At 68.1% G+C, this 55,341-nt stretch carries 55 protein-coding genes and 4 pseudogenes (1 of these 59 cut by a window edge); 27 read left to right on the forward strand and 32 right to left on the reverse strand.

From position 1 onward, the window contains the following. The 6 genes and pseudogenes from BN4346_RS30845 to BN4346_RS30870 all read right to left on the reverse strand — a co-directional run. The coding region (locus tag BN4346_RS30845) for an SAM-dependent methyltransferase (RefSeq protein ID WP_235653578.1) at positions 1–449 on the reverse strand (449 nt) is incomplete at its 3' end. Then, positions 437–1,945 (reverse strand): precorrin-3B C(17)-methyltransferase, encoded by a 1,509-nt coding sequence (gene cobJ, locus BN4346_RS30850; RefSeq protein ID WP_067970415.1) that lies wholly within the window; start codon positions 1,943–1,945, stop codon positions 437–439. The genes cobJ and BN4346_RS30845, both read right to left, overlap by 13 nt. Beyond that, positions 1,942–2,607 (reverse strand): precorrin-8X methylmutase, encoded by a 666-nt coding sequence (locus BN4346_RS30855; RefSeq protein WP_067970418.1) that lies wholly within the window; start codon positions 2,605–2,607, stop codon positions 1,942–1,944. The genes cobJ and BN4346_RS30855 overlap by 4 nt, the downstream gene beginning before the upstream one ends. Continuing rightward, positions 2,604–3,443: a nitrite reductase gene (locus tag BN4346_RS30860; protein WP_067970420.1), complete on the reverse strand. Its 840-nt coding sequence runs from the start codon at positions 3,441–3,443 to the stop codon at positions 2,604–2,606. Before BN4346_RS30860 ends, BN4346_RS30855 begins: the two co-directional genes overlap by 4 nt. Positions 3,444–3,616: 173 nt before the next feature. Next, positions 3,617–4,278: pseudogene (locus BN4346_RS30865) on the reverse strand (enoyl-CoA hydratase-related protein). Beyond that, positions 4,275–4,880, reverse strand: a complete 606-nt coding sequence (locus BN4346_RS30870; RefSeq protein ID WP_067971074.1) for a TetR/AcrR family transcriptional regulator — start codon at positions 4,878–4,880, stop codon at positions 4,275–4,277. Before BN4346_RS30870 ends, BN4346_RS30865 begins: the two are co-directional and overlap by 4 nt. Before the next feature lie 78 nt (positions 4,881–4,958). Between BN4346_RS30870 and trpS the strand changes: the two genes are divergently transcribed. The 3 genes from trpS to BN4346_RS30885 all read left to right on the forward strand — a co-directional run bounded on the left by trpS (position 4,959) and on the right by BN4346_RS30885 (position 7,926). Further along, complete coding sequence (trpS, locus tag BN4346_RS30875) at positions 4,959–5,978, forward strand: tryptophan--tRNA ligase (RefSeq protein WP_067970424.1); 1,020 nt, start codon at positions 4,959–4,961, stop codon at positions 5,976–5,978. Further along, on the forward strand, positions 5,975–6,880 hold the full coding sequence (gene yhjD / locus BN4346_RS30880) for an inner membrane protein YhjD (protein ID WP_078058521.1): 906 nt from the start codon (positions 5,975–5,977) through the stop codon (positions 6,878–6,880). Before trpS ends, yhjD begins: the two co-directional genes overlap by 4 nt. A 98-nt stretch (positions 6,881–6,978) precedes the next feature. Beyond that, a complete protein-coding gene (locus tag BN4346_RS30885) occupies positions 6,979–7,926 on the forward strand; it encodes a DUF5996 family protein (protein WP_067970429.1) in 948 nt (315 codons plus the stop codon). A gap of 22 nt (positions 7,927–7,948) precedes the next feature. Here BN4346_RS30885 and BN4346_RS30890 read toward each other — a convergent pair whose 3' ends face one another. The 9 genes from BN4346_RS30890 to BN4346_RS30930 all read right to left on the reverse strand — a co-directional run bounded on the left by BN4346_RS30890 (position 7,949) and on the right by BN4346_RS30930 (position 14,591). Then, positions 7,949–8,404, reverse strand: coding sequence for a carboxymuconolactone decarboxylase family protein (locus BN4346_RS30890; protein ID WP_067970432.1), 456 nt, complete (start codon positions 8,402–8,404; stop codon positions 7,949–7,951). Between the two features lie 2 nt (positions 8,405–8,406). After that, positions 8,407–8,694: a GNAT family N-acetyltransferase gene (locus BN4346_RS30895; protein ID WP_067970435.1), complete on the reverse strand. Its 288-nt coding sequence runs from the start codon at positions 8,692–8,694 to the stop codon at positions 8,407–8,409. A 9-nt stretch (positions 8,695–8,703) separates the two neighbouring features. Continuing rightward, on the reverse strand, positions 8,704–9,828 hold the full coding sequence (gene nagA / locus BN4346_RS30900) for an N-acetylglucosamine-6-phosphate deacetylase (protein ID WP_067970438.1): 1,125 nt from the start codon (positions 9,826–9,828) through the stop codon (positions 8,704–8,706). Further along, positions 9,825–11,243 carry a sugar porter family MFS transporter gene (locus BN4346_RS30905; RefSeq protein WP_456080969.1) on the reverse strand — a complete coding sequence of 473 codons (1,419 nt, stop codon included), beginning with the start codon at positions 11,241–11,243 and terminating at the stop codon, positions 9,825–9,827. Before BN4346_RS30905 ends, nagA begins: the two co-directional genes overlap by 4 nt. Before the next feature lie 45 nt (positions 11,244–11,288). Beyond that, complete coding sequence (locus tag BN4346_RS30910; protein ID WP_067970441.1) at positions 11,289–11,684, reverse strand: DUF4345 domain-containing protein; 396 nt, start codon at positions 11,682–11,684, stop codon at positions 11,289–11,291. After that, positions 11,678–12,895, reverse strand: a complete 1,218-nt coding sequence (locus tag BN4346_RS30915) for a D-alanyl-D-alanine carboxypeptidase family protein (protein WP_067970444.1) — start codon at positions 12,893–12,895, stop codon at positions 11,678–11,680. The genes BN4346_RS30910 and BN4346_RS30915 overlap by 7 nt, the downstream gene beginning before the upstream one ends. Before the next feature lie 94 nt (positions 12,896–12,989). Then, complete coding sequence (locus BN4346_RS30920; RefSeq protein WP_067970446.1) at positions 12,990–13,337, reverse strand: type II toxin-antitoxin system PemK/MazF family toxin; 348 nt, start codon at positions 13,335–13,337, stop codon at positions 12,990–12,992. Next, positions 13,330–13,554, reverse strand: a complete 225-nt coding sequence (locus tag BN4346_RS30925) for an antitoxin (RefSeq protein ID WP_067971075.1) — start codon at positions 13,552–13,554, stop codon at positions 13,330–13,332. Before BN4346_RS30925 ends, BN4346_RS30920 begins: the two co-directional genes overlap by 8 nt. A gap of 35 nt (positions 13,555–13,589) precedes the next feature. Beyond that, positions 13,590–14,591 carry an SMP-30/gluconolactonase/LRE family protein gene (locus BN4346_RS30930; protein ID WP_067970447.1) on the reverse strand — a complete coding sequence of 334 codons (1,002 nt, stop codon included), beginning with the start codon at positions 14,589–14,591 and terminating at the stop codon, positions 13,590–13,592. Between the two features lie 202 nt (positions 14,592–14,793). On the opposite strand from BN4346_RS30930, the gene BN4346_RS30935 reads away from it, so the two are divergent. Together BN4346_RS30935 and BN4346_RS30940 are read left to right on the forward strand one after the other, a co-directional pair. After that, entirely contained in the window at positions 14,794–15,708 is a 915-nt protein-coding gene (locus BN4346_RS30935) for a sigma-70 family RNA polymerase sigma factor (protein WP_067971077.1), read from the forward strand. A gap of 2 nt (positions 15,709–15,710) precedes the next feature. After that, positions 15,711–16,202 (forward strand): PPOX class F420-dependent oxidoreductase, encoded by a 492-nt coding sequence (locus BN4346_RS30940; protein ID WP_067970450.1) that lies wholly within the window; start codon positions 15,711–15,713, stop codon positions 16,200–16,202. On the opposite strand, the gene BN4346_RS30945 is transcribed toward BN4346_RS30940, so the two are convergent. The 6 genes from BN4346_RS30945 to sdhC all read right to left on the reverse strand — a co-directional run bounded on the left by BN4346_RS30945 (position 16,177) and on the right by sdhC (position 21,312). Further along, a complete protein-coding gene (locus BN4346_RS30945; protein ID WP_067970452.1) occupies positions 16,177–16,773 on the reverse strand; it encodes a carboxymuconolactone decarboxylase family protein in 597 nt (198 codons plus the stop codon). The two genes, BN4346_RS30940 and BN4346_RS30945, sit on opposite strands and share 26 nt — an antisense overlap. A 121-nt stretch (positions 16,774–16,894) precedes the next feature. Then, entirely contained in the window at positions 16,895–17,695 is an 801-nt protein-coding gene (locus BN4346_RS30950) for a phosphatidylethanolamine N-methyltransferase family domain-containing protein (protein WP_067970454.1), read from the reverse strand. 39 nt (positions 17,696–17,734) lie between these two features. After that, positions 17,735–18,607 carry a succinate dehydrogenase iron-sulfur subunit gene (locus tag BN4346_RS30955; RefSeq protein ID WP_235653579.1) on the reverse strand — a complete coding sequence of 291 codons (873 nt, stop codon included), beginning with the start codon at positions 18,605–18,607 and terminating at the stop codon, positions 17,735–17,737. Beyond that, positions 18,607–20,379, reverse strand: coding sequence for a succinate dehydrogenase flavoprotein subunit (gene sdhA, locus BN4346_RS30960; protein ID WP_067970456.1), 1,773 nt, complete (start codon positions 20,377–20,379; stop codon positions 18,607–18,609). Before sdhA ends, BN4346_RS30955 begins: the two co-directional genes overlap by 1 nt. A gap of 34 nt (positions 20,380–20,413) precedes the next feature. Then, entirely contained in the window at positions 20,414–20,881 is a 468-nt protein-coding gene (locus BN4346_RS30965) for a succinate dehydrogenase hydrophobic membrane anchor subunit (RefSeq protein ID WP_067970457.1), read from the reverse strand. Then, on the reverse strand, positions 20,878–21,312 hold the full coding sequence (sdhC, locus tag BN4346_RS30970; protein WP_078058522.1) for a succinate dehydrogenase, cytochrome b556 subunit: 435 nt from the start codon (positions 21,310–21,312) through the stop codon (positions 20,878–20,880). The genes BN4346_RS30965 and sdhC overlap by 4 nt, the downstream gene beginning before the upstream one ends. Positions 21,313–21,554: 242 nt before the next feature. Between sdhC and BN4346_RS30975 the strand changes: the two genes are divergently transcribed. Beyond that, complete coding sequence (locus BN4346_RS30975) at positions 21,555–21,947, forward strand: cytidine deaminase (protein ID WP_067970459.1); 393 nt, start codon at positions 21,555–21,557, stop codon at positions 21,945–21,947. Further along, a pseudogene (locus tag BN4346_RS30980) lies at positions 21,944–23,059 on the forward strand (thymidine phosphorylase); the annotation flags it as partial. The gene BN4346_RS30975 and the pseudogene BN4346_RS30980, both read left to right, overlap by 4 nt. Here BN4346_RS30980 and BN4346_RS49870 read toward each other — a convergent pair. Further along, positions 23,053–23,151, reverse strand: a pseudogene (locus tag BN4346_RS49870) (hypothetical protein); the annotation flags it as partial. The pseudogenes BN4346_RS30980 and BN4346_RS49870 overlap by 7 nt on opposite strands. Positions 23,152–23,193: 42 nt before the next feature. On the opposite strand from BN4346_RS49870, the gene BN4346_RS30985 reads away from it, so the two are divergent. Then, positions 23,194–24,282 carry an adenosine deaminase gene (locus BN4346_RS30985; RefSeq protein WP_067970461.1) on the forward strand — a complete coding sequence of 363 codons (1,089 nt, stop codon included), beginning with the start codon at positions 23,194–23,196 and terminating at the stop codon, positions 24,280–24,282. A gap of 72 nt (positions 24,283–24,354) precedes the next feature. Here BN4346_RS30985 and BN4346_RS48405 read toward each other — a convergent pair whose 3' ends face one another. Next, the gene (locus BN4346_RS48405) at positions 24,355–24,918 is read right to left on the reverse strand and encodes an LGFP repeat-containing protein (RefSeq protein WP_208863223.1); all 564 of its coding nucleotides are present in this window, start codon (positions 24,916–24,918) and stop codon (positions 24,355–24,357) included. Between the two features lie 217 nt (positions 24,919–25,135). Further along, positions 25,136–26,428 (reverse strand): protein export chaperone SatS, encoded by a 1,293-nt coding sequence (satS, locus tag BN4346_RS30995; RefSeq protein WP_067970463.1) that lies wholly within the window; start codon positions 26,426–26,428, stop codon positions 25,136–25,138. A gap of 191 nt (positions 26,429–26,619) precedes the next feature. Between satS and BN4346_RS31000 the strand changes: the two genes are divergently transcribed. The 4 genes from BN4346_RS31000 to upp all read left to right on the forward strand — a co-directional run bounded on the left by BN4346_RS31000 (position 26,620) and on the right by upp (position 31,714). After that, positions 26,620–28,092, forward strand: coding sequence for a PE-PPE domain-containing protein (locus BN4346_RS31000; protein ID WP_078058524.1), 1,473 nt, complete (start codon positions 26,620–26,622; stop codon positions 28,090–28,092). Positions 28,093–28,258: 166 nt separating this feature from the next. Further along, complete coding sequence (locus tag BN4346_RS31005) at positions 28,259–29,674, forward strand: PE-PPE domain-containing protein (protein WP_235653580.1); 1,416 nt, start codon at positions 28,259–28,261, stop codon at positions 29,672–29,674. A 4-nt stretch (positions 29,675–29,678) separates the two neighbouring features. After that, positions 29,679–31,073, forward strand: a complete 1,395-nt coding sequence (locus tag BN4346_RS31010) for a PE-PPE domain-containing protein (protein WP_067970467.1) — start codon at positions 29,679–29,681, stop codon at positions 31,071–31,073. A gap of 17 nt (positions 31,074–31,090) precedes the next feature. Continuing rightward, positions 31,091–31,714 (forward strand): uracil phosphoribosyltransferase, encoded by a 624-nt coding sequence (gene upp / locus BN4346_RS31015; protein WP_067970469.1) that lies wholly within the window; start codon positions 31,091–31,093, stop codon positions 31,712–31,714. A 198-nt stretch (positions 31,715–31,912) separates the two neighbouring features. On the opposite strand, the gene BN4346_RS31020 is transcribed toward upp, so the two are convergent. After that, positions 31,913–33,523 carry a phospho-sugar mutase gene (locus BN4346_RS31020; RefSeq protein WP_067970471.1) on the reverse strand — a complete coding sequence of 537 codons (1,611 nt, stop codon included), beginning with the start codon at positions 33,521–33,523 and terminating at the stop codon, positions 31,913–31,915. Positions 33,524–33,635: 112 nt separating this feature from the next. Here BN4346_RS31020 and BN4346_RS31025 point away from each other — a divergent pair, with 112 nt between their 5' ends. Further along, positions 33,636–35,138, forward strand: coding sequence for a glycosyltransferase family 39 protein (locus tag BN4346_RS31025; RefSeq protein ID WP_235653581.1), 1,503 nt, complete (start codon positions 33,636–33,638; stop codon positions 35,136–35,138). On the opposite strand, the gene BN4346_RS31030 is transcribed toward BN4346_RS31025, so the two are convergent. Next, a complete protein-coding gene (locus BN4346_RS31030) occupies positions 35,132–35,938 on the reverse strand; it encodes a purine-nucleoside phosphorylase (RefSeq protein WP_067970473.1) in 807 nt (268 codons plus the stop codon). The two genes, BN4346_RS31025 and BN4346_RS31030, sit on opposite strands and share 7 nt — an antisense overlap. 43 nt (positions 35,939–35,981) lie before the next feature. On the opposite strand from BN4346_RS31030, the gene BN4346_RS31035 reads away from it, so the two are divergent. Continuing rightward, positions 35,982–37,160, forward strand: a complete 1,179-nt coding sequence (locus BN4346_RS31035; protein WP_067970475.1) for a M20 family metallopeptidase — start codon at positions 35,982–35,984, stop codon at positions 37,158–37,160. A 38-nt stretch (positions 37,161–37,198) separates the two neighbouring features. On the opposite strand, the gene BN4346_RS31040 is transcribed toward BN4346_RS31035, so the two are convergent. Continuing rightward, a complete protein-coding gene (locus tag BN4346_RS31040) occupies positions 37,199–37,690 on the reverse strand; it encodes a gamma-glutamylcyclotransferase (protein WP_067970477.1) in 492 nt (163 codons plus the stop codon). A gap of 42 nt (positions 37,691–37,732) precedes the next feature. Between BN4346_RS31040 and BN4346_RS31045 the strand changes: the two genes are divergently transcribed. The 6 genes and pseudogenes from BN4346_RS31045 to BN4346_RS48880 all read left to right on the forward strand — a co-directional run bounded on the left by BN4346_RS31045 (position 37,733) and on the right by BN4346_RS48880 (position 44,159). After that, positions 37,733–39,274: an NAD(P)H-quinone dehydrogenase gene (locus BN4346_RS31045; protein WP_067970479.1), complete on the forward strand. Its 1,542-nt coding sequence runs from the start codon at positions 37,733–37,735 to the stop codon at positions 39,272–39,274. 51 nt (positions 39,275–39,325) lie between these two features. Next, complete coding sequence (locus tag BN4346_RS31050) at positions 39,326–41,038, forward strand: glycerol-3-phosphate dehydrogenase/oxidase (protein WP_067970481.1); 1,713 nt, start codon at positions 39,326–39,328, stop codon at positions 41,036–41,038. A gap of 372 nt (positions 41,039–41,410) precedes the next feature. Next, positions 41,411–41,560 (forward strand): hypothetical protein, encoded by a 150-nt coding sequence (locus BN4346_RS31055; RefSeq protein WP_154677562.1) that lies wholly within the window; start codon positions 41,411–41,413, stop codon positions 41,558–41,560. A gap of 66 nt (positions 41,561–41,626) precedes the next feature. Beyond that, on the forward strand, positions 41,627–42,895 hold the full coding sequence (gene nhaA, locus BN4346_RS31060; protein WP_067970484.1) for a Na+/H+ antiporter NhaA: 1,269 nt from the start codon (positions 41,627–41,629) through the stop codon (positions 42,893–42,895). Continuing rightward, the gene (locus BN4346_RS31065; RefSeq protein WP_067970486.1) at positions 42,892–43,764 is read left to right on the forward strand and encodes a pseudouridine synthase; all 873 of its coding nucleotides are present in this window, start codon (positions 42,892–42,894) and stop codon (positions 43,762–43,764) included. The genes nhaA and BN4346_RS31065 overlap by 4 nt, the downstream gene beginning before the upstream one ends. A 78-nt stretch (positions 43,765–43,842) precedes the next feature. Beyond that, positions 43,843–44,159: pseudogene (locus tag BN4346_RS48880) on the forward strand (hypothetical protein). A gap of 28 nt (positions 44,160–44,187) precedes the next feature. Here the strand turns inward: BN4346_RS48880 and nei2 are convergent. Further along, positions 44,188–44,967, reverse strand: a complete 780-nt coding sequence (gene nei2 / locus BN4346_RS31070) for an endonuclease VIII Nei2 (RefSeq protein WP_067970487.1) — start codon at positions 44,965–44,967, stop codon at positions 44,188–44,190. Then, entirely contained in the window at positions 44,967–49,418 is a 4,452-nt protein-coding gene (locus BN4346_RS31075) for an ATP-dependent helicase (protein WP_067970489.1), read from the reverse strand. The genes nei2 and BN4346_RS31075 overlap by 1 nt, the downstream gene beginning before the upstream one ends. 105 nt (positions 49,419–49,523) lie before the next feature. Between BN4346_RS31075 and BN4346_RS31080 the strand changes: the two genes are divergently transcribed. Then, entirely contained in the window at positions 49,524–49,913 is a 390-nt protein-coding gene (locus BN4346_RS31080) for a hypothetical protein (RefSeq protein ID WP_067970490.1), read from the forward strand. Between the two features lie 30 nt (positions 49,914–49,943). Here BN4346_RS31080 and BN4346_RS31085 read toward each other — a convergent pair whose 3' ends face one another. Together BN4346_RS31085 and mbp1 are read right to left on the reverse strand one after the other, a co-directional pair. Continuing rightward, a complete protein-coding gene (locus BN4346_RS31085) occupies positions 49,944–50,618 on the reverse strand; it encodes a winged helix-turn-helix domain-containing protein (protein ID WP_067970492.1) in 675 nt (224 codons plus the stop codon). A 130-nt stretch (positions 50,619–50,748) separates the two neighbouring features. Beyond that, positions 50,749–50,988: a microaggregate-binding protein 1 gene (mbp1, locus tag BN4346_RS31090; protein ID WP_067970494.1), complete on the reverse strand. Its 240-nt coding sequence runs from the start codon at positions 50,986–50,988 to the stop codon at positions 50,749–50,751. Positions 50,989–51,135: 147 nt separating this feature from the next. Between mbp1 and BN4346_RS31095 the strand changes: the two genes are divergently transcribed. From BN4346_RS31095 to BN4346_RS31110, 4 genes are all read left to right on the forward strand, one after another. Beyond that, positions 51,136–51,516, forward strand: a complete 381-nt coding sequence (locus BN4346_RS31095) for a hypothetical protein (RefSeq protein WP_067970498.1) — start codon at positions 51,136–51,138, stop codon at positions 51,514–51,516. A 169-nt stretch (positions 51,517–51,685) separates the two neighbouring features. Continuing rightward, positions 51,686–51,997: a protein UsfY gene (gene usfY / locus BN4346_RS31100; RefSeq protein ID WP_067970499.1), complete on the forward strand. Its 312-nt coding sequence runs from the start codon at positions 51,686–51,688 to the stop codon at positions 51,995–51,997. Between the two features lie 257 nt (positions 51,998–52,254). Continuing rightward, positions 52,255–52,692, forward strand: coding sequence for an ATP-binding protein (locus BN4346_RS31105; protein ID WP_067970502.1), 438 nt, complete (start codon positions 52,255–52,257; stop codon positions 52,690–52,692). Next, a complete protein-coding gene (locus BN4346_RS31110; RefSeq protein ID WP_067970505.1) occupies positions 52,689–53,477 on the forward strand; it encodes an RNA polymerase sigma factor SigF in 789 nt (262 codons plus the stop codon). Before BN4346_RS31105 ends, BN4346_RS31110 begins: the two co-directional genes overlap by 4 nt. Before the next feature lie 63 nt (positions 53,478–53,540). Here BN4346_RS31110 and BN4346_RS31115 read toward each other — a convergent pair whose 3' ends face one another. Next, complete coding sequence (locus BN4346_RS31115; RefSeq protein ID WP_407695127.1) at positions 53,541–54,212, reverse strand: cutinase family protein; 672 nt, start codon at positions 54,210–54,212, stop codon at positions 53,541–53,543. 124 nt (positions 54,213–54,336) lie between these two features. On the opposite strand from BN4346_RS31115, the gene BN4346_RS31120 reads away from it, so the two are divergent. Both BN4346_RS31120 and BN4346_RS31125 read left to right on the forward strand, forming a co-directional pair. Then, positions 54,337–54,741, forward strand: coding sequence for a hemophore-related protein (locus tag BN4346_RS31120; protein WP_407695128.1), 405 nt, complete (start codon positions 54,337–54,339; stop codon positions 54,739–54,741). A 368-nt stretch (positions 54,742–55,109) separates the two neighbouring features. Next, positions 55,110–55,341, forward strand: partial view of a type 1 glutamine amidotransferase domain-containing protein gene (locus BN4346_RS31125; protein ID WP_078058528.1) — the 5' portion only. It continues 260 nt past the right edge of the window; the window shows 232 of its 492 coding nt (coding positions 1–232); it begins with the start codon at positions 55,110–55,112; its stop codon lies beyond the right edge, outside the window.

Below are 55,341 nucleotides of genomic sequence, written 5' to 3' on the forward strand. Positions count from 1 at the left end.
TGCACCTGGCGAGCACCCGCATCCGGGCGCTGATGGCCGAACTGGCGCCCGGGTACGGCGGGGACTGCCCGGTCGCGGTGGTCTCTCGCGCGTCGCAGCCGCAGGAGCTGGTGCTGCGCGGGACGATCACCGACATCGCCGATGCGGTCGAGGCGGCGGGTCTGCTCGAAGACCGCGCTGTACAGCGACGGATCCCCGGAGACCAGCCGCACCACCGCACGGCCCGCCCGATGCGCGGTGACGATGCGGCCCACGATCGCGTCCAGATCCAGGTCGGCGGTGTCGACGAGGTCGGCCGTCTGCGAGCAGTGCGCGAGCACCGTCGGGTCCAGGTAGCTGCCCGGGTAGAGCACCACGTCGGCGCCGGCCAGCAGCCGGGCGGCCCGCACCGTCAGCAGATCCGCCGCGCCCGGGCCGGCGCCGACGAACTGGACCGCTAACGCACCCATCGTGGCGTCCACACCCGTCCGGCCGTCACCCGGGTTGACGAAGCACCCACCAGGACAAGGCATTTCATGTCGATGGTGTCGGTGTCCAGCTCGCCCAGGGTGGTCACGGTGAGCGCCTCGGACTCCCGGCCGACGTCGCGGCCGATGACCACCACCGTCGCCGCGTCCCGGTGTTCCAGCAGCACCTTGCGTGCGATCGCGATCTGGTCGGGCCGGGCACGAGAGGCCGGGTTGTAGATCGCCAGCACCAGATCGGCTTCGGCGATCGCCCGCAGCCGGGACTCGATCACTGCCCAGGGCTTGAGTCGATCCGACAGGCTCAGCACCGCGAAGTCGGCCCCGATCGGGGCGCCGGCCGCTGCGGCCACCGCCTGCACCGCCGACACTCCGGGCAGTACTCGAATCGAAACATGTTGGTACGCAGAATCATGGGCTGCCTCGAACACCGCGGATGCCATCCCGAACACTCCGGCGTCCCCGCCGGAGACCACCGCCACCTTCTCGCCGCGCGCGGCCAGATCCAGCGCGAACCGGGCCCGCTCCAACTCGACGGTGTTGCCCGAGGTGTGCCGCTGCAACCCTTCGCGCTGCGGAACCCGCGCGACGTAGGGGCCGTAGCCCACCACGTGGTCGACGGTGGCCAGCGCCTCGGTGGCCTCGCCGGTGAGCCAGCCCTCGGGTCCGGGGCCGAGGCCGACCACGAGAAGTTCGGCGGCGGGGACGGATTCGATGGTGACGGCGACCTGATCTGCCGGGGTCCGGGAGCGCTGCCCGTTGCGGGAATCCCCGTCGACCACGATCAGCGACAGGTAGGGCACCTCGTCGGCTTCGTCCATTGCGGCGACCCGCAGCCAGCGCTGTTGCGGATGACTCGCCCGCTCGACGTAGTAGGCGTGCTCCAGGCGGCCCGCCGCGGCCAGGGCGCGGCGCACCGCCGGGAACGTGCGGCCCAGCTTCATGATGATGGCGCCGTCGGTGTCGGCCAGTCGCATCGCCAGCTCGTGCTCGCCCAAGGTGCCCGGCAGCACGGTCAGCACGTCGGTCTGGCGCACCAGCGGCATCCCGAGCGCGGCGGTGGCGGCGCTGAACGCCGGGATACCGGGAATGATCTCGGTGTCGAAGCGCGCCGACAGCCGGTCGTGCATGTACATGAACGAGCCGTAGAACAGCGGATCGCCCTCGGTCAGCAGCGCCACCGTGCGGCCCGCCGCCAGGTGGGCGGCCAGCCGTGACGCCGAGTCCTCGTAGAAGTCGGCGAGCGCTCCGGCATACCCGCCGGGGTGATCGGTGACCCCGGTGGTGACCGGGTAGCGCAGCTCCTCCTCGCGGACACCGGGCCGGATCAGGTCGGCCGCGATGGTGCGCGCATACGACGCCTTATTGACCCCGGCGTGGTAGGCCACCACGTCGGCGTCGCCGATGATCCGGGCCGCCTTGCGGGTGATCAGCTCCGGGTCACCGGGCCCCAGACCCACCCCGTAGAACGTGCCGGTCATTCGGCATCCGAGGCGAGTGCGTTCAACGCCGACGAGGTGATCGCCGAGCCGCCGCGCCGACCGCGCACCGTCACGAACGGGATGTCGATGCCGTGGTCGGCGTGCAGTGCGGCCAACGCGGCTTTGGACTCGGCCGCGCCGATGAAGCCGACCGGGCAACCGACGATCACCGCTGGGCGCGGCCCGCCGTCGATGATCATTTCCAGCAGGTGGAACAGCGCGGTCGGGGCGTTGCCGATGGCGACGACGGCACCGGCGAGTTCGGGTTCCCACAGCGAGACAGCCGCCGCCGACCGGGTGGTTCCCCATTCCTTCGCCAGGTCCGGAACCCGTTCGTCGCGCAGGTAGCAGTGCACCTCGTTGCCGGCCGGCAGCCGCCCGGCGGTCACCCCGACCGCCACCATCCGGGCATCGCAGAGGATCGGCGCGCCGCCGTCGAGTGCGGCCCGGCCGGCCGGCACCGCGTCGGGGTGAATCAACAAGTCCTTGGCGACGTCGGTCTGTCCGGCGCCGTGGATCATTCGCACCGCGAGGCGCTCCGCGCTCGCCGGGATGTGCGACAGGTCCGATTCACGGCGGATGGTCGCAAACGATTCGACGTAGATGGCCGGGCCGTTATCGATGTAGTCATAGCGCCGAGATGGGCGGGTCGGCCTGTTCACCGGTGTGCCTCCTGCACCTGAGGGATGAAGATGCCGTGCCAGGGAGTCACGACCAGCTCGGGATGCCCCAGCAGCGAACACCCCAGCTCCGTTGTCAGCAACCCGTCGGGAACCCTCACATGCGTGCCGCCGGGCACCGAGCCGTAGGGTAGCGGACCCGACGGCTCGGGCAGCCGCGGATCGGCCGCCACGCTCGCCGGCGGCCTGCCCAGTTCCCGGACGTGCCAGGGCGCCTCGGGCCCGTCGCCGCGAGCGGCCTGAAACGCAGCCGCTACGGCGGCCAGCCGTTCGGCGGCGTCGTCAATGTCGGTCACGGCACCCCAGTGTTCGCCGATCCGCAGCTGCGCCGCCGTGTCGCTGAGCGCCACCAGGCCGGCATCGGCGGAGCGGTCCAGCAGGTCGCCGCGGCCGTCGTCGAGGACGAACAGGAAACGGCCGGGAAGCCCGGCAAGGCCTGGATCGGCGCACAGCAGCGCGTCCAGTCGTGCCGCCACCGGGCGCAGGTCCGCCCGCCCGCCGGCGTAGCCGGTCTGCGGCGAGACCAGGATGTTGCGGACCAGCTCGTGGCTGCGCGACGGCAACAGCCCGGTCGACTCCAGGGCGGCCACCGCATCGGGGGTGAGCTCACCCCCGTGATCGGCCAACCCGCGCAGCTGCAGGTTGGCCCGCTTGGTCAGGTAGATCGAACCGTCGGCGAACTCGGCGCTGACCTGCAGCAGGCGGGCCAGCGAGGTGGCCGGAAGTCGACCGCCGACCAGACGCAGCCGCACCAGCAGCCCGTCGTCGGCCACCCAGGGCCGCAGCACGCCCGGGCACCGGTCGGCCCTGATTCTCATCCGTCACACCCGCCGCGTGGGGGACGGCATATGGCGGTTGCCCGGCTTGGAGCGACAACACGAGTCCGGTCGTTCGCGCCGGTGCGTGCGAGAGGGAGCACCGCCTGATTGTCGCTCAGAGGCGGGCAACCATCATGCGCCCGCCCTCCGGCGACGGGTGGGACTGGTGGGATTTACCCGCCGAGTGCCGCCACCGCCGGACCGAACATGGTGTCCTTGATCGCGGCCAGCGTCCCCGAGTCCTTGCCGGCCAGCGGTCGCAGTAACTCGGTTGCTACCGGCGTCACCGCGCCCTCGGCGGCCGTGCTGTCCACAATGCCGAAGGCCGCGGCGTCCAGATACAGCCGCACCAGCAGCCCGTGGTCATCGACGCCACCTGAGCCTGCGGGGTCAGCTTGGCCTGGATCAGCGCCGCCATTCCGGCGGTGAACGGGATCCGGATGTCGACCTCGGGCAGGCAGAAGAAGCCGCGGTCGGCGCGCATCACCCGGAAGTCGTGGGCCAGAGCCAGCATCGCGCCGGCCCCGAACGCATGGCCGACCACCGCCGCCGCGGTGGGGATCGGCAGCGTCAGCACCCGCGCGAGCAGGGCGTGCACCCGGCCGACGTACCAGTCGGTGCGGTCGCCATTGGCCATCAGCCAGTCCAGGTCCAGGCCGTTGGTGTAGAACTTGCCGCCCGCCGTGGTCACCAGGCCGTGCGCCTTCCCCTCGGCGTTGGCGGCCAGCACGTCGTCGAGCACCCCATTGATCTCGTCGAGAAAGTCGGGGGAGAACCGGTTTTCGTCGTCACCGAGGTCCAACACGGCGATCTTGTCGTCATAGGTCAGGTTCATGGGGTGGATCCTTTCATTGGTCCGACGGACAGCACGGCGCGTACGGCGGCGTGCAGCTGGGCTCGGGCGGTGGCAGAGCCCAGCCGGTTGCGGCTGAGCACGATAGCGGTGGGCAGATCGACGACGCAGGTGGTGATGGTGTCGACGGCGGCGGCGTCGCGGCGCTCCCACAGGGCGTCCGCGAGCCGGATAAGCAAGCCGACCAGCTCGGCGTCGGCGCCGCGCAGCCGCTCGGCCAGCTCCGGAGACAGGTCGTCGTCGGACAGTTCGTCGCGCTGGATCGCGAACAGCAACTTGCAGGCGTCGGGATGACGCTCAGCGAACGCCACCGGCGCATCGGCGGCGGCAACCACGGCCTCGAGGGGATCCGAAACCGCGTCCACCAGCGCGCCCTGCACCGCCAGGAAGCGTCGGCTCGCCCGCAGCCAGGCGGCGCCAACCAGCCCAGCCCGCGAGCCGAAACCGTGATAGACCGCGCCGTTGGAGGCGCCGGTGGCCTCCCCGATCGCGCGAATCGTCACCGCCGCGGGGCCGGACCGCGCGGCCAGCGACTCGACGGCGTCGAGCACCTGCTCGGGGTCGTACACGCGCGGGCGGGGCACGGCCGTCACCGTAACAGAGCGAGCGCTCTGTTACCAGGTGCGGTCAGCAGAACCCCGGCGTGACAGGATCGAACAATCATGAGCACTCCCGGATCCCGTCCCGTCGTATTCTCCGGCGCCCAGCCGACCTCCGACTCGCTTCACCTCGGAAATGCCCTCGGCGCGGTCGCTCAATGGACCAGCCTGCAGGACGATCACGAGGCGTTCTTCTGCGTCGTCGACCTGCACGCGATCACCGTGCCCCAGGACCCGGCGACGCTGCGCCGCCGCACGCTGGTAACGGCCGCTCAATACCTGGCGCTGGGTATCGACCCGGCCCGCAGCACCGTCTTCGTGCAGAGCCACGTGCCGGCCCACGCCGAACTCGCCTGGGTGCTGGGCTGTTTCACCGGTTTCGGGCAGGCGGCGCGGATGACGCAGTTCAAAGACAAGTCGCAGAAGCAGGGCGCCGACTCCACCACCGTGGGACTGTTCACCTACCCGGTGCTGATGGCCGCCGACGTGCTGCTCTACGACACCGAGGTGGTCCCGGTCGGGGAAGACCAGCGCCAGCACCTGGAGCTGGCGCGCGACGTCGCGCAGCGCGTCAACGCGCGGTTCCCGAAGACCTTCGTCGTCCCCGAACCGATGATCCCGAAGGCCACCGCCAAGATCTATGACCTGCAAGACCCGACCGCCAAGATGAGCAAATCGGCGGCCACCGATGCCGGCCTGATCAGCCTGCTCGACGATCCGGCGAAAAGCGCCAAGAAGATTCGCTCGGCGGTCACCGACTCGGAGCGCGAGATCCGCTACGACCCGGAGACCAAGCCCGGCATTTCGAACCTGCTGACCATTCAGGCCGCAGTCACCGGCTCGGCGGTCGAGTCCCTGGTAAACGGCTACGCCGGGCGCGGCTACGGCGACCTGAAGAAGGAGACCGCCGAAGCCGTCGCCGAATTCGTCACCCCGATCAAGGCCCGGGTGGACGAGCTGCTCGCCGACCCGGCTGAGCTGGAGGCGGTGCTGGCCGCCGGTGCGGACCGGGCGCGCGCAGCGGCCGCCCCCACGCTGGCGCGGGTGTACGACCGGGTGGGATTCCTTCCGCCGGCGAGATGAGTAGAGCCGTGACCGACCAGGACGACCCCGCTAAGCCGGGCGTCATCGACCGGCTGCGGTCGCGTTACGGCTGGTTCGATCACGTGATGCGTGCGCAGGAACGCTACGACGATCGCCAGGGCAACTTCTTCGCCGCCGGGATGAGCTACTACACCATCTTCGCGCTGTTCCCGCTGGCGATGGTCGGGTTCTCCGTCGGCGGTTTCCTGTTGTCGCGGCGGCCCGAGGTACTCGACGAGATCGAACGCCGGATCAAGCATTCGATCCCGGGCGAATTCGGCAACGAGCTCATCACGCTGATGGACAGCGCGATCTCCTCACGTGCCTCGGTCGGAGTGATCGGCCTGGCGACCGCCGCCTGGGTGGGCCTGACCTGGATGGCCAACCTGCGCGAGGCTCTGTCGGAGATGTGGGAAACCCGTTCGGAAAAAAAGGGTTTCGTCTCATCCAGGCTCTCGGACCTGCTCGCGATGGTGTGGGCGTTCGGCGCCACGCTCGTCACGATTGCGCTGACCGCGCTGGCCGACCCGAAGCTGATGCGAAATATCCTGCGCTGGATGGGCGTTCCCGACTTCACCCTGCTCGGTGGGCTGCTGCGGGTCGCGTCGCTGACTATGGCGGCGGGGGTGTCGTGGCTGCTGTTCACCTGGATGATTGCCCGGCTACCCCGGGAATCGGTAAGCCTGTCCAGCGCAATGGAGGCCGGTGCTATCGCCGCGGTCGGCTACGAACTGTTCAAGCAGGCCGGCTCGGTGTATCTGCAGTCGGTGATCAACGGCCCGGCCGGCGCGGTGTTCGGACCGGTTCTGGGCTTGCTGGTGTTCGCCTATATCACCGCCCGGCTCATTCTGTTCGCTACCGCGTGGGCGGCGACGTCGGCGGACAACCTGCGCACCGACTGACGGTGTAGACGGCACCCGAAACGGGTAGTAGGGATTGCGGAGCGGGCCGTTTGGTTCCGCTCTGGGTCTGCCCGACTGCTCGTGGACGGAGGACGATCGTGGCGCACGAATCCGCAAATACCTGGCCAAGTCTTCGTGTCGAGGACTGGGGCCCGACTCGGGACACCCTGCACATGTGGGCGCAGATCGTCGGCAAGGTCCGCCTGGCGCACGCACCCTTGGTCAACCACTGGTGGCAGGTGACGATGTACGTCACCCCGCGAGGGCTCACCACATCGGCAATCCCTTACGGTAGCGAAGTTTTCGATATCGAATTCGACTTCATCGACCACCGGTTGGTGATTCGAAGCAGCTCTGGTGCCACTCGGGCCACTCCGCTTCGGGAGCAGTCGGTGGCGGAGTTCTACGCCACGGTCATGTCGATGCTGGCCGAATTGGGCCTGCAAACCCACATCCAATCTCACCCCAACGAGGTGGAGCCCGCCCTGCCGTTCGCCGGCGACGTCGAGCACGCTTCCTATGACCCGGAGGCCGCCCACTTATTCTGGCGGCAACTGGTGCAGACGCACCGGGTGCTGGGCCGGTTCCGATCCCGGTTCATCGGCAAGGTCAGCCCCGTACATTTTTTCTGGGGGGCAATGGATCTGGCCTGTACACGATTCTCCGGCCGACGCGCCCCGACGCACCCCGGTGGCGCACCCAACTGCGGGGACTGGGTGATGGTCGAAGGTTACTCACACGAACTCAGCAGCTGCGGGTTCTGGCCGGGTGGCGGCGCTGAAGGCGGCTTCTACGCCTACGCCTACCCGGAGCCCGATGGCTTCGCCGACCACCCGGTTCGCCCCGCTGACGCGTTCTACAGCGCACAGATGGGCGAATTCGTCCTGCCCTACGAGGTAGTACGGCAAGCACCCGATCCGGACCAGGTTCTGCTGGACTTCCTGCAAGACACCTATGAAGCGGCGGCGGTGCGCGGCAACTGGGATCGCGGTGCCCTCGAAACGGACCCGGACCGCTGGCACGCGCAATCACATGCACATGCTTGACCGGCGCCGCCCATGCGGTTTCTTACTTCTCGGCCCGAACGGGGTAGCGGCTCATGATCGATACCCGGTTGAACGCGTTGATCGTGATCGCCGACCAGGTCAACAGCGAGACCTGATCGTCGGTGAGGTGCTCGCGCAGCAGGGTGTACTCGTCGTCGTCCAGGTGCGCCTCGGAGATCCAGGTGACGGCTTCGGCGATCTCCAGGGCAGCCCGCTCGGTGTCGGAGAACAGCTGGGTGTCCCGCCAGGCCGGCAACACGGCGATCCGCTGCACGGTGTCACCGGCCTCCAGTAGCGCCTTGCTGTGCATGTTCAGGCAGAACGCGCACCCATTGATCTGGGACACCCGTAGATTCACCAGCTCCAGGACGGCCCGTGACAACCCGGCGTCGTCGGCACGAGCCCGGACCTCGGCTGCGGCATCCAGGTAGGCCCGGTAGACCGAGGCGGACTGCCTGTTGAGGGGGATCCGCGTCATGATCAGTCGGCGACCGGGTCGACGAGGTCGGCGAACTCCGGGTGCTTGGTGATGTAGGCCTCCACGAATGAGCAGGTCGGCACCACGCGTTTGCCGGCCGCGCGGGTGTCGGCCAGGGCTGCGCCGATCAGCGTGCCGGCCAGGCCGCGTCCGCCGAACGCTTTGTCGATCACGGTGTGGTGGAAGATCCGCTGATCGCCGTTCTCGATGTAGTCGGCGAACCCGGCCTGCTGGCCGTCGACGGTGATCCGGTACTGCCCGTTGTCGTGGGTGACGGTCGGTTCGCTCATCACCGCAGCCTATCCGAGCCAGGCGCCGCGCCGCATTACCCGGCAGACCCGCCAATCCCGATCTAACACAACCAGGTCGGCGTCACGTCCGGCGGCCACGACACCTACCCGGGTCAGCCCGAGGAGCCGCGCCGGAGTGGATGAGGTCATGCGCACGGCGTCGGTCAGGGCGGCATCGTCTGCCCCGAACAGTCGCACCGCAGTCGCGAACAGCCGGTCCATGGTGGCGGTGCTGCCGGCGATCGTCGTCGTGCCGTGCAGCCGGGCCACCCCGTCGTCGACGTCGACGTCGAGCCCGCCCAGGGTGAACACGCCGTCGCCGACTCCGGCGGCGGCCATCGCATCGGTGACCAACGCGACCCGGTCCGCACCGGCGGTGGCTATGACGTGCCGGATCACGCCCGCGTGCAGGTGCACGCCGTCGGCGATCAGTTCGACGGTCACCCGGGGATCGGACAGCAGCGCGGGCACCGGTCCCGGCTCGCGATGGTGCAGCGCGCGCATCGCGTTGAACAGGTGTGTGGCTACCCTTGCTCCGGCGTCGACCGCCCGCTGCGTCAGTTCGTAGCTGGCGTCGGTATGGCCAATGGCCACAACGATTCCCGCATCCACCAGCCGCCGGATGGTCGGAAAAGCGCCGGGCAGCTCGGGCGCCAGTGTGACCATCGCGATTGCGCCGCCGCCGGCAACCAGCAGCGCGTCGACCTCGGCATCGCAGGGGGCGCGCAGCGCTCCGCTGTCGTGCGCACCGCAGTGCAGCCGGCTCAGCCACGGCCCCTCCAGGTGGATGCCGTCCACCACACCTCGCCTGGTCGCGGCAGCCAATGTATGCACCTGTGCCAGCAGGGTTTCCGGCGCAGCGGTCACCAAGCTGGCCAGGCCCCCGGTGGTGCCGTGCGAAGCGTGCAACGCCGCCGCGCGGTCCGGATCGTCGGCGTAGGAGACGCCAGCGCCGCCGTGCGAGTGCATATCGACGAAGCCGGGCACCAGCACGCAGTCGTCGAACTCGGCGTCCGGCCGAACCGGAGGTGGCCCAGACCCGCAATCGGCGATCCGCTCCCCGGCCACCGACACCCAGCCGGGCCGGAGCACTGCGCCGTCGGCCACGACCGCGCCCGCGGCGATGACGGTCATGCCGACGCCTCGCTCTCTGGAACCAGGGCCCCGGTGTCCCGGGCGTCCTCGGCGGGCCAGCGTCCGCCGTTCTCCCAGAAGTGCCGGATGTCTTCCAACTGCCGGCCTTTGGTCTCGGGGGCGTAGCGGTAGACGAAACCCAGACTGAGCATCGCCAGCACCCCGAAGACCGCGAACGTCCCGGCGCCGCCCAGCGAGGTGAGCATGGTCAGGAAGACCGCGGCGACGATCGCATTGGCCACCAAATCGGAGGTCAGCATCGCCGAGGACCCCATGGCCCTCATCCTGGCCGGCAGGCTCTCGCCGGCATACACCCACACCAGGGAGCCGAACCCGAAGGTGTAGCCGACGGTGAACAGCAGCACGCCACCGAACTTGACCGCCGCCAGTGCGTCGCCGAACGTCTCGCCGGCGGCAAACACCGCGACCAGCAGCAGGTTGGCCGCAACCATGGCGGTGATTCCCGACAGCAGGATCGGCCGTCGGCCGACACGGTCGATGATCGCCACCGAGACGATCATCGCGGCCAGGGCGGCGACCTGTACCAGTGCCGGCAGGATCAGCAACGCGAAATCGCCTTCGAAGCCCATCTTCTCGAACAGCCGGGGGCTGTAGTAGACGATCGCGTTGATCCCGGTGATCTGGATGAAGAACCCCAGGGTCACCACGAACAGCGTCGCCCGCAGGTAGGGCGGCCGCAGCATCTCCCGCAGCACGCCGACCCCGCCGGCCCGTTCCTCGGCCAGGGTGCGGCCGATCTCGGCCAACTCGCGCTGCGCGTCGGCCCCCGGTTCGATGAGCCGCAGGGTGCGTTCCGCGTCGTCGACCCGGCCCTTGAGCAGATACCAGCGGGCGGTGTCGGGGACGCGTGCCAGCAGCAGCGCAACCAGCACCGCCGGGACCGCGGCCAGGCCCAGCATCGCCCGCCAATTGCCGGTGCCGGCCAGCAGATAGGCGAACAGGTAGCCGGCGATGATCCCGAGCACGGTGGCCACCCCGTAGGTGACCAGCAGCGCGCCGCGGGCGTGGGCCGGCGCCGACTCGGCCACGAACACCGGGACCACCACTACCGATACGCCGATGGTGATACCGAGCAGCAGTCGCGCCACGGTCAGCGTCGACACCGACGTCGCCGCCGCCCCCAGCACCGCAAACACCGCGTAGCCCAACGCCACCGAGACCATCGAGCGTTTCCGGCCGATCGCGTTGGCCAGCCACCCGCCGGCCATGGCGCCGGCGATCTCACCGATCACCGTCGCGGTAGCGATCAGTTCCTGCTGGGCCTCGGTCAGCCCGAAATCACGCTCGATGAACAACAGCGCGCCGGCGATATTGGACAGGTCGTAGCCGTAGATGACGCCCACGCTGGCGGCGGCCACTCCCACCAGCAGCGCCAGCGGCGAGGAGCGGCGCAGTTCGGCGAATCGACCCATCCGGCTCACGGTAGGGGACGCGGTCGGCTACCGAATGCCCGCGTCGTGGTGCTCGGCCAGGGTTGCGTACCAATAGGTCAGCCCGGCCGCGACGAATTCGACGACGCAGGCCGCGGTGAAGACCGGATGTGGCATGCCGACATCGGCCATCGACATCAGCCGGGACACTCCCAGCAGCGCCATGGTGGCGGCCAGCAGGCGTACCGCCCCGGCCGGGATCGGGGAACGCCGAAACGCCTCGAGGTAGCCGACTCCGAAGCCGATCAGCAGGGCGCCGGCCGCGCGGGTCTCACTGTCCACCGTCGCGTTGACGGCCTGGCCCCCCGGAATGGAGTCCAGCGAGAACGCCATCCGGCTGATCCCCAGCGCGATCAGCAGCAGCCCGGTGAGCCAGCCGAATGCGCGCAGCGCCTTGATCACCATGCCGAGCCCCTTCCGGGGCGGCGGTTCACCGCCCGTGCACCCATAATGAGCCCGAACACCACGATCGTCCCGAAGATGCCCACCCCGACGCGTACCGGCACCGTGTTGTCGGGGGGTGCCAGCAGCATGGCCTGCGGGTTCGGTGCTTCGGCCGCGGCGCGCGGCGCCACCAGCGACGGGTCCGGCTCGATCAGCGTCCCGACTCGGGTGCCGGGTGGGACGGAGAAGCCGTAATCGAGCAGCTGCGCGGCCTGCTGCCAGGGCGGGATCGGCTGTCGTGTGCCGCGCAGCAGCACGGCCATCAGCCGGCGTCCGTCCCGGGTCGCGGCGCCGACGAACGTCTGCCCGGCGTCGTCGGTGTAGCCGGTCTTGCCGCCGAGCGCGCCCGGATAGTTGTAGAGCAGCCGGTTGTCGTTCTCCAGCTGGTAGCCGGGTGTATCGCCGTAGCCCGGGAAGTCGAAGGTGCGGGTCGCGACGATGTTGGCGAACGCCGGGTTGTTCCAGGCGTAGCGGTAGAACAGCCCGATGTCGTAGGCCGAGGTGCTCATGCCGGGCCCGTCCAGCCCGGAGGGGGTGGCGGCGCGGGTATCGCGGCCGCCGAGCCGCGCGGCCAGGGTGTTGATCTTGTGCAGCGCCACATCCCAGCCGCCGAGCTGCATGGCCAAGGCGTGCGCGGCGTCGTTGCCCGATCCCATCAGCAGTCCGTGCAGCAACTGGTCGACGGTGAAGTGGCCGCCGGGGCCGACACCGACCCGGGTTCCTTCGGCGTTGGCGTCTTCCTGGGTGCCGGCAACCACCATGTTGGGGTCCAGCTCGTTCAGCGATGCCATCGCGGTCAGCACCTTGATCACACTGGCCGGCCGGTGCCGGCCGTGCGGATCGCGGGCGGCGATCACCGCGCCGCTGTCCAGGTCTGCCACCAGCCAGGATTCGGCCGAGACCTCGCTGGGTACCGGCGGGGTGTCGGGTGCGGCCACGATCCCGCAGCCGGACAGGGCCTCGCCGCCGACCGGGGTGGCCGGCACGGGCAGTGGCAGCGGGGGATCGCCGGCTTGGGGCACCTCGGAGGCGTCTACCGCGGGCGGGGTGCTGACCTGATACGGGCAGCCGACCGTTCCCGCGTTCAGGCCCGGGGTGGGGTCGGCGGTTGCGGCGGGTGCGGCCAACAAGCCGAGCGTCAGCAAGCCGGCGGCGGTGCGTACGAGGAACATTGTCTGACCACGGTAGGGCAGCGACCCCTCGATATCGGGGAGCCACGCTGTGGCTGGTGGGACGGACGTTGTATTTGTGGCGTGTCGACACGCTTTAGTGCTGGATTCCCAGAATCAACCCGAGGCCGCGTTCGATTTCCTGCATGGTGTCCGGCAACAGCGTGCCGAGTCGCTCCAGCAGACGGCTGCGAGCCACCGCACGCACGCCACGGCAGACCGCGACGCTTTCGGTATCGACGCCCTCGCCCGGCGACACGTGCGGCCGCAGGGGAGTGTGGGCCAGCGAACTCGATACCGGCACCACGATGACGAGTTCGTCATCGATACCTGTGAGGAGGTCGTCGACAGACACGACGACCGCGGGGCGATGTTTGCCGGGCTCACCGGCGCGGCCAGCGCCCAGGGCGACAAGCCAGAGGTCGCCGCGGCGGGGCTCACTCAAGGCCGTCGCCGACGGTGGCATCCCAGTCGCGCAGCTCAGCTAGCGCCGCCTCGGCGCGGGTGGCGTGGCGCTCGGCTCGGAAGGCGGCCTCCCGCTCGGCGGCGGCGGCCAGTTCGGCGAGCAGGACGGCCATTGAGACACCTCGCTGGCGGGCCTGGGCGGCCAGCCGGTCTCGGGTCTTTACCGGGACCCGAATCGTGGTAGTCGAGGTAGACATAATCTGTAGTCTAATCCGGCGCCACACCAGGGCGCTCATCCAGTCAGATCGAAGTACGCCAGGCCCGGCCCGGCGATCCGGCCCAGCCACAATCGGCCGTCGGCCTCGACCACGCCGGTGGCCAGGCCGAAGTCGGGGTGTTCGGTGCGGTACTGGGTCAGCACTCGCCCGTCGTCGGCATCGAAGGCGACCACCCACACCACCGGCGTCGGGTCCGGTAGCCAGCGATAGGGCAGCAGTCGCCACAACATCCGGCGCAGCACCGGTGCACGCGGGCTGAGCCAGTCCGACAGCGCGTTGCGATCGGAAACCATCGCGACCCAGATCCGGCCGTCGCGCCCGGTGGAGATGTTGTCGGGATGGCCGGGAAGTTCGGTGACCAGCGCAGTGATCGAACCCCGGTGAGGGCCGGTCAGCCAGTATTTGGACAGTCGGCGCCCGGTGCTCTCGGCGAACACCACGGCGGATTCGTCGGCGGTCAGCGTCACACCGTTGGCGAAGTGCAATCCAGTCGCCAGTACGCTCACCGTGCCGTCGGGACTGCGTTGCAGCAGTGACCCGCTGCCGCGGGCCTCGATCACCGAGCCCTTGTAGTGCTCATAGTGGAACCGGCTGGTGGATTCGGTGAAATAGATTGTGCCATCGGCCGATTCGACGGCATTGGAGCAGAAGGTCAGCGCTTGTCCCGCCACCTCGCTGACCAGGGTCTCCAGCTGCTGGGTCTGCGGGTCATAACGCAGCAGGCCGCGGTGGCTGTCACAGATCAGCAGCCGGTGATCGCGGGTGAAAGCCAACCCCAGCGGGCGCCCACCGGTGTCGGTCACCACCCGCGGCGCGCCGCCCGCTGCGTCGACGGCGATGATGCGGCCGTCCTCGACCCCGGTCCAGATGGTGCCGTCCGCCGCGGCGACCACATCCTCGGGAGCGGTACCGGGAATCTCGACCAGCCGCAGCGCCGGCGTGGGATCCGGCGGGGGCAATGGCCGTGATCCCGGGGGCTGCCAGCGGACGGGGTCGATAGGCGGCTTGCGGCTCATGCCGACGACATTAGAGCCGGGGCCAACGCCAGTTGCCGCGATCGGCCGTCCGGCGGGTTGGCGAGGACTTAGCCTCAGGCGATGCTGGCTGCCGACAAGCCCGAGCCCTGTTGTGGCACGGCGTCTTGTTGTTCCTGCTGGGCCTGCTTACCGGGCTGGCCACCGGCCGCATTGAGCAATCCCCGCGCCTAGGCTGGTGGCGATGACGGCATCGGTGGAGGACTTTGAGGCGTTGCGGCCTCACCTGCTGGCGGTGGCCTACCGGCTCACCGGCATGTTCGCCGACGCCGAGGACATTGTGCAGGACGCCTGGCTGCGTTTCGACGCCGCCGAGCGTGACCACATCAATGACCCGCGGGCCTGGCTGACCACGGTGGTGAGCCGCCTGGGCCTGGACCGGTTGCGCTCGGCGGCGCGGCGCCGCGAGTCCTATGCCGGCGAATGGCTGCCCGAGCCGGTGGTGACCGGTGTCGACGACGCGGATCCGCTCTCGGCGGTGGTGGCCGGCGAAGACGCCCGGTTCGCCGCAATGGTGGTGCTGGAGCGGCTGACTCCCGACCAGCGGGTGGCCTTCGTGCTGCACGACGGGTTCGCGGTGCCGTTCGGCGAGGTGGCCGGGGTGCTGAACACCACCGAAGCTGCGGCCCGCCAGCTGGCATCACGTGCCCGCAAGGCCGTTACCGCTGATCCGCCGCCGCAACCCGATCCGCGCCACGACGAGGTGGTCGGGTCACTGATGGCTGCGATGGCCGCCGGTGACCTGGCGGCCGTGGTGGCGTTGTTGCACCCCGACGTGACGTTCACCGGCGACGCGAATCGCCGGGCACCGACCGCCCCGCGGGTCATTCACGGTCCGCAGAGGGTGGCCCGATTCCTGCTCGGCCTGGCGCGCCGCTACGGCCCGACCCTGATCACCGCGAACCAACTGGCGCGGGTCAACGGCGAACTGGGCGCCTACACCCCGGGCGCGCCCGGGGCCGACGGGTTCCCCGAGCTGATGCCGCGCGTCACCGCGATGACGGTGCGCGACGGGCGGGTGGTGGCCATCTGGGACATCGCCAACCCGGACAAATTCACCGGGTCTCCGCTTCGTCCCGTGAGCAGATCGGAGAAATGAGCATGCCCAGTAGCACGATGGAGAAAATGGGCGCGTTGATGTTTCGGGCCATGGACAAGATGCGCCATCGCGACGCCTTCGACATCGGAAATCCCACCGGTACGGACTTCACCGGCTTCGACAAGTCCCGGCAGATTCTGCTGGTCACGTTCAAGCGCTCGGGTGAGGCGATGCCGAGCCCGATCAACCACGGCGTCGATGCCGGAAAGCTCTACGTGCGCACCGATGCGTCCACCGGCAAGGTCAAGCGAATCCGCAACAATCCGAACGTCGTGGTGGTGCCCAGCAGCCTGCGCGGGAAACCCGAAGGGCAACCGGTGGCCGCGATCGCCCGGATTCTGCCCGAGTCCGAGCACGGGCACGCCGAACGGGCGATCGCCGCCAACTGGAGTCCGGCGATGCGGATCTTCGAGCGCGGTCTGGACAAGGGCAGTGCGGCCGCCGGCATCCCGATCGCCTACATCGAGATCAGCCCCGCGAGTCAGCCTCGTTGAGCCAGGGCACCCGGCAGGCATCCCCGGAGTTGAAGCCCTGCTCGGTGATGCCCAGCGCCGCGTACATCCGGGATCGCATGTTCTCCACCCCGATCTGGTAGGTCAGCTCGATCACCCCGGCGTCGCCGAACCGGTGCTGCAGATCGACGACCTGTTCGTCGGTGACCGAATGCGGATCGGTGGTCATCGCGTCGGCGTAGGCGATCGCGGCCCGCTCGTCCTCGCTGTACAGCGGGGAGGTCGCGTAGTCGTCGATCTGCTTGAGCCGGTCGGTGTCGATCCCTTCCAGGCGTTGCAGCATGGATCCGAAGTCCACGCACCACGAGCAGCCGACGGTGCGGGCGGTCCAGAACACCGCCAGATCCCGCGGGCCGGCCGGCAGCTTGCGCGACGCGGACTGCAGCAGGCCCTCATGCACCGCATTGGCCACCAGCAGCCGCGGATGATGCGCGGCGACGGCGAACGGCTCGGGCACTTCACCGAAGCGCCGCTTGGCGTAGCGGTACATGGCACGCACCAGCATGTTGGTGCGTTTCGGTGGCAGCGGGTCGATGCGAGGTTTGGTAGTCATACCCGTTAGACGAGACAGCCCGGGAAAGTGTGACAGCGCTGTCGTGGCCCTGTCGCCAACGTGCACTCAGACCGAAAAAGTTGAGGGGCAATTCTCGAACTGAGTGCACGTTCGGCGAACGTCAGATCAGGAAAGGAACCAGCGCCTTGCGGTCGGTCGGGTAGTCGACGAACTTCTCCTGGTACCACTTGTGGGTGCCCAGGGCCCGGGGGATCAGATTGCCGGCGGTGATCAGCAGGATGGCAACACCGGGCAGCGCCCAGGTCAGGATCGCAAAGCCCGTCCAGGCCGTCATCTCGCCCAAGTAGGCCGGGCTGGTGACGAACCGGAAGCCGCCGCCGAACGGGATCCGGTACTCCGCCACATCCGCGCCGCCGGGGTTGTTCTTGTCGCGCAGATTGCGCACGATCGACTCGGAGTTGACCAGCAGGGCGAATCCGCACAGGTAGACCGCCAGCCCGATCAGGAACCGCGGGTCGGTCAACCAGCCGGTGCCGTACTGGTGAAAGTAGTCGTGGCTGAACAGTGCACCGTTGAGGTAGCCGTGCATGGACGTGACGAGCATGCCCATCACCACCACCGAGATGTTGAAGGTGCTGCGCTTGCCGGGCACCTGGCGGATCGCCAGCGGGAAGAACCAGCCGCGGTTGGCGTAGTGCAGCGTCCAGATCCCGGCCAGCACCAGCGACGTCGGCTCGAAGCGGGCCGGCCCGCTCAGATAGGCGACCAGAAACACCACCGTCGCTGGGATCTCCATCAGCCACCAGCCGAACTTGGGGTTCAGGTTCAAGCCGAGCTTCGTCGTCGAGAACCGGCCGTAGGAGCTCTGGCCGAAGAAGCCGCCGATGATCACGAACGCCGCGAAGGCGAACGCTGCGGTCAGGACGGTGTCGTAGACGGTGTTGCCGGTGTACCAGTGCATGCTCAGTGTCCTATCACGCCGGGCGTGGGGGCTGGAAACTCAGCGGGCGAACATCAGCGCCCGCTTGACCTCCTGGATCGCCTTGGTGATCTCGATACCGCGCGGGCAGGCATCCGTGCAGTTGAAGGTGGTGCGGCAGCGCCACACCCCGTCGACCTCGTTGAGGATGTCCAGGCGCTCGGCGGCGGCCTCGTCGCGGCTGTCGAAGATGAACCGGTGGGCGTTGACGATCGCGGCCGGCCCGAAGTAGGCACCCTCGCTCCAGTACACCGGGCAACTCGTGGTGCAGATGGCGCACAGGATGCACTTGGTGGTGTCGTCGTAGCGGTGCCGGTCGGTCTGACTCTGGATGTGTTCACGGGTGGGATGGTTGCCGGAGGTGATCAGGTACGGCTTGATCGCCTTGTAGGCGTCCATAAACGGTTCCATGTTGACCACGAGGTCTTTTTCCACCGGAAGCCCACGCAGCGGCTCGATGGTCAGCGTCAGCTCCTTGCCCGGCTTCTTAGGCAGGATGTCGCGCATCAGCAGCTTGCAGGCCAGCTTGTTGTTGCCGTTGACCCGCACCCCGTCGGAGCCGCACACGCCGTGCGCGCAGGACCGGCGGAAGGTCAGCGTGCCGTCCAGGTAGCTCTTCACGTAGATCAGCAGGTTGAGCAGCCGGTCGGTCGGCAGCGCCGGAACCCGGAAGCTCTGCCAACCGTCGGTGGCGGCGTAGGCGTCGGGGTTCTCCGGGTTGTACCGAGCGATCTTGAGCGTGACCATCTGCGCGCCCTCGGGGACCGCGGGCAGCGGCGGGTCACCGGCCGGGGCAGTGTCGACCAGCGCCGCCGGTGCCGCGCTTGTCGATGGCCCCGGCGAGCAGCATCCGCCCTCGGACGAGCAGCAACCGGAGTCAGCTGAGGAGGACATCAGTACTTCCGTTCCTTCGGTTCGTAGCGGGTCTGCACCACCGGCTTGTAGTCCAGCCGGATGTCGGCGATGAGGTCGGGTCTGTGCTTATCGTCCCCAATGTCCTTGTAGGCCATGGTGTGGCGCATGTAGTTGACGTCGTCACGGTTGGGGTAGTCCTCGCGGGCGTGCCCGCCGCGCGATTCCTGGCGGTTCAACGCACCCAACACGGTGACCTCGGCCAGCTCCAGCAGGAAGCCCAGCTCGATCGCCTCCAGCAGGTCGGAGTTGAAGCGCTTGCCCTTGTCGTGCACGGTGATCCGGGCGTACCGCTCCTTGAGCCCGTGGATGTCGCTCAGCGCCTGCTTGAGGGTCTTCTCGGTGCGGAACACCGCGGCATTGTTGTCCATCGACTGCTGCAGCGCGCCACGGATGTCGGCGACCCGCTCGTTGCCGTGCTCGGAGAGGATGTCGCCCACCCAGCCGACCACCATGTCGGCGGGGTTCTCCGGCATGTCGACGAAGTCATGCGCGTTGGCGTATTCGGCGGCGGCGATGCCCGCACGGCGGCCGAACACGTTGATGTCCAGCAGCGAGTTGGTGCCGAGCCGGTTGGCGCCGTGCACCGACACGCAGGCGCATTCGCCGGCGGCGTACAGGCCCGGCACGGTGTTGGTGTTGTCCCGCAGCACCTGGCCGGTGTTCGTGGTCGGGATGCCGCCCATCACGTAGTGGCAGGTCGGGTAGACCGGCACCAGTTCCTTGACCGGGTCCACGCCCAAGTAGGTGCGGGCGAACTCGGTGATGTCGGGCAGCTTCTCCTCGAGCACCTCTTCGCCGAGGTGACGCACGTCGATGTAGACGTAGTCCTTGTTCGGTCCGGCGCCGCGGCCCTCGAGCACCTCGAGCACCATCGAGCGGGCCACGATGTCGCGTGGAGCCAGGTCGACGATCGTCGGGGCGTAGCGCTCCATGAACCGCTCACCGTCGGCGTTGAGCAACCGCCCGCCCTCACCGCGCACAGCCTCGGAGATCAGGATGCCCAGGCCGGCCAGGCCGGTCGGGTGGAACTGGTGGAATTCCATGTCTTCGAGCGGGAGGCCCTTGCGGAACACAATGCCCAGGCCGTCGCCGGTCAGGGTGTGCGCATTCGAGGTGGTCTTGTACATCCGGCCCGAGCCACCGGTGGCGAACACGATGGCCTTGGCGTGGAAGACGTGGATGTCACCGGTCGCCAACTCGTAAGCAACGATGCCGGTGGCCACCGGACCCGACGGCGTCTCGGTGAGCACCAGGTCCAGCGCGTAGAACTCGTTGAAGAACTCCACCCCGTGCTTGACGCAGTTTTGGTACAGCGTCTGCAGGATCATGTGGCCGGTCCGGTCGGCGGCGTAGCACGCGCGGCGCACCGGGGCCTTGCCGTGATCGCGGGTGTGCCCGCCGAACCGGCGCTGGTCGATGCGGCCTTCGGGGGTCCGGGAGAACGGCATGCCCATGTTCTCCAGGTCCAGCACCGCGTCGATGGCCTCCTTGGCCATGATCTCCACCGCGTCCTGGTCGGCCAGGTAGTCGCCGCCCTTGACGGTGTCGAAGGCGTGCCACTCCCAGTTGTCGTCCTCGACGTTGGCCAGCGCGGCGCACATGCCGCCCTGGGCCGCGCCGGTGTGGCTGCGCGTGGGGTAGAGCTTGGTCAGCACCGCGGTGCGGGCCCGGGGGGCCGCCTCGACGGCCGCGCGCATCCCGGCGCCGCCGGCACCGACGATCACCACGTCGTATCGATGTTCTTGAATCACCGCGATATCACCCGTTCGCTAGGAGAATCTGCCGTCAAGAAATGTTCGCGTCGAAGCTCAGCAGCACGTAGCTGCCCAGCACCAGCGTGAAGATGATCGACACCGCCAGCAGCGTCATCAGCCAGAACCGGCTGCGGGAGCTGCGGGTGTAGTCGCCGATGATCGTGCGCAGTCCGTTGCCGCCGTGCAGTTCGGCCAGCCACAGCAGGCACAGGTCCCAGATCTGCCAGTACGGATGATGCCAACGCTCCGCCACGTAGTTGAAGTCGATGCGGTACACGCCGTCCTGCCACATCAGCATGACGAACAGGTGCCCGAGCACCAGGAAGATCAGCGCGGCGCCGGAGAACCGCATGAACAGCCAGGTGTACTTCTCGAAGTTGGGCATCCCGCTGTGGCGCTGCGGCGCACGCGGGTCGCCGAGGCTGGCCGGGCGGTCGCGGTCCAGGCCGCGAACCGGAGCTATCGGGCCCCGGCGGCCTTGTACGTCAGTTGTGCTCATAGGAACCGCTCCACCATGTGCATGCCGATCCGAACCACGACCGGGACCATTACCACCAGCCAGATGGCGCCGACCGCCACCAGCATCTGGCGGTGCCAGCGGGTGCCCTGCCACCAGAAGTCGATCAGGATCAGCCGGACCCCGTTGAGGCCGTGGAACAGCACCGCAGCCACCAGGCCCAGCTCCATCAGGCCCACGAGCGGGGTCTTGTAGGTCGCGATCACCTCGGTGTAGGCCTCCGGGCTCACCCGCACCAGGGCCGTGTCGAGCACGTGAACGAAAAGGAAGAAGAAAATCGTCGCACCGGTGATCCGGTGCAGCGCGAACGCCCACATTCCCGGGTCGCCCTTGTACAGACTCTGCCGCCGGAATCGCGTCGCATCCGACCGCGTCCCCGGCAGCGCAGTCGCATCGGCGGATGTCGCCGTCATCTGCGCCTCCCAATTTTCTGCAGCGGCCCGCTGCGCCCGGCTATACCGTGCGTACGGTCGCTCCGCAACGCCATCGCTGTCAATAAACCTCGGCAAGGACTCTAAACCCATCAACAGGTCCGAAACGACCACGCAAAAGTTACTGACGAGTAGGCAAGGCCTGCGACTACGCTGAAATGTGATTGCTGCTGACGGACGGACGAGGTGATGTGGTGCGCTCGGATCGACAGGAGATCTGTTGAATGTCCCACGAAATCGACTGGGATATGTTGCGGCGCAATGCAATCATTGTTTCAGCTAATGCCTACGCGCCGTACTCGGGCCTGCGGGTCGGTGCGGCCGGATTGACCGACGACGGCCGGGTCGTCACCGGCTGCAATGTGGAAAATGTCTCATACGGGCTGGGTCTGTGCGCCGAGTGCGCGGTGGTCTGCGGGCTCTACGCCGCCGGCGGCGGACGGCTGGTGGCGCTGTCATGCAGCAACGCCGACGGGAATCTGCTGATGCCGTGCGGCCGATGCCGCCAGGTACTGCTCGAACACGGTGGTTCGCAGCTGCTCATCGATCACCCGGCGGGGGCACGGTCGTTGGCCGAGCTGCTGCCAGACGCGTTCGGACCTGATGCGCTGCCATGACCTTCGACGCCCCCACCCTGATAGCCACCAAGCGTGACGGCCACCGGCTGTCCGACGCGGGGATCGACTGGCTGATCCACGGCTACACCGCAGGCCTGGTCGCCGAAGAGCAGATGTCGGCGCTGCTGATGGCGATCTACCTGCGCGGGATGGACGCGGCCGAGACCGTGCGCTGGACCTCGGCGATGATCGCCTCGGGGGAGCGGATGGACTTCACCGACCTGAGCCGCGGCGGCAAGCCCCTGAAAACGGTGGACAAGCACTCCACCGGCGGGGGCGGCGACAAGATCACCCTGCCGCTGGTTGCCGTCGTTGCCGCCTGCGGAGCAGCGGTACCGAGCGCGTCGGGGCGCGGCCTGGGCCACACCGGCGGCACCCTGGACAAACTGGAGTCGATAGCGGGTTTCGACGTCGCGCTGTCCACGGCGCGGCTGCGCGAGCAATTGGCCGGCGTCGGCGCCGCGGTCTTCGCCGCCGGCACCCTGGCACCGGCCGACGCCAAGCTCTACGCGTTGCGTGACGTCACCGCCACGGTGGAATCGCTGCCGCTGATTGCCAGCTCGGTGATGAGCAAGAAGCTGGCCGAGGGCACCGGGGCGCTGCTTTTGGACGTCAAGGTCGGGTCGGGCGCGTTCATGCGGTCCGCTGCCCAGGCCCGGGAACTGGCCCAGCTGATGGTCGGGCTGGGCGCGGCGCACGGGGTCGCCACCCGAGCTCTGCTCACCGAGATGAGCACGCCGCTGGGGTGCACGGTCGGCAATGCCATCGAAGTGGCCGAAGCCCTCGAGGTGCTGGCCGGCGGCGGCCCGGCCGACGTGGTGGCGCTGACGGTGCGGCTGGCCCAGGAGATGCTGACGCTGGCCGGAATCGACGGTGTTGACCCCGCGCAGACCCTGCGGGACGGCACCGCGATGGACCGATTCGCCGCGATGGTCGCCGCGCAGGGCGGAGATCTGGGCGTGCCGTTATCGGTGGGGGCGTGCACCGAGACCGTGACCGCCGATCGGGGCGGCTTCATGGGGCACATCGACGCGATGGCGGTGGCCCTGGCGGCCTGGCGTCTCGGCGCGGGCCGGTCCAGGCCGGGGGAGCGGGTGCAACACGGCGCGGGGGCGATCCGCTCGGGAGTCTCGGTGTACAGCGTGAACAAGGTGTCGCCGGCCGCCACGGGTTCGCCCGGCCGCCGGTGAATCCGCACCCCCGCTGCCGCGTCCCCTGATCATCGAGGCGACCCCATGATGAAGCCATGAGCACACCGGTGAGCCTGGAGACCATCAGGGCAGTCCCCAAGGCGCTGCTGCACGATCACCTGGACGGCGGCCTGCGCCCGGCCACCGTCGTCGAGATCGCCGGACAGGTCGGCTACGACGCGCTTCCGGAGACCGATCCCGACGAGCTGGCGACCTGGTTCCGGACCCGCTCCCATAGCGGCTCGCTGGAGCGCTATCTCGAACCGTTCAGTCACACCGTGGCCGTGATGCAGACCGCCGACGCGCTGCATCGGGTGGCCCGCGAATGCGTCGAGGATCTGGCCGCCGACGCCGTTGTCTACGCCGAGGTGCGGTTCGCGCCCGAACTGCACATCGAGGGCGGGCTGTCGTTCGACGAGGTGACCGATGCGGTGCTGGCCGGCTTCGCCGACGGTGAGCGCGACGCGGCGGCCGCCGGGCGGGAGATCACGGTGCGCTGCCTGGTCACCGCCATGCGCCACGCCGCGCTGTCCCGCGAGATCGCCGAGCTGGCCATCCGGTTCCGCGACAAAGGCGTGGTCGGCTTCGATATCGCCGGCGCTGAGGCCGGCTACCCGCCGAGCCGGCACCTGGACGCGTTCGAGTACATGCGAGATCACAACGCGCGGTTCACCATCCACGCCGGCGAGGCGTTCGGGCTGCCCTCCATCCACGAGGCGATCGCATTCTGCGGCGCCGACCGGCTGGGGCACGGGGTGCGGATCACCGACGACATCACCGTCGACGACGACGGGATGGTGCGGCTCGGGAGGCTGGCGGCGATCGTGCGGGACAAGCGGGTCCCGTTGGAACTGTGCCCGAGCTCGAATGTGCAGACCGGAGCGGTCGACAGCATCGCCGAGCACCCGTTCGACCTGTTGGCCCGCGCTCGGCTGCGGGTGACGATCAACACCGATAACCGGCTGATGAGCGACACCACCATGAGCAAGGAGATGCTGGCGCTGGCCGAGACCTTCGGCTACGGCTGGACCGATCTGCAGCGATTCACGGTGAACGCGATGAAGTCGGCGTTCATCCCGTTCGATCAGCGAGTGCAGATCATCGAAGAAGTGATCAAGCCGCAATATGCGGCGCTGATCGAGTGATCCACACACCGGGCGAAAACTGGCGGAGGCCGGGCAATCGCGGTGGCGATTGCCCGGCCTTCGATCCAGGTATCAGTGCTCGGTGACGGTGGCCTCGGCGTCGCCGGTCTTCCAGGTGACGATCCCGTGCTCGAAGGTGGTCTGCTTGGACCCGTCAGCGTTGGTGGTCTCGTCGCTGGTCGGGTAGCCGAGCTTGCCCTGCGAACCGCCCAGCTCGTTCCACTTGTCGCGGATCTTGCCCCACACCACGTACGAACGGGTGGTGTGAACGATCACGCCACCGTCGAACTGCTGGTAGATGCCGCCATCGGGGTTCTTCTGCTCGGCGCCGGTGGGCTCGCCCAGGTCCTGCTTGGCGGTCGCGTCCAGGGAATCGAGCTTGGCCAGGATCGGCCCGGAAACGGTGTACTCCTTGCCGTCGGCGCCGGTCATCACGGTGGAGCTGGCGGCGCTCTCCTCCGACGGTGCGGTGACCGCGGACGAGATCACCGAGCTGGCCGAGGACGCAACCGAGCTGGCCGAGCTCAGGGCCTCGCTGGTCTTCTCCTTGGCGGTGCCGTTGCAACCCGTGCCGATCAGCGCGACTCCCAAAACTGCGGCGGATACTGCTGCGGCCCGCTGTGTTGCCTTGCGCATGTGTAGTCCTTTCGAATTGGAAGGCCCCCGCAAACCGCACGGCTCGGCCCGAGTGCTATCGGGCCAAATGTTAGTCGCGAATATGACGGCTCGGCAATGAATTGGAGTAATTGCTCGCCGCAATTTCAGTGAATTTCCGTAGTACTGCGCATGTCGTCCTACGTGCGGCTTCCGCCGGCCGACCACCCGTGCTCGCGCGCGATCAGACGGCAAAGCGTTATTCGCGCCGCAGTCGCGACTGCACGAACTGTTCGAGCTGTTCCCATTCCTTGACGGCCGGAGCGTACGGACGCTGCGGCTCATTGACCGATTCCCGGTCGAGCACATAGCTGACCATCCGGCCCAGCGGACGATCCGGCGCGAGGGTGTCGGCGACCACGCCGTCCTCGGCATAGGTGCCCACGTCCTGCAGAAATTCGACGGCCAGATCGAGCTGCTCACGGTCCACTGCGTCCGGCCCGTCGGTGAGGTCGTCGGTCATTCCGGAGAGCACGTAGACGTTGTCGTCGGTGATGTCGATCGACAGCGAACCGTCGGTGGCGGCCGTGCGGATGTCGTCGTAGGTGCTCAGATCCGACAGGTCGTGGTCATGCTCGTCGGCCAGGTAGCGGGCCAGGGCTCGCTCGGAACCGAACACGCTGATCCGGCCATTGCGGCCCAGGAATACCGGCTGTTCACCGAGGTAACAACGCAGCGTGAAGAACGTCCCGTTGTCGGTGATGATCCGAATCGGGTCGATGCCCACCTTGGTCCAGAAGTTCGCGTCGCCGCCAAGAACCACCCGGTCGCCCGAGGCCCGCTTGGTCGTCGCGGTGGCCGACTCGTCCTCACCGCTGTCCTCGTCGTCGGCCTGGTCGTCGGCAGCCTCGGTGTCCTCGACGTCCTCGTCGGCTGGCTCCGGCTCGGCCGGGGCTTCGGCGGCCAGCTCATCGGCCGCCTGCGACGCCGCGGTGGCGTCGACGTCGGGGGTGGTGATGATCTCTTCAACAGCGGTCAACACACCGCCCCAGTTACGGCCGATGATCTCGGCGATCAGCTCCCAGCGTTTGCGGCCGGCGCGGCCGGTGAAGTTGTCGACGCCGCCGGCCAACCAGCCCAGGTTGGGGTTGCCGTTGAAGAACTTCGTCACCGCGGTCAGGTCGCACACCGACCCGATCGCCGAGACGATCTCCATCGCGTGGGCCAGCGACTGGACAGACTGTTTGGTCGGCTTCGCGGTCAGCAGTTCCTCGACCGCGATCAGGTCGTACTGCCGGTTGCGGCTCGGGTCCAGCTTGTGGGCGTTGGCCTGGACAAGTTGCGACCAGCTCGGGTGGTCGACCAGGTCGTTGTTGGCGTTGCCCCGGACGAACGCCACCAGGTCCGCCACGGTGGCGAACCCGTACAGGTCGTCGTCCCTGCCCAAAAACGCCTGCCACTCGTCACCGGAGTCGCGCCAGCTCGGCGCCCACAGGGTGTAGCGGTCACCATCGGTCACCGTGAGGCGGATCGGTACAAGGTCAGCTGCCATGGCGCACAGAGTAACGATGCAGCCCGCGCGGCCTGACGGCGGGATTGCGCCGGGATTGGCGCCGCGATTGGCAGCACAGCGCTTCGCATCGCGAATTAAAGAATCCTGAATTTTGCGGCGAACGTGTAAGCGGCGTGCGCCGGGTGGCTAGCGTCCCTGCTGTTGGAAAACCGGGGTCGGGGGAGGTCGCGATGACGACTGGTCGGCTGCGCCTGGCGGGCGCAATGCTGCTGGCTGCGCTGTGCGCCGCGGTCCTGGGTCTGAGCTCGGCACTGTCCTCGGCGGTGGCCTACAGCGTGGACCAGCTGGCGATCCGGCTGCGGCTGCTGGCCGATGCGGGCTGGATCATGAGCGGAACCGGTGCGCCCGACCCCACCGTCGGCCCCTACCTGGGCCAGATCCTGGCCGGATACCTGCAGCCGTCGTCGCCGCATTTCGCCGGCCAGCCGACGTTCCCCGGTTACACCTTCGGAGGCCTGACCACGCCGGAGCAGTTCTGCCCGTTCGTGTGCATCCCCGGACAGCCGGCGCTCAACTTCGGGCAGTCCCTGAACGCCGGTGTGGGCCTGCTGAATCAAGGGATCCTGCCGCAGTTACTGGCCGGCGACAACGTGACGGTGTTCGGCTACTCGCAGAGCGCCGCCATCGCCACCATCGAGATGCAGAACCTGATCGCGGGCGCCGGGACGGCCGGTTACCCGACCCTGGATCAGCTGGGCAACATGCACGTCGTGCTGATCGGTGACCCGAACAATCCGATCGGCGGCATCCTCGATCGCTTTCAATTCCCGGACGACCAGCACCTGCCGTTCGTCAACATTCCGCTCAGCCTGGACGCCACCCCGACCGACCACATCGCGTCGGACATCTACACCGGTGAGTACGACGGCTGGGCCAACTTCCCGCAGGACCCGACCAACATCCTGGCGGTCATCAACGCGCTCATCGGCATCGTCACCGTGCACCCGTACTACCCGGACTACACCGCAGAGCAGCTGGCCAGTGCCATCAACGTCGGCACGATCGGCGACGCGAACTTCTACATGATTCCGCAGAACCTGCCGATCCTGCAGTTCATGTTCAACGGGGGCACCGCGGGGCAGTTCTTCGGCGACTTCTTCTCACCGTGGGCCAGGCTGGTCATCGACTGGGGCTACGGCAACGCCGGCGACCCGGCCGTCAACGGGCTCTACCAGATCCCGGCCGGTGACTTCATCAGCGGCAGCGCCTACCAGCAGGCGTTTGGGGTGGCCGGTGGGCCGTGGGCCATGACGCCGACCGGCGCGCTCTACGACGGATCCAGCGTGATGGGCCTGTTCGAGCGGATGGACCCGCTACAGATGCTGGCCGGGGTCCAGAACGCGCTGATCCAGAGCCTGGTCGGCCCGTGGGCCGACGTTGCGGCCGGCGGCGGTGCCCTCACCGCCGGTGACATCAGCACCATCACCGGCATCACCGATTTCCTGCAGACCATCACCGGCTATGACCTGATCAACTCCATCGACCAGTTCCTGATCACCGGCTGGAGCGACCTGGCCACTGCGCTGAACCTCGGCGACGTGCTGGGCCCCGACGCCCTGCTGAGCGGGGCGGCGGTGCCCGGCGACGGGCTGCTGGATCTCATCGGAGCGGGCTTCAGCATGGTTAACCTCTTCGGCGCGTAGCGCGTCACGCCTGGAGCAAAAGCCAGGTCGAATGTCGTCGATTTGACAACACGCGTTTTCTGAATGAAGGTCAACGCTTAGATCCACCTAATAGATTAATGTGATCTTGTCAGGTGGGGGTAATTGATCACCGATGACATATTCGAACTGACCTGGGAGGTCTGCAATGACGGTTAAGCGCGTGCATCCCCTGGGGGCGACCTTGTTGGCGGCGCTCTGCGCCGTCCTCCTCGGTATATCGTCGCTGCTGAGCCCCGCTCTGGCGTCCCGGGTCGAGAAGTTGATCGCCGATGTCGCGCTGCTGGCAGGCGAAGCGTGGATCATGACCGGCACCGGCCAAGCCGACCCCACAATCGGCAGCTACATGGACCTGGTGCGGGACTTCTACCTCCAACCCCTAACGCCGTGGTTCGCCGGACAGCCGACGTACGCCGGCTACGCGCTGAACGGCCTGACCACCCCCGAACAGTTCTGCCCGATCGTCTGCCAACCGCTGCCGGTCCCGCAGCTGAACTTCGGGGACTCGCTGGCGGCGGGGGTCGCCAACCTCGAGGGTGCGATCCGTCCGCAGCTGGAGGCCGGTGACGAAGTCACGGTGTTCGGCTACTCGCAGAGCGCCGTGATCTCCACCCTGGCGATGCACAACCTGCTCGCCAACGCCCCTGGCGGCGACTATGACCCGCTGAACCTGCACTTCGTACTGATCGGCGACCCCAACAACCCGATCGGCGGCATGCTCACCCGGCTGAACTTCCCGGATGGGTTCGACGGGAGCATGCAGCACATTCCGTTCCTGAACATCCCGCTGGGTATCGACCCGACCCCGACCGCTCCGTTCGCAACCGACATCTACAGCACCGAATACGACGGCTGGGCCGTCTTCCCGCAGGACCCCACCAACCTGCTGGCTGTCCTCAACGCGATCATGGGTATCGGCGCGGTCCATGGCGCCTACTTCGGCGACAACCTCGCCAACGCCATCGACCTCGGCACGATCGGCAACACCAACTTCTATGTGCTGCCTGAGCAGCTGCCCATCCTCGGACCGCTCTACGGGCTCGGCGACATCGGCAAGTTCGCCGCTGACGCGCTGGCGCCCATCCTGAAGACGGTCATCGACTGGTCCTACGGCAACCCCGGTGCCCCGGACGCCGGAATCACCGTGAACGGCGTCGACCCGATCGGCGCGGCCGGTGCCTGGGCGGTCACCGCGACCGGCCAGCTGTCCGAAGACACCGGTGCCGCCGGGTTCCTGCTACGGATGGACCCGCTGCAGATGCTGGCCGGCCTGCAATACGCCGGTGTGCAGAGCCTGATCAACACGGTCAACAACCTGTTGGACTACATCGGGCAGGGCCCGCTGTCGGACTCGTTCGTCGAGACGCTGCTGTCGGGCTACAACCTGACGCTCGGCCTGGACCATACGCTGCTCACCGGCTGGCAGGACCTGGCCACCCAGTGGAACGTTCTCGACGTGCTGGGTCCGGACGCCGTCTTCAACGGCGCGCCGCTGATCTCCGCCCAGCCGCTGCTGGACCTGCTCGGGGTGGGCTTCAGCCTGATCAACCTGCTCGACGCGTAACCCGATGCAGCACCGACGCTCGCTGGGAGCAGCACTGCTCGCGGCGGCGTCGGTGCTCTCGGTGACCTGCGGGCCGGCGGTGCGGGGACTCGGTGCGGCAGATCGGCCGAACGTTGCGCTGGCGGGCAACGAAGGCTGGATCATGGGGCCGACCAGCATTCCCGACCCAGGCGTCGGCGGCTACCTGGACGCGGTGTTGGACCTGTTCCTGCAGCCGGTCTCGCCATGGTTTCCGGGGCAGCCGACGTTCCCCGGCTACGACTTCGAGGGCTTGATCACCCCCGAGCAGTTCTGCCCGCTGGTGTGCCTGCCGCCGCCCAATCCCTACCTGACGTTCGCCGAGTCGGTAGCCCGCGGCGTGGAGATCCTGCACACCGCTGTTGTGCCGCAACTGACCAATGGCGACGACGTCACGGTGTTCGGCTACTCGCAGAGCGCCACCATCTCCACCCAGGAGATGATCAACCTGCTCGCGGCCGGACCCGGCGAGGTCGGTAGCGGGTATGACCCGGCCAACCTGCACTTCGTACTGATCGGCAACCCCAACAACCCGCTCGGCGGCGTCCTGACCCGCTTCCCGGCGTACCCCCTGTTGGGCGACCAGCCGGTGCACCTGCCGTTTCTGGGCATCCCGTTGAGCATCGGGGCGACCCCGACCAGCGGGTTCGACACCGATATCTACACCGGTGAGTACGACGGCCTGGCCAACTTCCCGCAGGACCCGGCCAACCTGCTGGCCATGATCAACGCGCTGATCGGCACGGCGACCGTGCATTTCTCCTACATCGACTTTGACAACCTGGCCGACACCATCGATCTCGGCAGGGTCGGAGACACCGACTTCTACCTGATTCCCCAGCAGCTGCCGATCCTGTGGCCGATCTACCAGCTCGGCGACGTCGGCAAGGTCCTCGGGGATGGGCTGGCCCCGATGCTCAAACTCGTCATCGACTGGGGCTACGGCAATCCGGGTGACCCGTTCGTCGGCGTCAATGGCACCGATGCCGTCGGGCCTTGGGCCGTCACCGCCGGCGGCCAGTTGGCCGACGGCTCCGATGTAGCCGGCTTCCTACTACGGATGGACCCGCTGCAGATGCTGGCCGGCCTGCAGTACGCCGCGCTGCACAGCTTCGTCGACCCGGTCAATGACCTGTTGGGTTTCGCCGCGCAGGCCCCGCTGTCGGATTCGTTCGTCGATGCGCTGTTGACCGGCTACCACCTCACCAATGCCGTGGACGCCCATCTGCTCGATGCGTGGAACGACCTGGCTGTGTCGCTGAACGTCGCCGATTGGCTGGGCCCCGACGCCGTCTTCAATGGGGAGCCGTTGATCTCGCTGGCACCGATGCTGCAGATGGGCGCGGTGGTCTTCGAGATCCTCAACTTCCTCGGCGCATGACCCGTAGGGTCCCAGGCGTGAAGGTGTGCGTCGTCGACCACCCGTTGGCCGCGGCGCGGTTGACCGCACTGCGCGACGAGCGCAGCGGCAGCGCGGCGTTCCGGTCGGCGCTGCGTGAGCTGACCTGGATGCTGGTCTACGAGGCCACCCGCGACGCGCCCTGCGAAGACATCGTCGTGCGGACCCCGCTGACCGACACCGGTGGGGCGCGGCTGGCGCGGCCACCGCTGCTGGTCCCGGTGCTGCGCGCCGGACTGGGCATGGTGGACGCGGCGCATGCCCTGATTCCCGAAGCCGACGTCGGGTTCGTCGGGGTGGCGCGCAACGAGGCCACCCACCAACCGGTTCCGTACCTGGCATCGCTGCCGGCGGACCTGCGCGGCACACCGGTCATGGTCCTCGACCCGATGCTGGCGACCGGCGGCTCGCTGGTGCACACCCTGGGACTACTGGTCGATCGCGGCGCAACCGACATCACCGTGTTGTGCGTGGTGGCGGCACCGGAAGGCGTTGCGGCACTGGAGCAAGCGGCACCGGCGGTGCGGCTGTTCGCCGCCAGCATTGACGACGGACTGAACGAGGACGCCTATATCGTGCCGGGCCTGGGCGATGCCGGCGACCGCCAATTCGGGCCGCGCTGAAATCCCGACTGTCACACCCGTAACCGGCGGGCGAGTATGTGATTATTGCCCGCCTTTGAGCGACAAACGTTGTTGCCTTGGCGGAGTTAGCCCCCTCGACGCCCGTTGTCGCTCAAAGGCGGGCAAACATCACACCCCGTCGGGCTGGTTGCAGGTGAGTCGGGTGCGGCGGTTGGTAACGAATAGGGCGAATGAGCGCTACCAGGAGCGGACCGCATCGGCGACGGCCTGACACACCCGCTGCGCCTCGGTGCGGTCCCCGGCAAGGTCATCCGACGGCGGCCGAGCCACCTCGAGATAGCACTTGAGCTTCGGTTCGGTACCCGACGGTCGCACCACCACCCGTATCGCGGTGCCGTCGTGCTCACCGGCGAACTCGAGCGCGTCGGTGACCGGTCCGGCGCGGTGCAGCAGATCGGTTGCGGTGACGGCGAATCCGGCCAGTGTCGCCGGTGGATCAGCGCGTAGCCGGGCCATCACGGCGGCGGCCTCGGCGGGACTGGCGACCCGACGGGACACCGCCTCAGTGACGTGCACACCGTGCCGGCGGGCGAGCTTGTCCAGCGCTTCGGGAACGGAGCTGCCCCGACTCGCCAGCGCTGCCACCAGATCGCAGGCCAGCACCGCGGCGCTGATGCCGTCTTTGTCGCGCACCGCGTCCGGGTCAACGCAGTAGCCGATCGCCTCCTCGTAGGCGTAGACCAAGGTGGCGCCGGGCAGGTCATCATCGGCGCGCGCCAGCCACTTGAATCCGGTCAGCGTCTCGACATGGCGGGCGCCGTAGTGCTGCGCGATGCGCACCAGCATTCGTGACGAGACCACGCTGCTGGCCACCACAGCGCCAGCCGCCCTACCCGCGGGCAGCCGCGACAGCAGGTAATCGCCTAACAGCCAACCGGTTTCGTTGCCGGTCAGCATCCGCCAGCCATCCGGGCCGCCGATGCCGACCGCGCATCGGTCGGCGTCGGGGTCCAAGGCGATCGCGACGTCGGCGTCGACCTCGGCGGCCAACGCCAGCAGTGCGTCGGTGGCACCGGGTTCTTCCGGGTTGGGGAATGCCACGGTGGGAAAGTCTGGATCGGGGTCGAACTGGTTCGTCACCGGGTGAATGTCGGCAAACCCCGCGGCGCGCAGCGCCTCGACCGCCACCGTGCCGCCGACGCCGTGCAGCGGTGTCAGCGCCACCCGAACCCGGCCGCCGTGCCGTCGCACCGCAGCGGCCCGCCCGATGTAGCGCGCGATGAGATCATTTCCGGCCGGCGCCACGGGGCGCCGGGCGATCGCGTCGGCCGGGGGAGCAGCGGCCATCGCCGCTTCGATCTCGGTGTCGGTCGGCGAGACGATCTGCATACCGCCGTCGAAGTACACCTTGTAGCCGTTGTCGGTGGCCGGGTTGTGCGAGGCGGTGATCTGGATGCCGGCCGCCGCACCGGTGTGGCGCACCGCGAACGCGACCACCGGCGTCGGACACGGCTGAGGGATAAGCAAGACCGAAAACCCCGCGGCAGCAAGCACTTCGGCTGTCGCGATGGTGAATTGCGCCGAGCCGTGACGTGCGTCGCCGCCGACCACCACGGTCGAACCCGTTCGGTGATGTGCGCTGAGTACCTGGGCCACCGCCCAGCTGGCGCGCAGCACCACGGCGAGGTTCATCGCGTCCGGTCCGCCCCGTACCGGTCCACGCAGCCCGGCGGTGCCGAACCGCAGCGGTGCCGCGAACCGGGCGGCCAACTCGCCGGGGCCGCACGCTTGGAGCTCCGTGGCGGTCACCGGGTCGGGGTCGTGGGCAATCCACTCCTCGGGGGTCACCCGTCGATTGTGGCAGGGGGTCAATCGAAGGCAGTCGAGACAGCAAGTGTACAGGTGTCAATTACTTGATACGATGCTCCCGTTTACGTCCCGATTGGACGATGGAGTGTCGTTGAGTCCATTGACAGCCCCGGCCGCGAGTCGCTCGATATCCCTGACGCTGCGTGACTCGGCGGCCGTGCCGATCGCCATGGTGGTTGCCGTTGCGGCCGCCGTGCACGGGGCCTTCGCGATGAACTACGGCTGGCACCCAGACGAGTTCTACTACGTGATCTGCGGACAGCACCCGGCCTGGGGATACTTCGACCACCCGCCGCTGGTGCCGCTGCTGGCCAGGGTGGCGGCCCTGGGCGGCCTGCTGGGGCTTCGGTTGTCGGCCATCGCGATACACCTGGGCTGCATAGTGTTGGCGGCGCTGTTGGCCGCCGAACTCGGCGGGCGGCGCGTCGCCCAGGCCATCACCGCGGCCGCCGTCGCGGCCAGCCCGCTGTTCATGGGCGCCGCGATGTTTTTCGGCACCACCGTGGTCGACCAGCTGATCTGGATCGCGGTGCTGCTGCTGGTGACGCGGGCGCTGCGGATCGGCACCGTGCTGGCCTGGCTGCCGGCCGGCGTGGTGGCCGGTATCGGGCTGGAAGCCAAGCAGACGGTCGCGTTGCTGCTGATTGGTATTGGGGTCGGTCTGGCGATCTTCCGGCGCGACGCATTGCGCACGGCCGGACCATGGCTGGCCGGCGCCGTGGCGGTGGCGATGGCGGTCCCGAACCTGATCTGGAACGCCGCCCACGGCTGGCCGAGCCTGACATTCGCCCACGCGATGTCGGTACGGATGGGCGGCCCGGCGGGATCGCTGACCCAGCTACCGCTGCTACTGCTGCTGTACGCCGGACCGCTGCTGGTGCTGCTGTGGGCGATCGGAGTGCGCTGGCTGGCGTCCGACGAGGCCCGCGAGTTCCGCTGGATCCTGGTGGTGCCGGTGGTGGTGTTGGTGCTGTGCGTCCTCACCGGCGGTCGCTGCTACTACGCCGGGCCGGTGCTCGCGGCGCTGTTCGCCGCCGGAGCGGTGCGTATCGAAGCCGAGGATCCCGACCGGCCGCCGCGCGGCTGGGCGATTGCGCTGCTCGCGCTGTTCGCCGGCGCGGTGGTGTTCTGCCTGCCGGTGCTGCCGCCGGCGCACGCCACAACACTGCGCAAAGTCAACCCCATCCCGATGGAGACCTACGGGTGGCCGCGATTCGTCGACGAGGTGGCAGCCGCCGCGGCATCGCTGCCCGACGACGTGCCGATCTTCACCAGCAACTACGGCGAAGCCTCGGCGCTGCGCATCCTCGGACCGGCGGCCGGTATCAACCGTCCGGTGGTCAGCGGCGACAGCAGTTACGCCCAGTGGGGCCCGCCGGCCGGCAGCCCCGACACCGTGCTGTGCGTCGGGCGATTCCCGGTCCTGAAGTTGACCCAGTATTGGCGACACGTCACCTACCTGACATCGATCCGGTTCCCCACCGGGCTGCGCAACGGCGAGAGTGCCGCGAAGGTCTTCCTGTGCCAGCAGCCGGTGGGCAGCTGGGCGGCGATGTGGCCGGGGATGCGGCACAGCTCCGGCGTGAGCTACTGAGCTGCGGGAGCAGGCAGCCGGTCGATCACGTCGGCCAGCAGTGTGCCCATCCGGGCCGCAGATTCCCGACCCGCCGCCAGCACCTCAGCGTGGCTGAGCGGCTCGCCGGTGATCCCGGCCGCCAAGTTGGTCACCAGCGATAGGCCCAGGACCTGGGCACCGGCCGCCCGGGCGGCGATCGCCTCGTGCACGGTCGACATGCCGACCAGGTCGGCGCCCAGGGTGCGTAGCATCCGGATTTCGGCAGGGGTCTCGTACTGTGGACCGGCCATCCCGGCGTAGACGCCCTCGGCGAGGGTGGGGTCCACTTGGTGAGCCAGCGCGCGCAGCGACGGAGTGTAGGCATCGACCATGTCGACGAAGTGCGCGCCCTCAAGGGGGGAGCGCCCGGTCATATTCAGATGGTCGCTGATCAGCACCGGTTGGCCGACGTGGTAGCTGGTCCGCAGGCCGCCGGCCGCGTTGGTCAGCACCACGGTGGTGGCCCCCGCCGCGACGGCCGTGCGTACCGGGCGGACGACGTCGGCGAGCTGATGGCCCTCGTAGGCGTGGATCCGGCCGACCAGCACCAGCACCCGGTGCGCGCCGATCTGGATGGACACCAGCTCACCGGTGTGGCCCGCCGCCGTCGGCGTGCTGAAGCCGGGCAGGTCGGCCATCGGCAGGGTCGCGGTCGCGGTGCCGAGGGCCGCCACCGCGGGCGCCCAGCCGGAACCGAGCACGACCGCCACGTCGTGCGTCTGCACGCCGGTGCGCCGGGCTACTACCCCTGCTGCCTGCGTTGCCAGCGGTACCGTCACAGGCACTGAGTTTAGTAGCGTGCCGCGATGGGATAATGCCTGAATGTCTCCAACTCCCGTGTCGCACGCCGTCGAGGCGTGGCTGGCAGCCCACGCCGAGGAATTGGTGGCGTGGCGACGGCATCTGCACCGCCACCCGGAGTTGAGCCGGCAGGAGTTCGCCACCACCCAGTTCGTCGCCGAACGTCTCGCCAGCGCTGGACTCAACCCCAAGGTATTACCCAGCGGAACCGGTTTGACCTGCGATTTCGGCCCGGAGGACGGGCCTCGCGTCGCGTTGCGGGCCGACATCGACGCCTTGCCGATGACCGAACAGACCGGCGCGCCGTATGCCTCGCTGGTGCCGGGGGTGACGCACGCGTGCGGCCACGACGCGCATACCGCGATCCTGTTGGGTGCGGCGCTGGCGCTGGCATCGGCGCCGGAGTTGCCGGTCGGTGTGCGGCTGGTGTTTCAGGCCGCTGAAGAACTGATGCCGGGCGGCGCGATCGACGCGATCGCCGCGGGTGTGCTCAGCGGGGTCAGCCGCATCTTCGCGCTGCACTGCGATCCGCGCCTGGAGGTCGGCCGGGTGGCCACCATTGCGGGGCCGATCACCTCGGCGGCCGACACCATCGAGATCACTGTTAACGGTCCCGGCGGACACACGTCGCGACCGCACCTGACCGCCGACCTGGTCTACGGGCTGGGCACGCTGATCACCGGGCTGCCCGGCGTGCTGTCCCGGCGCATCGATCCGCGCAACAGCACGGTGATGGTCTGGGGCGCAGTGAATTCCGGTGTCGCAGCCAACGCCATACCGCAGTCGGGGCGGCTGGCCGGTACGGTGCGCACGGCCAGCCGGGACACCTGGGTGGCGATGCAGAGCATCGTCGAGGAAGCGGTGGCGTCCCTGCTGGAGCCGCTGAACATCGAGCACACGCTCAACTACCACCGCGGAGTGCCGCCGGTGGTCAACGAAGCGGCGTCGACGCGGATGCTGACGCACGCGATCGAGGCCATCGGGCCCGAGGTGCTGGCCGAGACCCAGCAGTCCGGCGGCGGGGAAGACTTCTCCTGGTATCTGGAGCAGGTCCCGGGTGCCATGGGCCGGCTCGGGGTGTGGCCGGGCAGCGGGCCGCAACTGGATCTGCACCAGCCGACGTTCGACCTCGACGAGCGGGCGCTTGCGGTCGGGGTGCGGGTGATGGCCGGCGTCGTCGACCAAGCCGGGGCGCTGTAAAGCCCCCTCTCTTACTACGCCCACTCGCGCCAAAAAAGCTAAGACCCGGGGCCGATGTTGCGGGCCGGGCGGGTCTGTAGATTGCGCACGTATTCTTCTGGGGCACCGGCGATCTGGGCGGCTTCGGCCACCACACCCAGGTAGCGCGCCGACGGCAGTCCGCGCTCCCAGGCGTCCACCACATACAGCCAGGCCAGCACCGGCGCGGGCGCACCCTCGACCGGGTCGGAGGTGATCCCGTCCACTCGGTCCACCCGACAACGGATCTTCTTGTGGATTCCGAATTCCGAGCCTTCCCAGCTGTCCATGTTCTTCTCGTCCTCGGGCGTCACGTCGTAGAGGACGACGAAAACACTCGAGTCCGGGTCCTCGACCACGGTCGCCAGGGCGCCTTCCCAGCCGATGTCCTCGCCGGCGAACGTGAGTCGCCAGCCGTGCAACCAGCCGGTGCCGGTCATCGGGGAGTGTGGGGCCCGCTGCAGCATCTGTTCGGGATGCATGTTCGACCCGTAGGCGGCGTAGAGCGGCACGGCAGAAAGCTTAAACGCCGCGCCCCGGATAGGTTAGTCGCTGTGACTTCTCCCTCGACGCGCATCGTGATCGTCGGCGGTGGCCCGGCCGGCTACGAGGCGGCGCTGGTGGCGGCGGCCAAGGGCCCGGAGGCGGTGTCGGTGACGGTGGTCGACGCCGATGGCATCGGCGGCGCCTGCGTGTTGTGGGACTGCGTGCCATCCAAGACCTTCATCGCCTCGTCGGGGGTGCGTACCGAGCTGCGCCGCGCCCCGCACCTGGGTTTCGACATCCACTTCACCGACGCCGAGATCGAGCTGGACAAGATCCACGAGCGGGTGAAATCCCTGGCCGCGGCGCAATCCGATGACATTCGCACTCAACTGCTCAACTCCGGCGTCGAGGTCATTGCCGGCCGCGGGGAGCTGATCGACCCCGAACCCGGCCTGGCACATCACCGAGTCCGGGTCACCGAGCAGCACGGCGGTTCAGCGAGGCTCGACCAAGGAGAGGCGAAGCTGGGACCGCCGCATGAGTCCGGCGGTTCAGCGAGGCTCGACGAAGGAGAGGCGAAGCTGGGACCGCCGCATCAATCCAGCGGTGCGCAACGCGTGCTGGACGCCGACGTGGTGTTGATCGCCACCGGAGCGAGCCCGCGCACCCTGCCCGGTGCGGAGCCGGACGGCGAGCGGATTCTGACCTGGCGCCAGCTCTATGACCTGCACACGCTGCCCGAGCACCTGGTGGTGGTGGGTTCCGGCGTCACCGGCGCGGAGTTCGTCAACGCCTATACCGAACTGGGCGTCAAGGTGACGGTGGTGGCCAGCCGTGACCGGGTGCTGCCGCACGAGGACCCCGACGCCGCCCGGGTGTTGGAGAGCGTGTTCGCCGAGCGCGGTGTCACCCTGGTCAAGAATGCCCGGGCCGCCTCGGTGACCCGCGCCGGAGACGGGGTGCTGGTCACCATGGCCGACGGCCGCACCGTGTCGGGAAGCCACGCGCTGATGACGGTCGGCTCCGTGCCCAACACCTCCGGATTGGGCTTGGAGCGGGTTGGGATTGCACTCGGGCCGGGCAATTACCTGCAGGTGGATCGCGTGTCGCGAACGTCGGTGCCCGGCATCTACGCCGCCGGCGACTGCACCGGCCTGCTGCCACTGGCGTCCGTCGCGGCCATGCAGGGCAGGATCGCGATGTATCACGCGCTGGGCGACGCGGTCGCCCCGATCCGGCTGCGTACGGTGGCGGCCGCGGTGTTCACCCGCCCCGAGATCGCCGCGGTGGGGGTGCCGCAGTCCCAGATCGATGACGGGACGGTGCCGGCCCGCACGGTCATGCTGCCGTTGCAAACCAACGCCCGGGCCAAGATGAGCCGGATGCGCTACGGGTTCCTCAAGCTGTTCTGCCGACCGGCCACCGGAACGGTGATCGGCGGCGTGGTGGTGGCCCCGATTGCCTCCGAGCTGATCTTGCCGATCGCGCTGGCGGTGCAGAACCGGATCACGGTCGCGGACCTGGCTCAGACGCTGGCGGTGTATCCGTCACTGTCGGGCTCGCTCACCGAGGCCGCGCGCCGGCTGATGACGCACGACGACCTGGACTGAGCGACGCGCGTCACACTCGGCCGGGGCGTCGGGCCACGTAGCCTGGCACACGTGAGCACGCTGGGACCGGACCAACGAGCACGAGCCTGGGAACAACTGGGCAGTGAGCAGTTCGACGTAGTGGTGATCGGCGCGGGGGTGGTGGGAGCAGGCTGTGCGCTCGATGCGGCCACCCGCGGCCTCAAGGTGGCACTGGTGGAGGCCCGCGACTTCGCCGCCGGGACGTCGAGCCGCAGTTCGAAGATGTTTCACGGTGGACTGCGCTACCTCGAACAGCTGGAGTTCGGCCTGGTGCGCGAGGCGCTGCACGAACGCGAGCTGTCGCTGACCACACTGGCACCGCACTTGGTTAAGCCGCTGCCGTTCCTGTATCCGCTGACAAGACGGTGGTGGGAGCGGCCGTATGTGGCCAGCGGGATCTTCCTGTACGACCAACTGGGCGGGGCGAAATCAGTTCCCGCGCAACGGCATCTGACTCGGGCCGGGGCCCTGCGGCTGTGCCCGGGGTTGAAGCGCAGCGCGTTGATCGGCGGCATCCGCTACTACGACACGGTCGTCGACGATGCCCGTCACACCCTGACTGTCGCACGCACGGCGGGGCACTACGGGGCGGTCATCCGCACCTCCAGTCAGGTCGTCGCGCTACTGCGCGAAGGCGACCGAGTGACCGGGGTGCGGGTCCGCGATTCCGAGGATGGTGACGTCACCGAGGTCCAGGGGCACGTCGTGGTCAACGCCACCGGGGTATGGACCGATGAGATCCAGGCGCTGTCGCGCCAGCGCGGCCGGTTCCACGTCCGGGCCTCCAAGGGCGTGCACATCGTGGTGCCGCGGGACCGGATCGTTTCGGAGGCGGCGATCATTCTGCGGACCGAGAAGTCGGTGCTGTTCGTCATCCCGTGGGGCACGCACTGGATCATCGGCACCACCGACACCGACTGGAATCTGGATCTGGCGCACCCTGCGGCCACCAAGGCCGATATCGACTACCTCCTGACCCACGTCAATACCGCGCTGGCCACGCCGCTGACCCACGCCGACATTGAGGGCGTGTACGCCGGGCTGCGGCCGCTACTGGCAGGGGAGAACGACGACACCTCGAAGCTGTCGCGGGAGCATGCGGTGGCGGTTCCGGCGCCGGGTTTGGTGGCGATCGCCGGCGGCAAGTACACCACCTACCGGGTGATGGCCGCCGACGCGATCGACGCCGCCGCCGAGTACATCCCGACGCGGGTGGCGCCCTCGATCACCGAGAAGGTGCCGCTGTTGGGCGCCGACGGCTACTTTGCGCTGGTCAACCAGGCCGAGCACGTGGGCGCCCAGCAGGGACTGCACCCCTATCGGGTGCGGCACCTGCTGGACCGTTACGGCTCGCTGATCCACGACGTCTTGGCGGTGGCCGACGGACAGCCGGATCTGCTGGACCCGATCGCCGAGGCGCCCACCTACCTGAAGGTGGAAGTCGCCTACGCGGCCGTCGCCGAGGGTGCACTGCACCTGGAGGACGTGCTGGCCCGGCGGACCCGGATCTCCATCGAGTACGCGCACCGCGGGGTGAACTGTGCGCGTGAGGTCGCCGAGGTGATGGCCGCGGTGCTCGGCTGGGACGACGACGCCGTCGACCGGGAGGTGGCCAACTACACCGCCCGGGTGGAGGCCGAGATCCTGTCGCAGGAGGAGCCCGACGACGCGTCGGCGGATGCGTTGCGCGTGAGCGCCCCCGAGGCGCGGGCCGAAATACTGGAACCCATTCCGCTTACCTGAACACGGGGGATCTGATCCATCGCCCTGGATTCGATTCGAAGAATCTTTCCGGGCATTTAGGCTGATATAAGCATTCGCATGTGTTTGACACATATTTCTGGTGGGGCTACTTTCTGACCATGAGCTGGATCACAGGGGGATCCGGGCTTGAGGAAGGGGCGGCTCATGCCGGGTGGGATGACCGCCTTCCAGGGCGATCTGGGCATCTACGCTGATGCTCGGTGCCGGCTGAGCGGGTAGCAACCCCGCTCCCACAAGCCGCATCGGCCACAACCCCCCGACGGTTGTGGCCGATGTGTCGTTGTGCGCCCGATGCGGGCTGGGCGCCGCTGACCTGGCGGAATGACTGCCAGTCCCGGTACGGTGGGCACCATGTCCGCGCAGCCCTGTCGCACCGGAATGCGTGCGGTTGCGCTGCCGGCTGACGGAGATCTGCGGCCTCGGGGCACCAACGGCTACACCACCTGCTGGGGTAACAATGCCCACGGCAAACTTGCCGGCTGCCCACCGGCGCAGCACTGAACGACACCGTCTTTTGTCGAGGCCCGAGACCTCCGGCCCTCCCTCACCCGAATCGAAGGCCCTCTCTTGACCTCTGGTCGCCCCCCGCTTTTCGGCCGCGGATCTTCGGCCGAAGCCCGCCGACTCGCCGATGTGCTCCGCAAGGAGACCGTCGGTGGGGCGCTGTTGCTTGTCGCGGCTGCCGTCGCGATCGGGTGGGCCAACTCGCCGTGGTCGGCCGGCTATTACCGGATCGGCGACATCACTGTCGGCCCTCGCGCCTGGCATTTGCATCTTCCGGTGTCGACGTGGGCCGCCGATGGCCTGCTGGCGATCTTCTTCTTCGTGGTCGGCCTGGAGCTCAAGTACGAAGTGCTTGCCGGCGACCTGCGTGACCCGCGTCGAGCAGCGCTTCCCGTCGTCGCCGCGGTCGGTGGAATGATCATGCCCGCAGCGGTATTCCTCGCCGTCAACGCCCACGCCGGGGGCGGAGCGCTGCGGGGGTGGGCGATTCCCACCGCCACTGACATTGCCTTCGCCCTAGCCGTGCTGGCGGTGATCTCGTCACACCTGCCCTCGGCGCTGCGGACCTTCCTGCTGACCTTGGCTGTGGTCGACGACCTGTTGGCGGTGACCGTGATCGCGGTGTTCTACACCGATGACCTCAACCTCGCGGCTCTTGCGCTGGCGTTCGTCCCGTTGGCGTTGTTCGCGGTGGCGGCCCGGCGTTTCGGCAACGCCGCGGTGCTGCTTCCGTTGGCAGCAGCCACCTGGTATTTGGTCCACGAGTCCGGTGTGCACGCCACCATCGCCGGTGTCTTGCTCGGTCTGACGGTTCCGGTCCGCGAGTCGGGCAAGCGCGACACGTTGTTGCGGCATCGGCTGGACGCGAAGGACTTGGAGCACCGGATTCGCCCGCTATCCGCCGGCGTCGCGGTGCCGGTGTTCGCGTTCTTCGCGGCCGGAGTGACCGTTGGTGGGCTCCACGGCGTGGCCGCGACGCTGCACGATCCTGTCGCCATCGGAATCGCCGCCGGCCTGGTCATCGGAAAGGCTGTCGGCATCGCCGGTGCCGCTGTGCTGACCGCCGCGTTGACCCGAGCCGAACTCGACACCTCGCTGAAGTGGATCGATGTGGTGGCGCTGGGCTTACTCGGTGGCATCGGGTTCACGGTCGCACTGCTCATCGGCGATCTCGCCTTTGGCGACCCCGTCCGCCAAGAACACGCCAAATTGGGCGTGCTGATCGGCACTTTGACCGCAGCATTGCTGGCGGCGGTATTGCTGACCATTCGCGACCGTGCCTACGCCCGAGACGCGGACAGCGCGCCGTCCTTCGATCTCAAACTGCGATGACCCGCCGACGCCCCGCCCCGCTGCCGGTACGCGACGGACTGGGGCCCGCCCGGCTGCGTTTGCACGGCGGTCCGGTCGCTGCCGAGCTGCGTACCCGGTTCGGTACGGCTGCTGCGGCGAAAGTGGCTGCCGGCGAAGTGGTTACCGCGTCTGGGGCGGTGGTCGACGAGACCACGGTGCTGCCGGCCGGGTCGCACATCTTCTGGTATCGCGACCTGCCCGACGAGGTTCCGGTGCCCTTCGACATCCCGGTGCTGCACCGTGACGCGGACCTGGTGGTGGTCGACAAACCGCACTTCCTGGCGACCATGCCGCGCGGCGGCCATGTGGCCCAGACCGCGCTGGTACGGCTGCGGCGCAAGCTGGATCTTCCGGAGCTGAGCCCGGCGCACCGGCTGGACCGACTCACCGCCGGGGTGCTGATGTTCACCACCCGCCGAGAGCTGCGTGGGCCCTACCAGACCCTGTTCGCCCGTGGCGCGGTGCGCAAGCAGTACTTGGCGCGGTCCTCCGCCGAGCCGACCGTCGCGTTCCCGCAGCTGGTTCGCAGCCGGATCGTCAAACAACGCGGTTGCCTGCAGGCGCGCGAGGAACCGGGCGAGCCGAATGCCGAGACGCTGGTCGAGTCAGTGGGCGAGCGCCGCTACCGGCTCACCCCGCGCACCGGACGCACCCACCAGTTGCGCGTTCACCTGGCCTCACTCGGGCTGCCGATCGACGGCGACCCGCTGTACCCGCAGATCATCGACGTTGCCCCCGACGACTTCGCGCAACCCTTGCGACTGCTGGCTAGCCGGCTGGAGTTCGAAGACCCCATCACCGGCCGGCTGCGCGGTTTCGCGAGTGAACGCGACCTCGATGCGAACTGACTCCGGCCACCCGGGGTTTCGGCCGCGACCGTCCGGGGTACAGGAAGGCACGACCCGAGCAGAAGGAGTCTGATTCTGATGAAGGCACACAGCAAGATGACGATCGCGGTGCTCGGCAGCGCAGTCGCGCTGGTGGCAGCCGGTTGCAACGGCACCAAAGAAGAGCGGCCGAGCACCACCACAACCACCACGACGACCACCACCACGACTGAGACCACCATGGAACCGGTCCCAGGTGGGCCCGGACCGGAAAACCCGGGCGAGCCTGGTGGCCCTACCGGTGGGGGTGGCCCGGCGGGGGCAGCGGCACGATCCCCGGGGGCCCGACCGGCTGGGGCGGACCCGGCGGCGGCGGAGGTTGCGTGCCCGGTGTGGGTTGCGGCGGGTGGCCGTGATCGCCCAGCGCTTCGGGTGCTCAGTGCATTACCGCTGACATGACGGACACCAGAACCGAATCCGCTCGCCATTGCGGTCGGACGCCACCGCGGTACCGCATCGCCGACACGGCTGGCCGGCTCGGCCGTATACCCACAGCTGTCGGCCCGGTCGGGTGTCGCCGGTGGTGCACCGTGACCATCGCAACCTGTTGGCCCACAACATTTCGCGGGCCCGTGACACCAGCCGACCCGGATCATTCAGTTCTGCAACGGGTGTCGTCGGCAACCGGCCGACGACGAAGCACAACTCGTTGCAGTAGACGTTGCCGATCCCAGCCATCACCGTCTGATCCAACAGTGCCGATGCCAGCGGACGCTGCGGATCGGCGACCAGCCGGTCGGCGGCCACCGTCGGATTCCAGTCGGCGCCGAGCAGATCCGGGCCCAGGTGCGCGACGGGGTCGCCGTCATGGTGGCGTTCCAGTACCTCCAGCACGCCCAGATCGATACCGGTGGCGCGAACGGCTCCGGCCTCCAAGACGATTCGTACCCGATGATCGGCTGGGCTGTGTCTGGCAAGACTGTGTCTGGCAAGATGTCGACCCACTCGCCAACTGCCCTCCATCTTCAGATGCGAATGGATGCTGGCCGATCCGACGCGGATGAACAGATGCTTGCCGCGGCTGATCACCTCATCGACGCGCTCTCCGCTCAGGTCGACATCGGCGTATCGCGGGACCCGGATATCGCAGCGGGTCAAGGTTTTTCCCGTCAGCGCGGTGGCCAGCACCGTCGCGGTGTGAAAGACCGTGTCTCCCTCGGGCATCAGCGCATCCGCAATCCGCGCGGCGTGCGGGAGAATCCGGCCGCGGTCAACGCGTCCAGCGTCGGTGAATCGGTTAGCTCCAGTACCGGCACGCCGTCGATTCGCTCGATGAGAATCCCGTCGACCCGCCGGTCGGCGATCAGCTGAGTCAGCGCCTCGGCGGCGGCCCGCTGCGCTTCGGCGGCTTCGGCGAAATTCAGCAGTGTCCGGCCGCCCCGCTCGACGAACCACAGCAGTTCCCCGTCGACCAGGACTACCAGCGCGCCCGCCTTGCGGCCGGGTCGGGCCGTCCCCGGATGCGCCGGCCAGCTCAACGCCGCGCCGTACGGGTTGGCCGGGTCGGCGGCGGCCAGCACTACCGCCTGGTAGTCGGGACGGGTCGGGTCGACACCGTCGAGGTAGCCGCGCAGCCGGTCCACGGTGGAGGCCAGTGCGAACTGTGCGGCCCCCAACGACTCGATGAAATAGCCACGCTGGCATCGTCCGGCGTCCTCGAACGCGGTCAGTACCTTGTAGACGTTGGCGAAACCGCCTGGCACGGCCTCGGCGGCGACCGCGCCGCGGGTCAGCACGCCGTAGCGGTGCAGCAGCAGTTCGGCGGTGTGGTGGGCCCGCACAGTGGAATCCTCTTGCGGGGTAGGCAAAGCCGACCAGCGTCCGGCCACCGTCGGGTCGGCGGCGCGGGCAGCGGCGTGCGCCACACGGTAGCGACTGAGCCGGGGTGGGCGTCTGCTGCGGTGAGCCGGGGTAGCGCGCCGGGTGCCGGCCAGCACTGCGCGCACCGGAGCGAAGGTATCTCCGGTGACCCATCCCGACCAGATCAGCTCCCACAGTGCGCTTTTGAGTTCCGCCTCGCTCGCGTTACCGGACAGTTGGCGGAAGAAGTATGCACCGCCACCGCCGAGGGCATCCAGAATCTCGCGGTGGGCGTTGCCGAATTCGATCGGCGTCCCGGGTGCCAACGTCAGCGGCGCCGAATCCGCGGTGTGAAAGCAGATCCAACCGTCGGTGGCCGGTGCACTGCCCGCTGGCGCGCCCGCACCCGACCAGAGGACCTCCCCGGAGGCCAGCAGTTCGTCGAGCATGGCCGGTGCGTAGTCGCGCACCCGTGGGCCGAAGATCAACGGTTCGATCGCCGACGCCGGAAGTGCGACGCCGGCCAGTTGCTCGATCACTCCGGCCAGCCCGTCGACACCGGTGGAGGCTACGTCCAGAGTGCCGATCTGCTGCCAGGCCGGCAGGAAGCGCCCGTAGGCGGCGGGCGACACCGGCTCGATCGCTGAGCGCAGCGCGGCCAGTGACCGGCGCCGCAGGATTCGCAGCACCTCGGTGTCGCACCACTGTTCGCCGGGGGAGTCCGGGAAGTCGGTGAATTCGCCACGCACCACCCGTCCGTCGGCGGCCAGTCGACCCAGCGCATCGGCCGCCACCCGCACTCCCAGCCCGAATCGGTCTGCGGCCTGCCCGGTGGTGAACGGCCCCCGGGTGCGGGCGAAGCGGCCCAGCAGCTCACCCAGCGGGTCGGCGACCGGTTCGGTGAAGCCCGTCGGCACCCCGGGCGGCACCGCAACCCCGAGACCGTCGCGCAGCCGGCCGATGTCTTCGATCGCTACCCACCAGCGGGACCCGCCGAACGCCACCGTCAGCACCCGGCGGGCGGTCAGCAGATGTTCCAGCCAACCGCCCACCGCAGCGCCCGCGGCCCGGGCACTGACCTCTTCGGTGGTGAGCGGACCGAGCAGTCGCAGCAGATCAGCCACTCCCTCGGCGTCGCGGACGGCCCTCTCCGGCGTCAGATGCTGCAGTTGCTCGGTGACGAGTGCGATCACGGCGGTGTCGAGCAGTTCGCGCAGCTCGACCCGGCCCAGCAACTGCGCCAGCAGAGTTGGATCCAGCGACAAGGCCGCCGCGCGGCGCTCCGCCAGGGGGCTGTCGCCTTCGTACATGAACGCCCCGACGTAGCCGAACAACAACGACGCCGCGAACGGCGATGGGGTGGCGGTCTCGACCTGGGACACCCGCACCCGGCGTTGGGCGATCTGCGCCATCAGCGCTGTCAGCGCCGGGACGTCATAGACGTCCTGGAGGCATTCGCGCACGGTCTCCAGCACGATCGGAAACGTTGGGTATTTGCGGGCCACGTCGAGCAATTGGGCTGCCCGCTGGCGTTGCTGCCATAGCGGTGTGCGCCGGCCGGGGTGTCGGCGTGGCAACAGCAAGGCCCGGGCCGCGCATTCCCGGAACCGGGAGGCGAACAAGGCGGAGCCGCCTACCTCGGCGGTGACGACCGGCTCGATCTCGTCGGCGTCGAACACGAACAGTTCGGCGCCGGGGGCCTGGGCGCCGGAGTCGGTGTCGGGCAGCCGGACCACGATGCCGTCGTCGGAGGCCGTCGGCTTCTCGTCGATGCTGTAGCGGTCGCGCAACCGCCGGCCCACCGCCAACGCCAACGGCCCGTGCACGCGCAGCCCGTACGGTGAGTGCAGTACCACCCGCCAGTCACCGAGCTCGTCACGGAACCGCTCCACCACCAGCGTGGTGTCGGTGGGCATCGCTCCGGTGGCGGCGCGCTGATCGTCGAGCAGTCGCCTCAGGTTGTCGATCGCGTAGTCATCGAAACCCAAACCCGCGCAGCGCTTGTCGAACGAATCAGCGTCAAGGCCTGCTAATTCGCCGGTGAACGCACCGAGCGCCGCGCCCAGCTCGGCTGGCCGTCCGACACCGTCGCCGTGCCAGAACGGCAGCCGGCCCGGCTGGCCCGGGGCCGGCGTGACCAGCACCCGATCATGGGTGATCTCGGTGATCCGCCAGCTGGTGGCGCCCAGCGAGATCACATCGCCGGGGCGGGACTCATAGACCATCTCCTCGTCGAGTTCGCCTACCCGGGAAGGCTTCTCCGCTCCGGCCAAATAAACCGCGAACAGTCCGCGGTCTGGGATGGCTCCGCCGGAGGTGACGGCCAGCCGTTGCGCGCCGGGTCGACCGGTCAGGGTCCCGGTGTCGCGGTCGTAGACCAGCCGGGGCCGCAGCTCGGCGAATTCGGTGGACGGGTATTTTCCGGAGAGCAGATCAAGCGTTGCCTCGAAAACACCGCGCGACAAGGTGGCGAACGGAGCGCTGCGGCGCACGGTGTCGAACCAGGCTTCGGCGTCCAGTGGCTCCAGCGCGGCCGCGGCCACCGTGTGCTGGGCCAGGATGTCCAGCGGGTTGGCTGGGACTGTCAGGGTTTCGATCTGGCCGGCCAGCATGCGCTGTACCGCGACGGCGCATCCGATCAGATCGGTGCGGTGTTTGGGAATCAATACGCCCGAGGAGATCTCGCCGACCTGATGCCCGGCCCGACCGACGCGCTGCAGGCCGCTGGCCACCGACGGTGGCGCCTCGATCTGGATAACCAGGTCGACCGCGCCCATATCGATACCCAGCTCCAGGCTCGAGGTGGCCACGACTGCGCGCAGCCGTCCGCTCTTGAGGTCCTCTTCGACGTCGGCTCGGGTCTGCAGCGACACCGAGCCGTGGTGTGCCCGCGCCAGTGGCGCCGTCGCCTCCTCGGTGTCAACGTAGCGCTCCGCGTGAATCTCGTTGAGCCGCCCAGTCAGCCGCTCGGCGAGCCGCCGCGAGTTGGCGAATACGATCGAGGTCCGGTGGGCTTCGATCAGGTCGACGATGCGTTCTTCGACCTCGGGCCAGATGGTGCCCTCGGCCGGATTGGCCATGTCGGGCACGGGAACCTGAACTGTCAGGTCGAACGTCTTGGCGGCCGGGGGAGTCACGATCGTCGTGGGGGACTGTCCGGACAGAAATCGGGCGACCTCTTCGGCGGGGCGCACCGTGGCGCTCAACCCGATCCGCTGGGCGGGCCGCTCGAGCATCGCGTCGAGGCGCTCCAACGACAGTGCCAGGTGGGCACCGCGCTTGGTTGCAGCCACCGCGTGTACCTCGTCGACGATCACCGTGCGGACCCCGGTCAACGTCTCCCGGGCCGCCGAGGTCAGCATCAGAAACAGCGACTCGGGGGTGGTGATCAAGATGTCGGGCGGCTTGGCGACCAGCTCGCGGCGCCTGGCCGGGGACGTGTCACCGGATCGCACTCCCACGGTGATGCCGGGAGTGGGCAGCTCGCGTTGTGCGGCCATCCGGGCGATGCCGGCCAACGGGGTGCGCAGGTTGCGCTCGACGTCGACGGCCAGTGCCTTGAGCGGCGAGATGTAGAGCACTCGGGTGCCCTGACCTGGATGTGCGGTCAGTTGGTCCAGCGCCCATAGGAATGCCGCGAGCGTCTTGCCGGACCCGGTCGGCGCGACCACGAGCGTGTTGTGGCCGTCGGCGATCGCCGACCAGGCCTGCTCCTGGGCCGGCGTCGGCGCCGTGAAGGTGCCGGTGAACCAATCCCGGGTCAGCGCCGAGAACCGAGCCAGTGGCGCTGGCGTTCCTTGGACTTGTGGGCTCACCCAGCCATGGTGCCAAGTTCGGCGCCCGAATGCTCCCGGGCTGCGGTTTTGTGCTGGTCGTCGCCGGGTATCCGGCACTGGTGACTTCGGTGACCGGAGGCGGCGATGATCATTCTGGATGACGGGGCAACGACTGTCCGGCCGATATTCGCCGATGCGCAGCCACGCGCGGCGGGAACGGTCGAAGCGCTGCCCCGCGATTGGACGTGGACGAACTGGGCGTTGTCGTTGCTGACCGCGCCGGCCGCCGCGCTGCTGATGGCCTTCGCGCTGGCCAGGGTGTCCGGCTCCGCGCTGTGCAACAAGGTGGCGTGCCCCGAGCTCAAGGTGAACGGCGCGTTGTTCGGCGTGCTCTACCACGGAGCGGCGGTTATAGCGGCCATGACGTTGTTTCTCGCCTTCTTCCTGGCGACGCACCGCGGCGGGATCATCGTCTGGGCGTGCGGGTGGGCCTTGCTGTTGGCTGATCTGGCGGTCTTGGTCGCGGTGTTTTGATGGACCTCTACGGCGGGCGCTGAACCGCTCTCAGTTGGCGATAGCCCATTGCGGCTGAGGCAATTCCGGTGTCATGTACCCGACACCGCGGACCGTATCGATGATCGACTCGTGGTCGGCGCCGAGCTTGGCGCGCAAGCGTTGCACGTGAACGTCGACTTTGCGACGGCCGCCCTCGCCGCCCCAGATCTCGTGCAGTAGTCGGGCACGGGTGAATGCTTGGCCAGCATGCTGTACCAGATAGTTGAGCAGTTTGAATTCGGTGAGCGTGAGGTCGAGATCGCGATTTGACAGCGACGCGGTGAAGCTGTCCGGGTGGATGACCAGAGCGCCGAATTGCAGCTTGTTGTAGGTGGATTCGCGCCGACGGGCCAAGGCCAGTCGTAATCGCGCGTTCGCCTCGGCGGGACCGGCGGCCGCGATCAGGACATCATCGACGTGCCAGTCGAGGCCGACCGCGGCGAAGTCTTCGGCGGCAACGAAGGCCAGCACGACAGCAGACGGCTCCCAGGTGCCGAGTTTGCGGCAGCTCTCCCGCGCTGTCGGCACGTCAGTACAGCCGTCCACCAGAACGGCTTTCACGCGCCGGTAATTGGTTCGGGCGGTGGCCGACAGTGGACAGCGGACGATCGAATGCCCGAAGGCGCCCAATCCCGACAGTGACTGCGTGAATTCGTCACGGTCGGTCAGTAACAGGATCTCCATGGCTTGGCTCCAACCCGTGGATGATTTTCTGTCTCAAGGCGTTTACTACCCGTTGCGCCCATGAAATAACCCCGCTCACGTAGCGACAGGCCCGGCCCGCCAGGCGGACCGGGCCTGCCCTCCCATCGGGCTACTGGCGAGACTGTTCGCGCGCCTCGGCTGCCTTCGCGGCGGCGCGGGCCGAGTCGGCCTCGGCTTGATGCTTGGCGGCGTCACGCTGCGCTTCGCCTTTGTCCTGCTGTGCCCGGCCCTCGCGGACCAGCTCATCGTTGCCGGTCACGGCCCCGAATGCTTCCTTGGCCTTGCCCTTGACGCCCTCCACGGCGCCTCGGATGCCGTCTTCGGTGGCACTTTTCTTGTCGTCTGACATATGTCCTCCCTTCGTGATGCGACAGACCCGCACAATGTCCGGGCCCACCACAACGGCAAGGCTTCCCGAGTCGCCGTGGGCCCAAACGTCGACCCAACCGAATGAATCGCCTTGACGCAGAGCTCATCAGCGCGGACGGTGGGAGATGTGGAATCGCGCACACCGTCGCGCTCTGCCCCCGGTGGCGATCGGCTGGGTCAGGAGGACCAGGAGGTCAGAGCGGCCGCTCGATTCGCCGGGCTGATCACCGCCATCGCGCTCGCATTTGTCGTGATAGCAGTGTTGTGGGTCGGCTCATGCGACCCGTTGTCAGCCACCGTGGGATGTGGAAGGCCCTACCGGACCGTCCTTGCCGTCGGGGCCCCGGCGATCCTGGCGGCCGGTGGGTCGCGCGCGTTTGTGCGCACGTATCGGGTGTGGCGCGCCCGGGGCACCTGGTGGGGCTGGCAGGGGGCCGGATGGTTCTTACTGACGTTGATGCTGGTCGTCTTGTTGATGAGTGCTGTGCCGATCATGGGCACTGGCTGATCGCGGGGGCGGCATCGATATCGCTGTTGCATGACTGTGAAAATCCTGTAAACGAGGCACCGCGCTCAACGTATCGGCATACGATAGTTTTGGGTCGCGGACGGGTGCACCACATATCGGTCTACTTCTGGAGCGGCTCCGGATTGCTGTTCAGGAGGGAGGAATCGCAATGGGTGACACTTTTCATGACCCCGTCGACCATGTCCGGACGACCCGGCCCCACGCGGGCCGCGCCATGATCGATGTCATGGGTTGGCCAGGCTATTCACTGCTGGTGGTGGGCATGGTGGCCGGAATCGGTTGCCTTGCCGCCTTCGGGACCGGTCATGACCGCCAGGGCGTGGAGGTCGCGGTCATCGCGGTGCTCGCCGCTGTTCTGGGCACGGTTTGGCTGCTGCTCGAGCATCGCCGGATCGGCAAGGTGAACCACCAGTGGCACTTGGCGCACGCCGATTTGCGCCAGCAGCCCTCCACGAGTTAACCCGAGGGGTCAAGTCGGCCCGGCCGGTGTTCCGGCCGGGCCGCGCTACGTCTACGTGATGACGACGTGCCGAAAACGATGATTGAGTTCCCCAGCGATCGGGTACAGACTTCCCATGACTGATCTCCGGGCAGCCGGCATGCGATGTTGACGGTGTCGGCTGAGGGCGGAATGCGCGAGGGTGCGTGCAGGCGAGGGTGGTGAGCAGTCGATTGACACGCAGCAGTAGTCTCGGTCCGATTTCGCCGGGAGGCCTCATGACCGACATTGACAGTGACCGGGCTAAGCGGTCGTGCAGCGAACGGGCCGTCGAACTGCGGGTTACGCCCAGGCTGGAAAGTCTGGCGGTGGTGCGCATGTTGGTCGGCGCGATCGCTACCTATGAGGATCTCGATGTCGACACCGTCGCTGATCTGCGGCTGGCGATCGATGAGCTGTGCACCCAGCTGATCCGTAGCGCTGCGCCCGGCGCGATGCTGACTGTCGTCATCGACCCGCACGACGACTACGTGACGATCCAGGCGTCGGCGGCCGGTGACGGGGCCGGCGTGCTGACCCCGGGAAGTTTCAGCTGGCATGTGCTCACTTCGCTGGTCGATGATGTCCAGACTTTCCGAGACGGGCATGAATCCAACGGTGCGGGTGAGGTATTCGGGGTCACGTTGACAACCCGCCGGGCGGACTCCGGGCGGTGAGTCCGCGTGCCGCCGGCGGCGGCTCACAGTCCGGATCGGAATACGCCGACGTCGGCGATATGTTTCGTGAACTCGCCCAATACGATGCCGACTCGCCGGACTTCCGTAACCGTAAAGACAAGATCGTGGAGCGGTGTCTGCCGCTGGCGGACCACATCGCTCGCCGATTCGAGGGGCGCGGAGAGTCACGGGACGACCTGGTCCAAGTAGCTCGGGTGGGACTGGTCAACGCCGTAACACGCTTCGACGTCGAGACCGGCTCGGATTTCGTCTCGTTCGCGGTTCCGACGATCATGGGCGAGGTCCGTCGCCATTTCCGCGACAACAGCTGGTCGGTCAAGGTTCCTCGCCGGCTCAAAGAGCTACACCTTCGGTTGGGGGTGGCCACAGCCGAACTGTCGCAACGCCTGGGGCGGGCGCCGACCGCCACCGAGCTCGCGGCCGAGCTCGAGTTGAGTCGCGACGAGGTGGTCGAAGGACTGGTCGCGGGCAGCTCATACAACACGCTGTCGATTGACGGCGGTGGCAGCTCGGACGAGGACGACGTCCGCTCGATCGCTGACACTCTGGGTGACGTCGATGCACGGATGGACCGCATCGAGGACCGAGAGGCGTTGCGGCCCTTGCTGGACGCCCTCCCGGAACGCGAACGCACCGTGCTGGTGCTGCGGTTCTTCGAGTCGATGACCCAGACCCAGATCGCCGAGCGGGTCGGGATCTCGCAGATGCACGTGTCGCGTTTGCTGGCCAAATCGCTGGCGAAGCTGCGTGATCAGCTGCAGTAGCCGTGTTCAGTGCAGCCCGGTGGATGCCCGACCACAACCGGCTCAGTTCGCGCGTAGTGATGGTCAAAACGGCTGATCTGGACCGCTTTCGGGGGGCCGCAGGTGCTCGACAGCGAAGTCCGCCGCTTGCGCTGTCATGCCGTTTGCCGCGTACGCCCCGTGTGCCGCACCATCGGCGCCCTCCGAGCAGACCGGATCGCCGGGCGCGCACAGGTCGATCGTCTTGGCGGCGTAGCCCGGGCCCATCGCCAGGGGCGGCGCGCCGATGGAGTTCAGGAACGCCGCCGACGGTTTTCCCAGCAGCGTCACGGCGGCGATGTGTCCGGCGGCCTCGGGCGGTAACGCGCCCCCGAGACCGCCGGCCGTCGGTTCGGTGACGTACCCCATCAGAGCAGCGCCCCGCGAGTACCCGCCGAGGACCAATTGGGTGCTCGGACAACCGGCAGCCATGTCGCGGATGTGGCCTACCGCGTCGGTGACACCCACGGCGGACGGGCCGAACTCGGCTACTGCCGGAAAGTTGACCGGGTAGACGCCCACGGTGCGACCCCAGGTCCGCCACCGTAGTGCGTCGATAAACTGCTGGCCGATCCATCCGACGCCGGGCGGCTCGCCAGTGCCTCGCGCGAACACCACCTCGGCATCGGGGCAACCCGTGGCGGCCGCGTCGCCGGCGCTCGGCCAGCACAGCAGCGTGCAGCTCGACAGGCCCACCACGGTGAGGATTCGACTAATCACAGCACTTGTTCCGATACCCACTACAACCGGCGGGCAAACCGTGGTTTAGCTCGGGCGAAAACGGCAAGCCTAGTTCAGTGCCGTCGTCGACGGAACATAATTTGAAGGGGAGAAAGCAATGATGACAACGTCTTTGACCAGGCTTGCCGCTGTCGGCGGCATGGTGCTGGCGTTGGCGGGCGGCATGGGTCTGGCAAATGCCGAGCCGGGTCAGCCGCCTCAGCCGGGGCAGCCAAGCCAGCCAGCTCAGCCGGGCCAGCCGGGGCAACCAGGCCAATGGTCGCAGAATCCGGCGGTGAACACGACATGCAGCTATTCACAGGTGGTGGCGGCAATGAATGCGCAATCACCTGACACCGCAGCACAATTCAATGCTACGCCGATGGCTCAGTCATTCCTGCAGAACTTCCTGGCTGCACCGGCGCCGCAGCGTGAGCAGATGCTCCAACAGGCCCAGGGTGTGCCGGAAGCGGCGATGTTCGTCAACATGGTCGGTCCCATCGCCAAGACCTGTAACAAGTACTGAGAGAGGGCTCAGTAGACCGTAGCTGGGCGCAACATTACGGACGCGGCTAAGCACCTGTTGGACTGCGGGCTTGCTTGCCGCGGCGGTAACCGTGGCCGCCGCGGCAACCGGCGGTGCTGTTTCTCGCTGATTCTCAATTTCTCATTGCCGGATTAATTAGTGGTGTGGACCGGGCCGACCCGGACGGTAGGCCGACCCGGTGGTCGATGGTGCAGCCGGACGGTGGAGTCGCTACACACCCGGCCCGGCAATTCATTACAGCGGGGTACCCCCGCAACTGTCGTGTTACACCGCTTCGTTTGTGGGTCTGGGCGCCCGGGTATGCGGATCGGTATTGGGAGCTGTCCGTAGCACGGGAGGGAGCGGTCATGTCCGGTTCGCTGGAAGGACGACGGGTCGCAGTTCTGGTGGCCCCAGAGGGTGTCGAACAGATCGAGCTGACCGAACCATGGCGTGCGGTGGCCGAGGCCGGCGCACGTCCCATGCTGGTGTCCACAGCTGCCGGTCCCATTCAGGCTTTCAACCATCTGGATCGCGCCGACAAGTTCGATGTGGACCGGCAAGTCAAGGATGTCTCGGCGGATGACTTCGATGCGCTGG

This window comes from Mycolicibacter icosiumassiliensis, from assembly GCF_900078685.2.
Classification (GTDB): Bacteria; Actinomycetota; Actinomycetes; order Mycobacteriales; family Mycobacteriaceae; genus Mycobacterium; species Mycobacterium icosiumassiliensis.

Excerpts from the sequence above, each read along its gene's own strand:
- cobJ (WP_067970415.1), bottom strand. The coding sequence starts at position 1,945 with ATGACCGGCACGTTCTACGGGGTGGGTCTGGGGCCCGGTGACCCGGAG.
- BN4346_RS30860 (WP_067970420.1), bottom strand. The coding sequence starts at position 3,443 with ATGAGAATCAGGGCCGACCGGTGCCCGGGCGTGCTGCGGCCCTGGGTG.
- trpS (WP_067970424.1), top strand. The coding sequence starts at position 4,959 with ATGAGCACTCCCGGATCCCGTCCCGTCGTATTCTCCGGCGCCCAGCCG.
- yhjD (WP_078058521.1), top strand. The coding sequence starts at position 5,975 with ATGAGTAGAGCCGTGACCGACCAGGACGACCCCGCTAAGCCGGGCGTC.
- BN4346_RS30890 (WP_067970432.1), bottom strand. The coding sequence starts at position 8,404 with ATGACGCGGATCCCCCTCAACAGGCAGTCCGCCTCGGTCTACCGGGCC.
- BN4346_RS30895 (WP_067970435.1), bottom strand. The coding sequence starts at position 8,694 with ATGAGCGAACCGACCGTCACCCACGACAACGGGCAGTACCGGATCACC.
- nagA (WP_067970438.1), bottom strand. The coding sequence starts at position 9,828 with ATGACCGTCATCGCCGCGGGCGCGGTCGTGGCCGACGGCGCAGTGCTC.
- BN4346_RS30910 (WP_067970441.1), bottom strand. The coding sequence starts at position 11,684 with ATGGTGATCAAGGCGCTGCGCGCATTCGGCTGGCTCACCGGGCTGCTG.
- BN4346_RS30915 (WP_067970444.1), bottom strand. The coding sequence starts at position 12,895 with ATGTTCCTCGTACGCACCGCCGCCGGCTTGCTGACGCTCGGCTTGTTG.
- BN4346_RS30925 (WP_067971075.1), bottom strand. The coding sequence starts at position 13,554 with ATGTCTACCTCGACTACCACGATTCGGGTCCCGGTAAAGACCCGAGAC.
- BN4346_RS30930 (WP_067970447.1), bottom strand. The coding sequence starts at position 14,591 with ATGAGCCGCAAGCCGCCTATCGACCCCGTCCGCTGGCAGCCCCCGGGA.
- BN4346_RS30935 (WP_067971077.1), top strand. The coding sequence starts at position 14,794 with ATGACGGCATCGGTGGAGGACTTTGAGGCGTTGCGGCCTCACCTGCTG.
- BN4346_RS30940 (WP_067970450.1), top strand. The coding sequence starts at position 15,711 with ATGCCCAGTAGCACGATGGAGAAAATGGGCGCGTTGATGTTTCGGGCC.
- BN4346_RS30945 (WP_067970452.1), bottom strand. The coding sequence starts at position 16,773 with ATGACTACCAAACCTCGCATCGACCCGCTGCCACCGAAACGCACCAAC.
- BN4346_RS30950 (WP_067970454.1), bottom strand. The coding sequence starts at position 17,695 with ATGCACTGGTACACCGGCAACACCGTCTACGACACCGTCCTGACCGCA.
- BN4346_RS30955 (WP_235653579.1), bottom strand. The coding sequence starts at position 18,607 with ATGTCCTCCTCAGCTGACTCCGGTTGCTGCTCGTCCGAGGGCGGATGC.
- BN4346_RS30965 (WP_067970457.1), bottom strand. The coding sequence starts at position 20,881 with ATGAGCACAACTGACGTACAAGGCCGCCGGGGCCCGATAGCTCCGGTT.
- sdhC (WP_078058522.1), bottom strand. The coding sequence starts at position 21,312 with ATGACGGCGACATCCGCCGATGCGACTGCGCTGCCGGGGACGCGGTCG.
- BN4346_RS30975 (WP_067970459.1), top strand. The coding sequence starts at position 21,555 with ATGTCCCACGAAATCGACTGGGATATGTTGCGGCGCAATGCAATCATT.
- BN4346_RS30985 (WP_067970461.1), top strand. The coding sequence starts at position 23,194 with ATGAGCACACCGGTGAGCCTGGAGACCATCAGGGCAGTCCCCAAGGCG.
- BN4346_RS48405 (WP_208863223.1), bottom strand. The coding sequence starts at position 24,918 with ATGCGCAAGGCAACACAGCGGGCCGCAGCAGTATCCGCCGCAGTTTTG.
- satS (WP_067970463.1), bottom strand. The coding sequence starts at position 26,428 with ATGGCAGCTGACCTTGTACCGATCCGCCTCACGGTGACCGATGGTGAC.
- BN4346_RS31000 (WP_078058524.1), top strand. The coding sequence starts at position 26,620 with ATGACGACTGGTCGGCTGCGCCTGGCGGGCGCAATGCTGCTGGCTGCG.
- BN4346_RS31005 (WP_235653580.1), top strand. The coding sequence starts at position 28,259 with ATGACGGTTAAGCGCGTGCATCCCCTGGGGGCGACCTTGTTGGCGGCG.
- BN4346_RS31010 (WP_067970467.1), top strand. The coding sequence starts at position 29,679 with ATGCAGCACCGACGCTCGCTGGGAGCAGCACTGCTCGCGGCGGCGTCG.
- BN4346_RS31035 (WP_067970475.1), top strand. The coding sequence starts at position 35,982 with ATGTCTCCAACTCCCGTGTCGCACGCCGTCGAGGCGTGGCTGGCAGCC.
- BN4346_RS31055 (WP_154677562.1), top strand. The coding sequence starts at position 41,411 with ATGTCCGCGCAGCCCTGTCGCACCGGAATGCGTGCGGTTGCGCTGCCG.
- BN4346_RS31065 (WP_067970486.1), top strand. The coding sequence starts at position 42,892 with ATGACCCGCCGACGCCCCGCCCCGCTGCCGGTACGCGACGGACTGGGG.
- nei2 (WP_067970487.1), bottom strand. The coding sequence starts at position 44,967 with ATGCCCGAGGGAGACACGGTCTTTCACACCGCGACGGTGCTGGCCACC.
- BN4346_RS31080 (WP_067970490.1), top strand. The coding sequence starts at position 49,524 with ATGATCATTCTGGATGACGGGGCAACGACTGTCCGGCCGATATTCGCC.
- BN4346_RS31085 (WP_067970492.1), bottom strand. The coding sequence starts at position 50,618 with ATGGAGATCCTGTTACTGACCGACCGTGACGAATTCACGCAGTCACTG.
- mbp1 (WP_067970494.1), bottom strand. The coding sequence starts at position 50,988 with ATGTCAGACGACAAGAAAAGTGCCACCGAAGACGGCATCCGAGGCGCC.
- usfY (WP_067970499.1), top strand. The coding sequence starts at position 51,686 with ATGGGTGACACTTTTCATGACCCCGTCGACCATGTCCGGACGACCCGG.
- BN4346_RS31105 (WP_067970502.1), top strand. The coding sequence starts at position 52,255 with ATGACCGACATTGACAGTGACCGGGCTAAGCGGTCGTGCAGCGAACGG.
- BN4346_RS31120 (WP_407695128.1), top strand. The coding sequence starts at position 54,337 with ATGACAACGTCTTTGACCAGGCTTGCCGCTGTCGGCGGCATGGTGCTG.